Annotated in this window: 43 protein-coding genes and 1 tRNA gene (2 of these 44 cut by a window edge); 27 read left to right on the top strand and 17 right to left on the bottom strand. The window is 46.8% G+C overall.

What is annotated here, in order from left to right; translation table 11 throughout:
* Positions 1-341 carry the 3' portion of a low molecular weight protein tyrosine phosphatase family protein gene (locus tag ACSHX2_RS02890; RefSeq protein ID WP_435690389.1) on the top strand. The gene continues 4 nt to the left of window position 1, outside the view, so 341 of the gene's 345 nt are visible here — the last part of the coding sequence; the start codon falls outside the window, past its left edge; it ends in the stop codon at positions 339-341.
* Here the strand turns inward: ACSHX2_RS02890 and gdhA are convergent.
* The 4 genes from gdhA to ACSHX2_RS02870 all read right to left on the bottom strand — a co-directional run bounded on the left by gdhA (position 338) and on the right by ACSHX2_RS02870 (position 4,496).
* Positions 338-1,690 (bottom strand): NADP-specific glutamate dehydrogenase, encoded by a 1,353-nt coding sequence (gene gdhA / locus ACSHX2_RS02885; RefSeq protein WP_435690387.1) that lies wholly within the window; start codon positions 1,688-1,690, stop codon positions 338-340. The genes ACSHX2_RS02890 and gdhA overlap by 4 nt on opposite strands.
* Before the next feature lie 235 nt (positions 1,691-1,925).
* Complete coding sequence (locus ACSHX2_RS02880; RefSeq protein WP_435690385.1) at positions 1,926-2,933, bottom strand: polyprenyl synthetase family protein; 1,008 nt, start codon at positions 2,931-2,933, stop codon at positions 1,926-1,928.
* A 90-nt stretch (positions 2,934-3,023) separates the two neighbouring features.
* A complete protein-coding gene (locus ACSHX2_RS02875) occupies positions 3,024-3,575 on the bottom strand; it encodes a shikimate kinase (protein WP_435690383.1) in 552 nt (183 codons plus the stop codon).
* Positions 3,576-3,674: 99 nt separating this feature from the next.
* Positions 3,675-4,496, bottom strand: a complete 822-nt coding sequence (locus tag ACSHX2_RS02870) for a hypothetical protein (RefSeq protein ID WP_435690381.1) — start codon at positions 4,494-4,496, stop codon at positions 3,675-3,677.
* Positions 4,497-4,640: 144 nt separating this feature from the next.
* Between ACSHX2_RS02870 and ACSHX2_RS02865 the strand changes: the two genes are divergently transcribed.
* From ACSHX2_RS02865 to ACSHX2_RS02855, 3 genes are all read left to right on the top strand, one after another.
* Positions 4,641-5,150, top strand: coding sequence for a gamma carbonic anhydrase family protein (locus ACSHX2_RS02865; RefSeq protein ID WP_435690379.1), 510 nt, complete (start codon positions 4,641-4,643; stop codon positions 5,148-5,150).
* A gap of 22 nt (positions 5,151-5,172) precedes the next feature.
* Positions 5,173-5,616, top strand: a complete 444-nt coding sequence (locus ACSHX2_RS02860; RefSeq protein ID WP_435690377.1) for a bifunctional nuclease family protein — start codon at positions 5,173-5,175, stop codon at positions 5,614-5,616.
* 68 nt (positions 5,617-5,684) lie between these two features.
* The gene (locus ACSHX2_RS02855) at positions 5,685-6,521 is read left to right on the top strand and encodes a mechanosensitive ion channel family protein (protein WP_435690375.1); all 837 of its coding nucleotides are present in this window, start codon (positions 5,685-5,687) and stop codon (positions 6,519-6,521) included.
* 74 nt (positions 6,522-6,595) lie between these two features.
* Here ACSHX2_RS02855 and ACSHX2_RS02850 read toward each other — a convergent pair whose 3' ends face one another.
* The 3 genes from ACSHX2_RS02850 to trmB all read right to left on the bottom strand — a co-directional run bounded on the left by ACSHX2_RS02850 (position 6,596) and on the right by trmB (position 9,613).
* Complete coding sequence (locus ACSHX2_RS02850) at positions 6,596-7,231, bottom strand: metalloprotease (RefSeq protein WP_435690373.1); 636 nt, start codon at positions 7,229-7,231, stop codon at positions 6,596-6,598.
* A gap of 6 nt (positions 7,232-7,237) precedes the next feature.
* A complete protein-coding gene (gene leuA / locus ACSHX2_RS02845) occupies positions 7,238-8,920 on the bottom strand; it encodes a 2-isopropylmalate synthase (protein ID WP_435690372.1) in 1,683 nt (560 codons plus the stop codon).
* An 81-nt stretch (positions 8,921-9,001) separates the two neighbouring features.
* The gene (trmB, locus tag ACSHX2_RS02840) at positions 9,002-9,613 is read right to left on the bottom strand and encodes a tRNA (guanosine(46)-N7)-methyltransferase TrmB (protein ID WP_435690370.1); all 612 of its coding nucleotides are present in this window, start codon (positions 9,611-9,613) and stop codon (positions 9,002-9,004) included.
* A 492-nt stretch (positions 9,614-10,105) separates the two neighbouring features.
* Here trmB and ACSHX2_RS02835 point away from each other — a divergent pair, with 492 nt between their 5' ends.
* Genes ACSHX2_RS02835 through ACSHX2_RS02815 form a run of 5 tightly spaced genes read left to right on the top strand, consistent with a single transcriptional unit; the run spans position 10,106 to position 15,096 of the window.
* Positions 10,106-10,852, top strand: a complete 747-nt coding sequence (locus ACSHX2_RS02835; RefSeq protein ID WP_435690368.1) for a RimK/LysX family protein — start codon at positions 10,106-10,108, stop codon at positions 10,850-10,852.
* A gap of 50 nt (positions 10,853-10,902) precedes the next feature.
* Positions 10,903-12,456: an inactive transglutaminase family protein gene (locus tag ACSHX2_RS02830; protein ID WP_435690366.1), complete on the top strand. Its 1,554-nt coding sequence runs from the start codon at positions 10,903-10,905 to the stop codon at positions 12,454-12,456.
* The gene (locus tag ACSHX2_RS02825; protein ID WP_435690365.1) at positions 12,453-13,421 is read left to right on the top strand and encodes an alpha-L-glutamate ligase-like protein; all 969 of its coding nucleotides are present in this window, start codon (positions 12,453-12,455) and stop codon (positions 13,419-13,421) included. Before ACSHX2_RS02830 ends, ACSHX2_RS02825 begins: the two co-directional genes overlap by 4 nt.
* Before the next feature lie 52 nt (positions 13,422-13,473).
* Positions 13,474-13,938, top strand: a complete 465-nt coding sequence (locus ACSHX2_RS02820; protein WP_435690363.1) for a TPR end-of-group domain-containing protein — start codon at positions 13,474-13,476, stop codon at positions 13,936-13,938.
* A gap of 51 nt (positions 13,939-13,989) precedes the next feature.
* A complete protein-coding gene (locus ACSHX2_RS02815) occupies positions 13,990-15,096 on the top strand; it encodes a serine hydrolase domain-containing protein (RefSeq protein WP_435690361.1) in 1,107 nt (368 codons plus the stop codon).
* On the opposite strand, the gene ACSHX2_RS02810 is transcribed toward ACSHX2_RS02815, so the two are convergent.
* From ACSHX2_RS02810 to ACSHX2_RS02800, 3 genes are read right to left on the bottom strand one after another with little or no spacing between them, the layout of a single operon-like run.
* Positions 15,029-15,718, bottom strand: a complete 690-nt coding sequence (locus ACSHX2_RS02810) for a C40 family peptidase (RefSeq protein ID WP_435690359.1) — start codon at positions 15,716-15,718, stop codon at positions 15,029-15,031. The two genes, ACSHX2_RS02815 and ACSHX2_RS02810, sit on opposite strands and share 68 nt — an antisense overlap.
* Positions 15,719-15,721: 3 nt before the next feature.
* Positions 15,722-17,818 (bottom strand): phosphate acetyltransferase, encoded by a 2,097-nt coding sequence (gene pta, locus ACSHX2_RS02805; RefSeq protein WP_435690357.1) that lies wholly within the window; start codon positions 17,816-17,818, stop codon positions 15,722-15,724.
* Between the two features lie 20 nt (positions 17,819-17,838).
* Positions 17,839-19,023 (bottom strand): acetate/propionate family kinase, encoded by a 1,185-nt coding sequence (locus ACSHX2_RS02800; RefSeq protein WP_435690355.1) that lies wholly within the window; start codon positions 19,021-19,023, stop codon positions 17,839-17,841.
* 149 nt (positions 19,024-19,172) lie between these two features.
* Here ACSHX2_RS02800 and ACSHX2_RS02795 point away from each other — a divergent pair.
* The 3 genes from ACSHX2_RS02795 (at position 19,173) to ahr (ending at position 20,938) form a co-directional block, all read left to right on the top strand.
* Positions 19,173-19,248, top strand: a tRNA-Ala gene (locus ACSHX2_RS02795).
* Positions 19,249-19,373: 125 nt separating this feature from the next.
* On the top strand, positions 19,374-19,727 hold the full coding sequence (gene rsfS, locus ACSHX2_RS02790) for a ribosome silencing factor (protein WP_435690353.1): 354 nt from the start codon (positions 19,374-19,376) through the stop codon (positions 19,725-19,727).
* A gap of 212 nt (positions 19,728-19,939) precedes the next feature.
* Complete coding sequence (gene ahr, locus ACSHX2_RS02785) at positions 19,940-20,938, top strand: NADPH-dependent aldehyde reductase Ahr (protein WP_435690351.1); 999 nt, start codon at positions 19,940-19,942, stop codon at positions 20,936-20,938.
* A gap of 21 nt (positions 20,939-20,959) precedes the next feature.
* On the opposite strand, the gene ACSHX2_RS02780 is transcribed toward ahr, so the two are convergent.
* Both ACSHX2_RS02780 and ACSHX2_RS02775 read right to left on the bottom strand, forming a co-directional pair.
* Positions 20,960-21,352, bottom strand: a complete 393-nt coding sequence (locus ACSHX2_RS02780) for a hypothetical protein (protein ID WP_435690350.1) — start codon at positions 21,350-21,352, stop codon at positions 20,960-20,962.
* Between the two features lie 3 nt (positions 21,353-21,355).
* Positions 21,356-21,832 carry an ecotin gene (locus ACSHX2_RS02775; protein ID WP_435690348.1) on the bottom strand — a complete coding sequence of 159 codons (477 nt, stop codon included), beginning with the start codon at positions 21,830-21,832 and terminating at the stop codon, positions 21,356-21,358.
* Between the two features lie 187 nt (positions 21,833-22,019).
* On the opposite strand from ACSHX2_RS02775, the gene ACSHX2_RS02770 reads away from it, so the two are divergent.
* From ACSHX2_RS02770 to ACSHX2_RS02745, 6 genes are all read left to right on the top strand, one after another.
* Positions 22,020-25,463: a hypothetical protein gene (locus ACSHX2_RS02770; protein ID WP_435690346.1), complete on the top strand. Its 3,444-nt coding sequence runs from the start codon at positions 22,020-22,022 to the stop codon at positions 25,461-25,463.
* A gap of 21 nt (positions 25,464-25,484) precedes the next feature.
* On the top strand, positions 25,485-26,198 hold the full coding sequence (locus ACSHX2_RS02765) for a hypothetical protein (RefSeq protein WP_435690345.1): 714 nt from the start codon (positions 25,485-25,487) through the stop codon (positions 26,196-26,198).
* Positions 26,199-26,596: 398 nt separating this feature from the next.
* A complete protein-coding gene (locus ACSHX2_RS02760) occupies positions 26,597-29,887 on the top strand; it encodes a hypothetical protein (RefSeq protein WP_435690343.1) in 3,291 nt (1,096 codons plus the stop codon).
* A gap of 18 nt (positions 29,888-29,905) precedes the next feature.
* On the top strand, positions 29,906-30,610 hold the full coding sequence (locus tag ACSHX2_RS02755; RefSeq protein WP_435690341.1) for a hypothetical protein: 705 nt from the start codon (positions 29,906-29,908) through the stop codon (positions 30,608-30,610).
* Positions 30,611-31,095: 485 nt separating this feature from the next.
* On the top strand, positions 31,096-34,578 hold the full coding sequence (locus ACSHX2_RS02750; RefSeq protein WP_435690339.1) for a hypothetical protein: 3,483 nt from the start codon (positions 31,096-31,098) through the stop codon (positions 34,576-34,578).
* Between the two features lie 102 nt (positions 34,579-34,680).
* Positions 34,681-35,280 (top strand): hypothetical protein, encoded by a 600-nt coding sequence (locus tag ACSHX2_RS02745; protein WP_435690337.1) that lies wholly within the window; start codon positions 34,681-34,683, stop codon positions 35,278-35,280.
* On the opposite strand, the gene ACSHX2_RS02740 is transcribed toward ACSHX2_RS02745, so the two are convergent.
* Positions 35,275-35,499 (bottom strand): hypothetical protein, encoded by a 225-nt coding sequence (locus ACSHX2_RS02740; RefSeq protein ID WP_435690335.1) that lies wholly within the window; start codon positions 35,497-35,499, stop codon positions 35,275-35,277. The two genes, ACSHX2_RS02745 and ACSHX2_RS02740, sit on opposite strands and share 6 nt — an antisense overlap.
* A 478-nt stretch (positions 35,500-35,977) precedes the next feature.
* Here ACSHX2_RS02740 and ACSHX2_RS02735 point away from each other — a divergent pair, with 478 nt between their 5' ends.
* From ACSHX2_RS02735 to ACSHX2_RS02725, 3 genes are all read left to right on the top strand, one after another.
* Complete coding sequence (locus ACSHX2_RS02735; RefSeq protein WP_435690333.1) at positions 35,978-39,415, top strand: hypothetical protein; 3,438 nt, start codon at positions 35,978-35,980, stop codon at positions 39,413-39,415.
* Positions 39,416-39,426: 11 nt separating this feature from the next.
* Positions 39,427-40,110: a hypothetical protein gene (locus ACSHX2_RS02730; protein WP_435690331.1), complete on the top strand. Its 684-nt coding sequence runs from the start codon at positions 39,427-39,429 to the stop codon at positions 40,108-40,110.
* A gap of 615 nt (positions 40,111-40,725) precedes the next feature.
* Positions 40,726-41,562: a hypothetical protein gene (locus ACSHX2_RS02725; protein ID WP_435690329.1), complete on the top strand. Its 837-nt coding sequence runs from the start codon at positions 40,726-40,728 to the stop codon at positions 41,560-41,562.
* A gap of 96 nt (positions 41,563-41,658) precedes the next feature.
* Here ACSHX2_RS02725 and ACSHX2_RS02720 read toward each other — a convergent pair whose 3' ends face one another.
* Positions 41,659-42,855, bottom strand: a complete 1,197-nt coding sequence (locus ACSHX2_RS02720) for a putative glycoside hydrolase (protein WP_435690327.1) — start codon at positions 42,853-42,855, stop codon at positions 41,659-41,661.
* Positions 42,856-42,904: 49 nt separating this feature from the next.
* A complete protein-coding gene (locus ACSHX2_RS02715; RefSeq protein ID WP_435690325.1) occupies positions 42,905-44,260 on the bottom strand; it encodes a sulfatase family protein in 1,356 nt (451 codons plus the stop codon).
* Between the two features lie 352 nt (positions 44,261-44,612).
* Between ACSHX2_RS02715 and ACSHX2_RS02710 the strand changes: the two genes are divergently transcribed.
* From ACSHX2_RS02710 to ACSHX2_RS02685, 6 genes are all read left to right on the top strand, one after another.
* A complete protein-coding gene (locus ACSHX2_RS02710; protein ID WP_435690323.1) occupies positions 44,613-45,410 on the top strand; it encodes a c-type cytochrome in 798 nt (265 codons plus the stop codon).
* A 14-nt stretch (positions 45,411-45,424) separates the two neighbouring features.
* Positions 45,425-46,972: a DUF7133 domain-containing protein gene (locus tag ACSHX2_RS02705; RefSeq protein ID WP_435690321.1), complete on the top strand. Its 1,548-nt coding sequence runs from the start codon at positions 45,425-45,427 to the stop codon at positions 46,970-46,972.
* A gap of 208 nt (positions 46,973-47,180) precedes the next feature.
* On the top strand, positions 47,181-47,888 hold the full coding sequence (locus tag ACSHX2_RS02700) for a hypothetical protein (protein ID WP_435690319.1): 708 nt from the start codon (positions 47,181-47,183) through the stop codon (positions 47,886-47,888).
* A gap of 414 nt (positions 47,889-48,302) precedes the next feature.
* On the top strand, positions 48,303-52,775 hold the full coding sequence (locus ACSHX2_RS02695) for a PQQ-dependent sugar dehydrogenase (RefSeq protein WP_435690317.1): 4,473 nt from the start codon (positions 48,303-48,305) through the stop codon (positions 52,773-52,775).
* Positions 52,776-52,842: 67 nt separating this feature from the next.
* On the top strand, positions 52,843-53,940 hold the full coding sequence (locus tag ACSHX2_RS02690; RefSeq protein WP_435690315.1) for a lactonase family protein: 1,098 nt from the start codon (positions 52,843-52,845) through the stop codon (positions 53,938-53,940).
* Positions 53,941-53,969: 29 nt separating this feature from the next.
* Entirely contained in the window at positions 53,970-54,209 is a 240-nt protein-coding gene (locus ACSHX2_RS02685) for a hypothetical protein (protein WP_435690313.1), read from the top strand.
* 129 nt (positions 54,210-54,338) lie between these two features.
* On the opposite strand, the gene ACSHX2_RS02680 is transcribed toward ACSHX2_RS02685, so the two are convergent.
* Positions 54,339-55,214: a ThuA domain-containing protein gene (locus tag ACSHX2_RS02680; RefSeq protein WP_435690312.1), complete on the bottom strand. Its 876-nt coding sequence runs from the start codon at positions 55,212-55,214 to the stop codon at positions 54,339-54,341.
* Between the two features lie 37 nt (positions 55,215-55,251).
* Positions 55,252-57,671 carry the 3' portion of a DUF7133 domain-containing protein gene (locus ACSHX2_RS02675; protein ID WP_435690310.1) on the bottom strand. It continues 904 nt past the right edge of the window, so 2,420 of the gene's 3,324 nt are visible here — the last part of the coding sequence; the start codon falls outside the window, past its right edge; its stop codon occupies positions 55,252-55,254.

Below are 57,671 nucleotides of genomic sequence, written 5' to 3'. Positions count from 1 at the left end.
TAGAAACATTCAATATTCTCTTCATCTGTGGGAAGAATCAATGGCGCAGCCCTACCGCCGAAAAAATTTACCAAAATGACCAACGCTTTTCGGTGCGCAGCGCTGGCTTGAGTAAAGTTGCGAAGCGGCACCTTTCAGCCAAAGACTTAGAATGGGCTGATCTTGTTTTTGTGATGGAGCGGGAGCAAAAACGGAGAATCGCTCAGGAGTATACAGCAAAGGCTGAACTACCTGAGATCAGTTGTCTCGATATACCAGACATCTATCCGTATATGAATGAAGAGCTGATTGAGTTACTCCAACTCGGAGTCGAGTCAGAGCTCTCAACGTGGGACTATTAAACAGCGCCATAGGCGACCATAGCGTCTGCGACTTTAGTAAATCCTGCTATGTTTGCTCCTTTGATGTAATCGACAGTTCCATGCACTTCTTCGCTATGTCTGAGACATTTTTGGTGGATGCCGCGCATGATGCCTTGGAGGCGATTGTCTACTTCTTCATGAGTCCAGGCAATACGGAGCGCATTTTGACTTTGTTCTAGACCTGATACAGCCACTCCACCAGCGTTGGCCGCTTTTGCTGGGCCGAAGGTGATACCAGCTTGTTGGAGAATGAGCACAGCATCTGCGGTAGTGGGCATGTTTGCCCCCTCTATAACTGCATGAACATTGTTAGAAACGAGTTCTCTTGCATCCTCAGCATCGATCTCGTTCTGCGTAGCGCAGGGAAGAGCAAAGTCAGCTTTCACTGACCATGGTCGTTTTCCCGCGTGGAATTCACAGCCGAATTTATCCGCGTATTCATGGATACGGCCACGGCGAACTTCCTTGAGTTCTTTAAGAAACTCGAGCTTTTCATCTGTGATGCCATCTGGATCGAAGATGAAACCTGAGGAGTCGGAAGCTGTCAGAGTTTTACAGCCGAGCTCATTTAGTTTTTCGATCGCGTAGAGTGCGACATTTCCTGAACCTGAAACGATAGCAGTTTTCCCAGAGAGGCCTTCGCCTTGATGCTCAAGAATTTCTTTGAGAAAATAGACAGCACCATGGCCAGTGGCTTCTTTCCGGCCAGCGCTGCCGCCAAAGGAGAGCCCCTTGCCTGTGAGTACTCCAGCGAAACGGTTGTTGAGTCGTTTGTATTGGCCAAAGAGATAACCAAGTTCACGGCCGCCCACGCCAATGTCACCAGCGGGCACGTCTGTGTCCTCGCCGATATGGCGTTGGAGTTCGGTCATCATAGCGTGACAGAAGCGCATGACCTCGCCGTCGCTTTTACCCTTTGGGTTAAAATTTGATCCGCCTTTAGCTCCCCCCATAGGCAAACCGGTTAGAGAGTTTTTGAAGGTTTGTTCGAAACCAAGGAATTTGAGAGTGTCGAGATCGACATCTTTATGGAAACGTAGTCCGCCTTTATACGGTCCAATACTGTTATTGAATTGAACTCGCCATGCTCGATTTACACGGGTGTTACCAGCGTCGTCCATCCAGGTTACGCGAAAGGTGATGATGCGGTCTGGTTCGGTTAGCCGCTCAAGGATACTCGCATCTCGGTAAGCTTGAGTTTCGCGAATAAGGGGTATCACACTCTCTACTACTTCGTGAACAGCTTGGTGGAAGTTAGGTTCTGCAGGGTTACGTCGTTTGAGTCCGTGCATGAAGCAGTCGAGGTCGTAGAAGCTTTTACTAGTCATGTTAGGTAGGAGTGTTGATCTCTATATTTATTCTAGAAATAACTCTACAATATGACTGTTAGTGGACCAAGTAAGAATATCCAAAGGCTACTACCTAAGAAAAGAGTGGGCAAAAATCGCGGTGCCGAGGACCCAAAGGAAACTGGCAATGATTAGTCCTGCGATGCCGAAGTATGCCGCAATGAAGCCTCCTAGCAGGAGCGATAGGCCTATGACGCGTCTGATCGGAAGCATGCTATGCTCGGCATTTGTTAATCAAGCCTTCTAGATAACGTGTGATTTCTAACAAACCAGTAGTGTACTCATTCTCACCGAGACAAGTAAGGTTTTCACGCGCTTCGCTGAGCATGTCCACAGCTGTGTCCAGAGAGGAATCGACTGCGCTTTGGTAGGCGTCTTTCCCGACAAGGACTTCGAAGTCTAGCGGGATGTTTCTCTTGATGTCTTGCTGAAGTTGTTTTCGCGCTGCAGCAGGAGCAGTTTCTAACAATAGCAAGAGGGGTAGAGTGAGTTTACCTTTTTCAAGGTCAGTGCGGAGAGTCTTCCCTACAGTGTCTTCAGAGCCGACGAGATCTAGACAGTCATCATAGATCTGGAACGCGGTGCCGAGCTTAAGACCGTAGTCATAGATTTTTTGCTCAATCGTACTATCAGCCCCTGAAAGAGTAGCTGAGATGCTAGCAGAAGCAGCAAAGAGAGCCCCTGTTTTCATTGCAATGATACGAAAGTATTCTTCTTTGGATAGATTGAGGTCGAAACGGCGCTGGGTCTGAATGACCTCACCTTGACAAACTTCGCGTGAGGCTGTGCCGACTTTTCTACAAATGTCGATGTCGCCAAATTCAGTGGCAAGAAGTAGTGAGTGCGAGAACAGAGCGTCACCTAAGAGTACAGCCATTCCATTACCCCATTTTGCATTTGGGGTAGGTGTTTTTCGGCGTGTGTCAGCTTCATCTATGATGTCATCATGGACGAGCGTGGCCATATGAATGAGCTCGAAAATAACACCAATTTTGAGGTTGTCATTGGTAATCTTACCAAGCGCTCCACCGGCTAAGATTGCCAAAGCTGGACGGATGCGTTTGCCGCTCGTATTACAAATATAGTCGATGTAGGGTTCGATTTCCTTATCAAATGCGCGAACTTGTTCGCTTATTTGCTTTTCAACCTGCTTGATTTCCTTGCGGACGAGTTCGAAGGGGATACGTCCTTTGGAGTCAGTGAATGGTTTAAGGAGAGCCATGAAAAGTGGTGTGGTACGTGTGCTTCGGGGCTTAAAAGCGGGCTCGGAGATTCTTCACAGTCGGAAGCCAGATGCAACTGTAATCGTTAATTAGGAGTGCCCAAAAAAGTAACGTGCACTTTCGAGTATTCCGTGGGCTGTTTCGGCGATGCTGAGGCCACTTGTTTGTAGTCGCAGATGGGCGACATCTTGATAGATTGAGTTGCGTTTTTCAAGCATGCGTTCGATGGTTTCGCGTGGATTCTCGGTTTGCAGAAGCGGGCGCGTGTTCGTCCGTGATGTTCGTTCCAGAATGGTGTCACTATTGGCGTCGAGCCAGACAACATAACCGAGTTTTTGCAGTAGAGGTCGGTTCTCTTCTCGTACTGGTAACCCACCGCCAGTGGCAATGATGTGGTGGGTTAGGCCTTGCTCGATCAGGTTTTCAACCACCTGTGTTTCGCAACTTCGAAAGTGGGGTTCGCCTTTCAGCGAAAAAATGTCAGCGATACTGATTTTTTCTAACTCCTCAATCTGTGAGTCCGTGTCGATTAGTGGGTAGCTTAGTAAATTACCAAGTTCTCGACCGATGGTTGATTTTCCGGAACCCATAAATCCGACCAAGATGATATTCTTAGCTGGTTGAGGTTTTTCTTCATTCATGGCGTGAGTGTAGGCATCAATGTTGGCTTGACCAGAACGGAGATCAGAAGAGTGATGCGTTAGTTTGTTAGAGAGTGCTTATGAGGGAGGTGTGAGCTCCTAACTCAGTCTGATCATGTCTTTGATAAATTGTCGCCAAAGGTAGCAGAGCCCGCGAAATGAGTAGCGGAAATTATCGTTCTCGGTAGGGGTGATGATACCCGTTTTAAGATTGAAGCGAATCTGATCACGCATGTCAGACTCTACCTCTGAATCAAGAAGGTCTGGATCTGGCATCATAAGGGTATCAAGTGAGTCACCCTTTTTCTGGATGAACTTCTGGTGATAAGCGAGAATTGATGGAAGTGAGCAGTGGCGGCAGGCGATTTGATTCCAGGCTACATTGGGGGAGTTCTTGAGCGTTGGGGAGAACGGGAAATTACTCGTACGGTAGATTTTCCCATCACTATTACGGGAGGAAACGGTGACATATGAAAATGCAATATTCGACTGCTTGCAGAGGCTTACCGCGACGACCACTCGTTCTTCAGGGTGCCAGTAGAAGCTATAGTGTTGGGAAGTATTCGCCCAATCCCAGCCATAGTCAGAGCTGTGTTCGAATCCGATTTCTTCTAGTTCTGAAATGGTGTGGTAGGCTTCAGGGAAGTCACTAAGCTGTGGGCGACGCTGTTCATTGAGGCGATTATCAAGAGGGATGCGCATTTTTCGGACCCGTGAAATGAGCTCGAGCCATGGAAGGAAAAACCAAATGAAAATGGTGGCGATGGAGAGGGGGATGTTGCCGTCGGTGAGGAAATAGGTGACCAGGCCAGTGCTGAGAAGGTAAATAAGTGCTCCGAGTTTACGGAAAATTCTGCGACGGCATGAACGTAGGGCCATGCCAACGAGGATGATGCCGATGATTGTGAGAAACTGATGCATAATGGAGCTTTGCCGCCAAATCTGGTAGCGAAGAATGTCGTATAGAGTCGCTCAAGAATGCGTCAAGAGCAAGGGAAGTTCTTTATTTTAGTATTCTGCCCGAATTTGGTTTGAGGTTTTGAGTCGGCGCTCTAGTTTTTTCTTATGGCGATTGAGTGTTACGAAAATTTCGAGCCAGTGATTCACGAGAGTGCTTTTGTGGCAGCAAGTGCGGATATTATTGGTCGCGTCAAGCTCGAGGAAGAATCTAGCATTTGGTATAATGCGACGCTTCGCGGTGATATAAACGAGATTGTCATCGGTCCTCGCTCAAACGTCCAAGACAATGCGGTGATTCATTTATCAGATGACTATGGGACGTGTTTAGGTGAGTTGGTTACTGTGGGTCATGGTGCGATAGTGCATGCCGCGACGGTAAAAGATGAGGTGCTCGTAGGTATGGGGTCTTGTATTCTTGATGGGGCAGTGATCGGAGAGAGATCAATTATCGGGGCAAATGCGTTGGTCACTAGCGGGACCATCATACCTCCGGGATCATTAGTGGTAGGATCACCAGCAAAAGTTGTGAAAATGCTCGATCTGAAAGATCAGCAAAATGTGAAGCACTGGGCTGAAAAGTATGTGCTTCAGTCGCGCAAGTATATGGCCCGCTGAGGTATTTTAATTTTTTTAGATAATGGCTGCAAATGTTGTGAAAGTTGAGCCCATAGCTCTCATGCCTACCCAGGCGGGGTGTGCGGTGTTTTTGGGAGATGGGAAGAAGTCTATTCTGTTTTATGTTGATCCATCGATTGGTGCATCGATCAATGTGGTGCTGGCTAATGAGGTGCCGCCGCGACCTTTGACTCACGATCTCTTTTCCGAGTGCTTAAATGCACTTGGGGGGAGAGTAACTCGTGTCTTGATCGTGAAAGTCGAAGGAGAAGTTTTTTATGCGCGACTTTTTGTAGAAGCGCAAAATGAACTGATGGAGCGCAAGATTATTGAGCTCGATGCCAGACCGAGTGATAGCATCGCTATGGCTGTTCGCGCAGGGGCTCCGATCTATTTTCTTAGTGATATATGGGAAGGGCTTGAAGACATGAGCGCTGTGCTGCTAAAAATGCAGCAAGAACAGTGACTTTAAGCGGACGGTTGTTCAAAAAATTAGAGTGGAAATTTTTCCGCTAACAGTTAGTTTTATTGCCGATGAACACATTATTAGCTCAGATGGATATGGCATCGCTCATAGCACTAGGTGCTGACTGGGGCGTGAAAATTTTATTGGCACTTATCACTCTAGTTGTGGGGTGGAAAGTGGCTGGCTGGATAAGTATTTTAGTTGGCAAAAACCTCGATAAAAGAGGGGTCGATTCAACTGTTAAGCCCTTTATTTGCACTTTAGTTTCAACCTTGATTAAGGTTGGAGTTGTCGTGACAGCGATTGAGACTATTGGAATTCAAGCAACATCTTTCGCTGCGATTTTTGCAGCTATGGGTTTAGCTATTGGTATGGCTCTGAGCGGTACTCTGCAGAATTTTGCAGGTGGTGTGATGTTGCTAATTTTCCGTCCATTTAAGGTGGGTGATGTGATTGAAGCTCAGGGATTTATTGGTTCTGTGAAGGAGATTCAGATTTTTCAGACGATTCTTCTGACTCCAGACAATAAGATGATTCACATCCCTAATGGGAAGCTTTCTAACGACTCTATGGTTAATTACTCAACTATGTCTGATCGCCGTGTCGATTTCGTATTTGGTATTGGCTATGGTGATTCTATTGACAAAGCGCGCAGCGTGATCGAGTCCGTGTTGGCCGAGCAAGGTGCTATCTATAATGATCAAGAAGGGCGCGAGCCATTTATCAAGGTTGGTGCGCTTGCAGATAGCTCGGTGAACTTCACTGTACGTGTTTGGGCGAAGTCTGAAGATTACTGGGATGTGCACTTTACGACGATTGAGAATGTGAAAAAGGCTTTCGACGCAGCAGGTATTTCCATTCCATTCCCGCAGCAGGATGTCTACATGCATCAAGTTTCTGCATAATATTTTTCTAAACTTAACAAAAAATGCTCCATCGGCTTGCGCTGATGGAGCATTTTTATTTAGAGAGGATAAGCTTATTTGCCTTTTGATTGCTGCCACGCTTTGAAGTTTTGCCAAGCGAACATGCCCATGAAGAGTACGCCAAATATAGCGCCAATCTTTAGAGCGAGAGCTGCCATAACTCCAGCAATGATGACGCTGATGAGATATACCGCAGAGCTACGCTTTGGTCCCATAATTGCGGAAAGCATCTGACCACCGTCGAGAGGTAGAATGGGGAGGCAGTTGAGTATGGCCCATGCAAAACTCACCCAGAGGAAATCATCGAAGAAGATGAGAATCATTGAGTTTGGTAGTTCTACGAATTTAAGAGCAATGAGTACGACGAGGCCTCCTAGGATCTGTAATCCAGGACCTGCAGCTGTGACAAGAAATGACTGTAAGCGGTTAAGGACACCAGCTGGGTACATGGCGTAGCCACCGAATGACGCGAGTACAACCTGAGTGGGTAGTTTGTACTTTTTGATCATCAAGGCATGACCCATTTCATGTATCAAGATGGAGAAAAAACCTGCGAGCACGAAGAGCGCGATTTCTAGTAATCCATTGCCATCTTGGATGTCAGAGCCAATTAGCCCAATGAGACCTAGCGTGATCCAGAAGATCGGCATCACACGAACGGGGATGCCGAATAGTTTAAACTCAATCATATCGATCTAGGAGTGAAGAAGGTTAAACGCACTGACGAGAGCTCGGAGGCCCGCCATTTCGATGGATGGATCTACGCCGCAGCCCCAGAGTATGGTGTTGTCCTCATCTGAGCGAAGTTGGATGTAGGCTGCAGAGTCAGAGTCAGATCCCATACGGATGGCATGGGAGCGGTAATCAGTGAGAGTGGAGTTCTTAAGTCCTGCTACTTCAAGAGCATGGACGAAGGAGTTGATAGGTCCGTTGCCGGTTCCTTCGACTCGCATTTCTTTTCCTTGGTAAAGGATGGTGGCATGACATTTGACTACGCCTGCACTGAGGTGGTCGAGTTCGTATTCGATCAACTGAAGTGGGCTGCTGAGATTTACAAAATGCTGGAAGAAGGCTTCGCGTATTTCGTCCGAATCGAGTTCTTTGCTCTCTGAGTCGGCGAGTTCGTAGATGACTTTGCCTACCTGCGGGTGCATGGTTTTAGGTAAGTCAAACCCGTGCTCTCGATCGAGCACATAGGCGACGCCTCCTTTACCTGATTGTGAGTTGATTCGGATGATAGCTTCATAAGAACGCCCGATGTCTTGCGGGTCGATCGTAAGGTAGGGGACGCCCCATGCAATATCAGGGGTTTCAGCAGTCTCTTTTTGGCGGCGGTCTAAACCTTTTTTAATGGCATCTTGGTGGGAGCCAGAAAAGGCTGTGAATACGAGTTCACCAGCGTAGGGCGCACGCTCGGAGACGCTCATGCGGGTGACGCGCTCATAGACGGCCCTAATGTCAGCAAGATTGCTGAAATCTAGTCCTGTGGGTATGCCATGCGAGTTCATGTTGAGCGAAACGTTGACTATGTCGAGATTTCCAGTGCGCTCACCATTTCCGAAAAGTGTGCCTTCTACACGGTCAGCACCAGCCATGAGACCTAACTCGGTCGCTGCAGTACCTGTGCCGCGGTCGTTGTGCGTGTGTAATGAAACGTCGAGTGAGTCGCGGCGGTTCAAGTGACGGCACATCCATTCGATCTGGTCGGCATGGATGTTAGGTGTCGCCCACTGCACCGTGTCCGGCAAGTTGATAATCATCGTCTTCTCTGGTGTTGGTTCCCAGATGTCGATCACTGCGTTGCAGCATTCAACTGCGAAATCGAGTTCGGTGTCAGAGAATGACTCAGGGGAATACTGAAGAACGATTTCCGTTTCTGGGATGCTAGGGACAAGTTCTTTGACTAACTCAGCACCTGAGATGGCGATGTCGCGGATAGCTTCACGAGACGCATCGCTAAATGTGATGCGGCGTTGAAGCGGTGAAGTAGAGTTATAGATGTGAACAATCACTCGCTTCGCTCCCTTGATCGCTTCGAATGAACGACGGATAAGGTGTTCGCGAGTTTGCACAAGTATTTGGATAGTCACATCTTCAGGGATGCGATTTTCCTCGATCAAGCGACGGCAGAAATTGAATTCGGTGTCGGCTGCGGATGGGAAGCCGATTTCGATTTGTTTGAAACCAATGCGGCAGAGAAGGTCGAAGAACTCTAGCTTCTCTTCCACAGTCATCGGCTGGGGTAGCGCCTGATTACCATCGCGTAGATCGACCGAGCACCAGATAGGAGCAGAAGTGATCTGCTGATCTGGCCATGTGCGGTCGGTCAATTTTACGGGTGGAAACGGGCGATATTTACTGATGGTGTCTGGTTTCATGACGGTTGCTCGGCAATGCCGAGCTGGGTTACGTGTTATGCTTTACGTGTTACGTGAAATGGGGAGAAGTGCAAATAGAGTTTACTCTGGTTTACGGAAGCGAGCGCGCTCGATTACTTTTCCTTCAGCTTCCCATTGGAGTTGGAAGTCAGTCTTCGGGTAAAAAAATGCGTCTTCGGGCCATTCGAGTGGTTCTAGCTTCTTGAAGGTTTTCATTTCTTCTTCGACCCACTCGAAGTATTCTGGGTGGTCGGTCTTGAAACAAAACTCTCCACCAGGTTTGAGTGCTTTATAGAGTGCTTCTAAGAAGCCCTGCTGAACGAGGCGGTTTTTGTGATGACGGGCTTTGGGCCAAGGGTCAGGGCAGAGGAGGTGCAGGCGATCGATTGAGTTCTCAGGGAAGAGCCACTCAATGACGTATTTTGATTCGAGGCGCAGGACTTTGCAGTTATCGAGCTTCTGATTGGTTGCCTTGCGGCATACTTTTTTAGCACGGCCAAGGAGGCGCTCGACTCCGAGAAAGTTCCGTTCAGGGAATTGTTGAGCCATTGCAATAAGGAAGGAACCGTCGCCACAGCCAAGGTCGAGCTCTAGTGGTTGGTCTTTTTCGAAAATGCTACTTGGATCCACGCGGACGAAGTAATCGTCCGGCATGAATTCATTGGGAACTGGCGTACGGTGCTCAGATTTCATGGGGCGAAGTCTGCTAAGGGAATTTGGCATATGCAAGACTAGGAAAGGTAGATTGAGTGGTTTTTCATCTAGAGGCCTCCTGTTCTAGTACGTAGGTTATTTATTCTTATCATTTGTGAGCTTAGCTCATTTTAAAATGAGATGCACCCTTCGGGCTGAAATGCCTTTCTGCGCAATGCGTCGTTGCTCTTCACTCTTGGAACCAAAATTAAGTTATGTTAGGTAGTAAGGCTCATGAATAAAGACGTTCTCCCCTACATCTGTTTACTCGTATTGTTCGCCTGCTTCGGAATAGCCTACATTTGTGGCTAAAAGTAATACGAAGGTTTGTCTGGCAATGTTTGGTGTAGCTTCGGTGGCCTCTATGCCCTTATTACGGAGCTGTGTTAAGAGTGCAGTTAGAGGGGTGTTATTCGTCTTGGATTGATAGTAAGCGTGTGCTAGTAGTCGCTGGATATGAAAAGAGAGCTTCTCGCCTGTATAAGTGTAGCCATGTTGCCAATGTGTTCTGGGCCTAACTCAGTTCAGACAGAAAGCGCAGTTACCAAGAGTGCGGTTGTCAGTACCGATAAAAAGGTTTCAAAGGCATTAGCGAAGAGCAAATCTGCTCAAGTAGAAGCTGAAAAAAAGTTAGCTGAGATCGAAACTCAGATGACTTTAGATTTAGCTGAGGCTCAGACTAAGCTAGAGGTTACGGAGGCTCTTCGCGAGCAAGAGCTGGCTCAGAGTAAGCGAGAGATTGCTGAGATTGAGAGAAAGTACGAGTTAGAGGCAGCTCAGGCTCAAAGTAAGCCTAAAGCAGCGCCTGTAAACTATGATGAATTAGTGATGGGGGAGGTTGAATCGATGGGGATTCTTGAGGTGAAGTGGTATTATTCTGCTCGGATTGATACAGGTGCGACTACTTGTTCTATCCATGCTGAAAAGATAAAACCGTTCGAGAGGGATGGAGTGAAGTGGGTGCGATTTGAGCTAGTGAATGAGAAAGGTGGAGCAAGAGCCAAACTGGAACGTAAGTTAGAGCGCACAGTTCGGATTAAGGAGCATGATGATGACCTTAATAGGCGCTACGTGGTGAAATTACACATTGCTTATGGGGATGAAAGAGAGTTGCTCGAATTTAGTTTGGCTGACCGATCATCGTATAAATACCCTTTGTTAGTAGGGAGAAATTTATTGAGAGGAATCGCCGTTGTGGATGTGTCTAAGAAAAATTTGCTTAAAAAGCAAAAACTGTAGGTCTTGTAATAAGGCTTGATATGGTTCAATAACAACATACTTACTGCCTTATGAAGGCTCGATTACAGTTACGTGCAGTAATACTAATTTTGTTAGTATTAGGTGTGGGCATTGCTTCCTATAAACGTTTCAGTATTGGGTATCCGTTTTTTCCTAAGGAGAAAACGGACGTGTGGACGATTGAAGCAAAGTTAAGTTTCCAAGCGGATGCAGAGCCAGTAAAAGTGAAGTTTGCTGTTCCTGGAGAGTATGGCAACTTGAGGGTTTTAGAAGAGAGTGGCGCGTCTAGTGATTACGGGTTTATTCCTGCAGCGCTTCCATCCGAAAATACGGGTTTATACAGGACAGTAACTTGGGCCAAAGATTATGCGGATGGCCCTCAGGAGTTATACTATCGAGTCAGCGTCTTTCGTAGCACAGTGGATGCTGTAGACTCATTTGAGGTGGATCCAGTGTCATTGGATCCAGCTTACTTTGAAGGGCCGGTAGCGGTAGCAGCTGATGAAGTGATTGCAAAAGCTCGGAAGTACTCGGCTGATCTTGAAACCTTTACGTCTCAGCTGAATGATATTTTGAGCTCTTCGAGCAATCAGAATGTACAAACATTGCTTGCTGGGAATAGCACGGACTTATCGAAAAATAAAATACTGCTCAACCTCATGTTGAAGGCGGGTTATGACGCGCACTTGATTCGTTATTTAGAACTCGGTGAGATTACCAATCGTGTCCCATTAAATTCAGGTGTGCTTATTTTTGATAATGAAGAACGAGTGTTTACAGCTTTCGGAGAGTCCGAATTTTTGGATACTGAGAAGTTGTTAGCATGGCAATGTGGTGGTCCAGGCTTGCTTGAACTACAGGGCGGGAAGCATGCTAAAGTCGAGTTCTCAAGTATGGAGCAGCAGCTCCCTACAGAGTTTGTTCAGCAGCAGGCCGCTGCACGAAATGGCAATAGCTTAGTAGATTTCTCATTGCTCTCACTTTCTATAGAACAACAAAACGCGTACAGACTACTTTTAATGATTCCGTTTGGTGCATTGGTAGTCGTGATCATGCGAAACATCGTCGGGCTCTCGACTTCAGGAACCTTTATGCCGATTCTTTTGGCTATGTCTTTTCTGAAGACTGAGCTGTTCACAGGAATCGTACTCTTTGTTATTGTTGTGAGCGCCGGGCTGGTGGTTCGAAGTTATCTTTCTAAGCTAGACCTGTTGCTGGTGCCGCGGATATCGGCAGTGGTGGTAGTGGTGATTGGAATTATGGTGAGCTTTGGAATCTATGGATCTAGATTTGATATTGGCTTGATGCAGTCAGTGACCTTGTTCCCGACGATCATTCTAGCTTGGACTGTGGAACGCTTATCTATTCTGTGGGAAGAAGATGGCGCAAAAGAAGTTTCCAAGCAGACATGCGGTAGTTTGTTCGTGGCTATTTTAGCGTACTTTGTGATGGATAATGACATGTTACGCTACCAGGTGTTCATTTTCCCAGAGACTTTATTGATCGTGTTAGCGGTGATTTTGGCCTTGGGTCAGTATGCCGGATACCGAGTTTCTGAATTGTTCCGATTCGCCCCATTTTTTGAGAAAGGTGGCAAACTGTGAAGAGTTTATTCGGATTTCCGTTCTGTACTCCCTCTCAGTTACACAGTGCTGGGATAGTGGGGATGAATCAGCGAAATGGGCGTTACATAGCACGTTACAATCGCCGTGAACTCTACCCTCGTGTGGATGATAAATTAAAAACCAAGCTACTAGCTAAGGAGTTCGGTTTAAATGTCCCAGAGTTATATGGAGTGGTAGAGCACCAATCAGAAGTGAAAAAGCTTTATAAGGTGCTAGGCGATCACAAGCAGTTCGTCATTAAGCCAACTCAGGGTAGCGCAGGAAAAGGAATCATGGTGATAAACGACCGTGATGGAGACCTTTTTTATAAGGCTAGTGGAGATGTTCAGACGTATTCTGAACTACATAGGCATGTGAGTAATACGCTCAGTGGCTTGTATTCGTTGGGTGGGCGCAGAGATAAAACGATGATCGAATACGCGATCAAATTTAGCGAAGCTTTCGAAGGTTTCTCCTACCAAGGTGTTCCCGATATCAGAGTAGTCACATTTTTAGGTTATCCAGTCATGGCCATGATGCGTCTTTCTACGAAAGCTTCAGATGGGAAAGCAAACCTGCACCAAGGCGCTGTGGGTGTGGGGATTGATCTCATGACGGGGCGCGCGCGTTCAGCCGTTCAATATGGGCGGCCTGTGCTAGAGCACCCAGATACGGGCAGAAATCTTCACGAACTGGTTGTTCCTGAATGGGAGGAGCTGATGCAATTAGCCGCCCGAACTTATGAGATGACCGAGCTAGGTTATCTAGGGGCTGACATCGTGTTAGATAAAGAACTGGGACCATTGATTTTGGAGCTTAATGCGCGTCCTGGATTGGCGATTCAGGTGGCTAACAATGCAGGTTTATTGCCTAGGCTTAAGCGGGTTGAGGCGCTCAGCCGCCGAGATCGCGTGCTCTCTACTGTGGAAGCTCGTGTTGGTTTTTCACAGAAGCATTTCGCTTAGTGAGATCTCTGATTGCTCATAGCGTATAGTCGGTGTTAGACTCACGGTAGATATGGAAGCGGATAGAAGCCTAAGTGCTGCGGAAGGATACTTGCAGCTAGAAATGCCTAAGGAGGCGATGGATGAGCTCTCTAGTCTACCTCAAAAGGTCAGGCTGGGGCAACATGCAGCCGAGTTAGAATTAGCTGCGGAGATGATGCAGCAGCACTGGAATCGTGGCGTAGATATTGCGCAGGCGCTTTGCAGGCTTAAGCCGAATAAAAAATCATACTATCTTCATGCAGGGTACTGCTTACATGAGACTGGAGATACCTTGGCTGCGAAGAGTTTTCTAATGAGTGGCCCAAAATCTCTAATGAAAGACGCCCTTTTTCATTATAATATGGGGTGTTACTCCGCTGTATTAGGAGATCCTGAAGAAGCTCAAAGGCACCTGCGACAAGCATTCGGTTTAGATTCAAGTCTGCGTGAGACTGCAAAAAATGATAAGGACTTAGCTGGCTTGAAGCTGGAGTAATCTCCCGTTTTTCGAGTTGCTACTTAGTCAGACAATCGCTTGCTTGTGTCTATGCAGTTAGACGACCTAAAGCAGACTTTTTGGAAGAATTTTGAGGAACGTGGAGAGCTAGGTGCTTCCGTGTCGGTGTGGAAGGATGGCGAAGAGGTGCTTAATTTGGCAAGTGGCTGGTGCGAGCGCGAGCATGTGAAGCCGTGGACGGCTGAAACGATAGTGCCGTTTTACTCGGCTACAAAGGCGCTGGCGTCAGCGACTCTGTTAATGTTATTAGACGAGAATGGTCTGACACCTGAGGATCTTGTTTGCCGAGTATGGGCGAATTTTCCAGATAGTTCCGCTACTTTTGCTGAGCTCATGAGTCATCAATGTGGGCTGGCGGCGCTCGATCAAAAAGCGAGTGTGTTCGACTACGATGCTGTAATCGCTGCGATCGAGACGCAAGAGCCAAACTGGGATCTCGGAGACGGTCATGGCTATCACCCTAGGACATTTGGTTTTTTGCTAGAGGAACCAGTTAGGATGCTCACTGGGCAGCGGCTCGGTGAGGTGTTTCGTGAAAGGATAGCGGAGCCTTTAGATTTAGAACTGTGGATAGGCTTGCCTGAAAGCGAGTTTGATCGAGTCGCTACTCTGTACCCAGGGAAAATGGAGAAGAGTGATCTGGAGAGTGGTTTCTACAAAGAATTTAACCGACAAGGTACTCTGGTTCGGCAGGCATTTTCATCGCCAAGTGGGCTGCAGGGAGTGCAGGAAATGAATAAACCTGTGGCGTGGCAGTCTGGCTTGCCCTCGATGGGTGGAGTGGGCACGGCGCAGGGCTTAGCAAAATTTTACCAAGCCGCGATTGGTGCGATCCCGTTTTTCTCTGAGGATGTGTTAGGGTGGATGAGGACTCCAGTGGTGATGGGAGATGATCGTATCTTAATGACACCAACGCGATTTAGTTGTGGATTTCAGCTGGACCCGCTTGATGAGAACGGTGAGAAAATCCGCCAGAATTATGGGAAAGGGATGCATGCCTTTGGTCATCCAGGTGCTGGAGGGAGTCACGCTTTTGGCGATCCGGATACTGGTATTTCCTTTGCCTATATTATGAATCAGATGGATCTTTCTGTTCTTCCTGGGGCGAAGAGTTCGAGTCTGATTCAGGAGCTTTAATCAGGCCCGGAGGTGTGCCGAAACCAACAAAGGTGGAGGAGGAAGTCGCACTAGGAAGTCGGAATTCAAATACGCCGTATCCGGATTGCTTCTTTCGCAAGTAGCTTCTGCCATCGCTAGAGTTGAGCATGATGCGGGTGCCGTTGGCGTCCTTCCCTGCATAGATTGCAGCGTGAGTTACTTTGGTTTTTCTGTGGTCGGTTGGGGTGTAGGTGCCAGACCAAAACAATAAGTCGCCAGGTAGAAGGTTTTTAAAGATAGGGTCTTCGAAGCTAGTGATAGATTTTCCGGCTTCAGTGAATGTGCTGTTTTCTCGTACCCAGATGTATTGTTGGCTGGAACTTCTTGGTGGGTCGAGATCGCATTGGCGTAGGAGAAAATATAGCGCGCCGGAGCAGTCAAAACCACCTTGCTTCGGATCTGCTGAGCCGAAGATATAGCGGAGCCAGCCGTATTCTCTTGAAAGCTCGAGCCCTTTCTTAAGTAAGTTCTCCCGCTCGGGTGCTAGCTGCTCGGGAAGCTGGAGGGTGGCGTACTCGAGTGATGCAGGTTGGATACCCTCAGCTAGAATAGTCTGCAGACTGAGGAGCGGAAGTAGGGCTATTAGTAATAGGGACTTCATGATTTACTGAGTCGCTTGAATGGCTGTGAGAGCAATGGTGTAAATGATGTCTTCTACTGAGGTGCCACGACTGAGGTCGTTTACTGGTCTGTTTAAACCCTGAAGCATCGGGCCGATTGAATCGCATTTAGCGGAACGCTGGACAGCCTTATAGGTGGTGTTGCCGGTGTTGAGGTCAGGGAAAATGAAGACGTTGGCATTGCCGGCGACAGGGCTGTTAGGGGCTTTGGTTGCTGCTACTGAGGCATTAGTGGCGGCATCGTATTGGAGTGGCCCGTCAATGATGAGTTCGGGCATGCGCTCTTTAGCCAGGCGAGTGGCTTCCGTCACTTTTTCGACATCAGATCCTGATCCAGAGCCGAGAGTGGAATAGCTGATCATTGCGACTCTAGGTTCGATACCAAATGCGATGGCGGAGGCAGCGCTTTGTAGTGCGATGTCGGCGAGTTGCTCCGCATTTGGGTTCGGGTTTACTGCGCAGTCACCATAAATGAGGACCTGATCGGGCAGGCACATGAAGAAGATGGACGAGACGAGAGTTGTGCCGGGAGCTGTTTTGATGAGGCTGAGAGCAGGCCTAATGGTGTGGGCTGTACTGTGGGTCGCGCCTGAGACGAGTCCGTCTGCTTCTCCTAGGGTCACCATCATGGTTGCGAGGGTGATGTTATCTAGCAGGGCATCTTTAGCGGCCGATACGGTGACTCCTTTATGTTTTCTCAACTCAACGAGTGGCTCTATGTAATGGTCGCGGACTTGAGCTGGATCAATAATTTCAAGGTAATCCCCGACCGAACCGAGTAATGATTCGATTTTATTGCCGATGATCAATGGGTCGCCGATTAGCACGCAGCGTGCGATTTTGCGACGAGAGCATTCGATTGCCGCTTCGATAGTTCTCGGTTCTTCACCTTCTGGTAGAAGAATTCTCTGCTTGGCTTTAGCGGCAAGTCGTGAGAGGCGGTGCTTAAATGCAACTGGGGATAGACGTTTTTGGATCGATTCTGAGCAACGTTTACGGAGCCAGTCGGAATCCATTCCGCGCGCTACTGTATCCATTACGAGATTAATGCGCGCAGTGTCATTGATCGGGACTTCTGTGTTGAGAGCTAGGAATGCTGTAGTCGCTTCAAATGAGCTGGAGGGAATCCTTACTACTGGTAGTCCGCCATCGTTACTGAATGCGTGTTGGCAAAATTCATAGATGTCTGGATTTACTTCCGTGTTTCCAGTGAGAACCAGCCCGGCAAGCTGAATTCCTTTTGAGGCGGCAAGCGCCACTGCGGCAATGACGTCACTCCGATCCGCAGGGGTAACAATGAGAGAGCCGTGGCGGAAAGCTCCTAACAGGTTTTCAACTTGGCGTGCGCAGAGGCTAAAATTGACAATGCGCCGGTTCTCTAGGTCACCTGCATGAAGGACTGTGGCTTGCGTGGCGTGTAGGAAGTCTTTCATACGCATGGCTGCCATAGCCGGGGTGTCAGGGACTGCGCCAACCAAATCGTAGTTTGGTGAACTGAATGTCGACTTGAGCTTTTGAAATTCTTCTTTTTGTGTGAGCTTGCTGGTGTCCTCGGCTTGCTTGTACCTGTTTATGATCACTGCAGGTTTGGCATTTTTGTGAGGAAGGGAAAGCGAGTTGACTTCGCGGTCGAGTACTTCCTTGAGCTCGCTGTGTGTCTGGTCGCGCTGTTTGACTACAAGGATGGTTTCCGCATTAAGCGCGCGCGCTAATAAGGCATTTATTTCTAATACGCTGGAAAGTTCCGCCTGGGCAATGAGGCCTTCTATGATGAGTACATCATGGTCCTCCATCAGGGTGTTGACGTTTTCGATGATGTCTTGCAGTAGGCCTTCTATGTGTTGCTGTTCGATGGCTCGGCTCCATGTAGAGGCGGGGATGGGAGTCGGTGGGACGTGAGTCGTGACTTCCTGTATATAACGAGGAGCAGGGTCTTCCTGACGGGAGTCGTGTGACTGAGAGAAAGGCTTATAGTAGCTTACCTTCACACCGAGACGGTCAAAGGTGCGGACTAGGCCGATGCTGGCAGAGGTTAATCCTGGTTCGCTGCCGATTGGGATGGTGAGGAAAATGTGTTTCATGGGAATCTAGGTTGCTAAGTTTACTGGCAGAGGGCTTCAGTCTGGAGGGCGATTTCGAGTTCTTCTTGGGTTTCGATGACCGCTGCAAACGGGGCCATTGATTTGGTGATTATGCCCTTGTCGTCGCCACCTTTTTGATTGAGTTCATGATCTATCTCGAAACCTATCCAAGTGAGCGATTCTAGTAGACCTGCGCGGACACGTCTGTCGTTTTCTCCAATGCCGCCAGTAAAGAGGAGTGCGTCGACTTTGGATGGGAAGGCGGCGAGAAGTCCGAGGACTTCCTTGGCGAGTCGGTAACTGTAAACTTCCATGGCTATTTGCGCCTTAGTGTCTCCTTGGTCGTGCTTGGACCAGATGTCACGCATGTCTGAGCTGGCTTCAGAGAGTGCCAGCATTCCAGAGCGTTTTGTGAGCGTGTCGGTGACTTCTTCTACTGAGAGACCTGCTGCATTTTTAAGGTAGGAGTGGAGGCTGGGGTCTACTGTGCCGCTTCGGGTTCCCATGACTAGGCCGTCGAGCGGGCTGATTCCCATAGTCGTGTCGAGGCTGATACCTCCTCTGATAGCTGTTGCACTGGCTCCATTTCCAAGGTGTGCAACGATGATGTTAGAGGTTTCTGGGCAAAGCCCGAAGCGACGAATTGCTTCGCTAGATACATAGGAATGGCTGGTGCCATGGAAACCATACTTGCGTACTTTATAGTCATTGAACCAAGTGCTTGGGACGGCGTATCGATAGGCCTTTTCTGGCATGCTCTGGTGGAAGGCTGTGTCGAACACTGCTACTTGTGGGAGTGTGGGGTAGAGTGCGGTAGCAGCTTTAATGACCGCAAGGTTTGCCGGGTTATGCAATGGGGCAAGCGGTGAAAGCTGCTCTATGGACGCAATGACTGACGTGTCAATGAGGGTGGCGGAGTGAAAAATATCTGCACCATGGACGACGCGGTGACCAATGGCTTCGATGCTTTGCTCTGACTGTTTGAGCTCGTGCTCGAGGGTGCTGAGGACTACTTGAATGGCTGCTTGGTGATCTTCGCCCTGAATATCGAGTGGGAACTTCGAACCATTCATCTTAAGCTCGCCGAAGATGTCTGGAGTGCCTATTTTCTCGACGATTCCTTCCATTTTTAAGGTTTTAGAATCAGTGCAACACACTGCAAATTTCAAGGATGAGCTCCCGGCATTTAACGCTAAAATGATCATGACAAATCGAGTAGAAATGAAACGTGAAGAATTGCAACAGAATCTCGCTTACAGGTGTGTAAGCTTTCGAGCGAGAGTTTGGAGATAAAAAAAGAGCTTGCCAGCGCGAGCGGCTGAGGGTAAATCCCTGCCGCACTCGAAGGATTAACGGGGCATTAGCTCAATTGGTAGAGCGTCTGCATGGCATGCAGAAGGTCAACGGTTCGATTCCGTTATGCTCCACCATCCATCTTCTACGGAAGGGATGGTTTTTTCATTCTGGTAGAACATGCTACTGAATGATAAAGAATAGCCCACAAGGGGCTTTTTTTTTGCCCTAAGAAGTGACGAGAACGAGTAAACATAAATTGATGAAAATAGAAGGCAAGGAACTTGCAATTGCATGCGCACACGCAGCAGACGACAATAAAGCAGAAGACATTCGCGTCCTCGATGTGACGGGGCTTTCTTCGCTTTGTGATTTCATCGTGGTTTGCACCGGTAATTCGATGCCACATCTTAAGGCATTGATGCGTGATACTGAAGTAATCGTATTAGAAAAATACGGTGTTAAGCCCTACAGTGGTGAAGGTCGCGCAGAGACTAGCTGGGTAGTGCTCGATTACTTTGACGTGATGGTTCACGTGATGAGCGAAGAATCTCGCGCTAACTACGATCTTGAAAGTCTCTGGGGAGACGCCAAAGAGGTGGAGTGGTCTAAGTAGCGTTTTTTATAACTGAGCACACGCTTGGAAGAAGTGTGTGCTAGAGGTTTTTTTCGGCTCGCAAATTTTGCGAGCCTTTAGTCGTTTTCGGGTGTGAGCTTATTATACCTATGGAATCATAGGTGAATAAGGTTGGCTTGAGTAGGTCGTTTTTCTCGAGATGGTGGAGAGTTCTAGCAGAGTGGGCAGACTTGGTGTATGTGTATGACGTTATGATAAATACTTATGCTGCGAAAGAAGTTGGGGGTATGCTTGAGCCGTTTCAATACGATCCAGGGACTCTTGGTAAAGACGAAGTGGAGATTGATGTGCTGTATTGTGGAATTTGCCACAGTGATCTCAGTATGATTGATAATGAGTGGGGGATGTCATCCTATCCTCTAGTGCCAGGTCATGAGGTGGTAGGGAAGGTGGCGCAAGTCGGTGAAGATGTCGTAGGCCTCGCGGTGGGGGAAGCTGTTGGCTTAGGTTGGCATGCTGCTTATTGTGGGCACTGTGCATGTTGTCATTCTGGTGATGAAAACCTCTGTGCCGAGGGATTACCGACCATTGTGAACCGAGGAGGTTTCGCTGATAAAGTGCGAGCTTCTGCTACTGCGGTGGTTGCCATCCCTGAGGGGGTCGATCTTGCGAAAGCTGGGCCTCTGTTTTGCGGAGGAATCACGGTGTTTAATCCATTAGTTCAGTTTGATGTTAAACCGACTGCGAAGGTGGGAGTTGTGGGGATTGGTGGTTTAGGCCATATGGCAGTGCAGTTTCTGAATGCCTGGGGCTGCGAGGTTACCGCATTTACGACAAGTGAGAAAAAGCGTGATGAAGCATTTGAGCTTGGAGCCCATGCGACTCTTAACTCGCGTGACGAAGATGCTCTGAAAGCTGCAGCGGGGACATTCGATCTGATCCTGACTACTGTGAATGTGAAGCTCGACTGGAATCTTTATCTAAACAGCTTGGCTCCTAAAGGGCGCTTACACTTCGTCGGTGCGACGCTGGAGCCTCTGGATATAGGCGCGATGGGTTTGATCGGCCAGCAGCGCCAGATTTCTGGCTCACCAGTTGGGGCGCCACAGACCATTGCGGAGATGTTAGACTTTGCTAAATTGCATAAAATCGAACCAATCGTAGAGGAGTTTCCGATGGAGAACGTGAATGAGGCGATTCAGCATTTACGTGATGGTAAGGCGCATTACCGCATTGTGCTGAAGAAGTAACAAATCTCTCAAGTGGCCGCATCATTCGAAATGACACTCGATGATGCGTGCGACATACGGTAAAGCGCTGAGCTTCAGTAGAACTGCACGGTAGTTCTGCTGGTGGGTTGAGCCGATGCAAAGTGTCTCCCCGTCACCCGCCTGAATACGTCCCTTTGAGCCATCCATGAACTGGATCGTGGAGTCGATTTTCCTGACTTCTTTTCTGTTTTCAGGGGTGTTGGGAATTGCAAATTCATAGGAGACAGCCACTTTGCCGTTGGCTGGACCTCGCAAGCCGTTTTCGTCTAGCTGGGTGAGATCGAGCTCCACTTTGGTTGCTTTTGAGGTATCGGGATTTTCACTGGCCTCGTTATATCCACTAAATAGCAGCAAGGTGGCTAGAGCTGTGCTAGCGATGTATAGTCGACTCATGCTCTATTGCGTTGCTTGCATGGCTTTCTGTTCAGCCGCTTTCCAAATCCTGTAATGAACTTCCGCACCTTCTGGCACATAAACAACTACAGGCAAGCGGCTGTTATAATGGATGAGGTAGGGCTCACCTCCAAGACGAATGAAGCGCTCTACTTTTGGGGCGTTAGGATCCACAGCCATTAGAGTGCCAGCCATTGATCCGAGCTCAGTAACCATGTAACGTGGGAAGCCCCATCCTTGGATCGTTGCTTTTTTGATTTTTCCGCTGAAGAAGTAGGAGTTATTTTTATCGATGAGGACTTTCTTACCGACAATGAGTTCTAGTTTGAGTGCATTTTCATCTTCCTCTTTAGGTAGCTCTAGTACGTAGCGGAGCATGCCTTTTTCAGCGGGAGGAAATGCCTTCATGTTGTCCGCAGCTATAGTGAAAAATGTGCTTAATAGGAATAGGCTAAGTGTGAAAAAGTAATGGTTTTTCATGGGGTTAGTAGTAGTCAGGTCTGTATTTGTAGTGGTTACGTTAGATGTATCAAGTTCAATGGGTCGTGTTCTTAAATCAGGGGGGATGTGTATTTTGCATATTATTACGTGGGTGCGTTAGTCATTTCTATGATGACTAATTACCAGGTGAGTTTACAATGTAATGACATTCTATCTATGGGGCATTATGAAAGTTCACTCTAAAACAGTTTCTAAAGGATTCGCGCTGATTGCAACTATCTCAGTGCTTTCGCTGTTGGTGATGATCGCTATTGGGATGCTTTCGCTCTCCACTGTTACGAAACGCTCAGTCGACTACGAGATTCCGAGTGAGCAAGCTAAGGCGAATGCGCGCATGGCCTTGATGATGGCTCTGGGCGAGCTCCAAAAAACGACCGGGCCAGATACACGGATCACGGCGCCAGCAGATGTGGTCGAAGATAGTTTTCCAAGACAGCTCACAGGTGTGTGGCGTTCATGGGAGGGATTGGATCACGATAGTGATGGAGGATCCTCGACTGCAGGGCTTCCGACAGTTCCTGACTATACAATTAAAGAGAAAAATGAAGACGATGGTGGTCGTTTCCTAAAGTGGCTGATTTCTGATGAGAGCCAAGTTTTAACTGATCCAACTAGTTCGCCATCTCTAGAGAAGTCAAACTCCACAGTTGCCTTATTGTCTGAAGGGTCACTTCCCAGTGATAGTGATGAAGAGGTGCACATCGTTCCTACTGCAATTAGGAATGATGGTGGACAAGGAGCCTATGCTTGGTGGGTTCAGGGGGAGAATACGAAGGCTAGATTGAAACCATCAATATCTCCAAATGATGATCTCATGGCTGTTGCCGAGCAGGTGGCTGTTTCTCCCGGCCCTAGTGGAGATGCATTTAAAGTGGGAGAAGATGCGACGATCATCACAGCAAGCAACTCGCACGCTTTGATTGAGAAGGCGAGTACGCGGGCCACTCTAGACTTACTAGAAGACGCAGTAAATTCGTCTGGTGATCAATCATCAGAATTTTTCCATGACATAAGCGTCCATTCGAAGGGTTTATTAGTCAATGTTGCTAATGGTGGATGGAAGAGAGATTTGTCGATCTTTTCTGAGTTTTATGAAGGTGGCGGGTCTGGTGGTCTGCCACAAATTTCTTCAGTTTTTCCATCGTTCACGCTCAGCCCCGGAGAGGTTTTCCCTGCTGGGAATATCCTGTACCCGTGGTCTTTGAATTCACCTAATCTTTCGGAATTTCAAAACTCTGTGAGTTGGTCAGCTCTAGCTGATTTCGCGACACAATATAAAGATATTAAGAGCGCTGGGGCTCCATTAGTGGAAATGCTAGAGGTAACCAATCGAACGCATTCCAAGTGGAAAGATGAAGTACAGCGGATTCCTGTCATTTCACGGATTCATTATGTACTTTCATTGAGTGCTAGAGAGGAAACAACGGGCTCGGATATGTACCTACCCTGTATCGTTCTTAATCCTGTAGTGACTCTTTGGAATCCCTACAATGTGGCTTTAGATATGAGTTCTCATCAAAACATGACGTCTGAGTTCAGACAGGCTAATCCCTTTAATTTCACATTTGAGGCGGGGACAGCTGCTGCGACTCAGAGTCTTGGGTCCATTGTCGCGAGGAGTGGGGTTAGTTCTATAAAAGCTCAAATTCCATTAAATTCTCCACCTGTCTGGCTCCCTGGCGAGGTGAGGGTATTTACTCCACAGAACCCCAATGTCGTAGATCGAAGCCGTCAAAATAGAGGTTCTTCGACTGTCACCTTTGCTGCGGGTTATCGAAATAGTGCGGGACTTCGCTATCCAGTGTTCAGTCTTCCGGCAATGGATAAAGGAAATACATTTACGGTCACCGCGGCTAATGTGACTAAAAAATTCGACGGTCCTAATGTTAGTGTGATTGGCTGGGGATTGTATTTTACGAACCTTCGGGGGGATAAGGAGGCAGGTAATTCCACTAATAATATCCAGAATCTCATACCCACACTTGCAGAAGCTAAGAAGTTCATAGGAGAGTCTTTGACTCTTACTATTTCTGAAGAGGGAGTAGCATTGCCATCACTTGATAGTTTATCGACGACGTCCAAACCCTTTGTTTGTGTGCTGACAGGCTTACGTTTTTCTCGTGATCTCAATGATCTGGATGATGTTGTGGTGAATGGTGTCCATAATATGAATCCTGCAATAGGCTATATGACAGATCATGATGGGGCACTCACTGGACAACGGATGGATCCATTTCCGTATGATATCCAGTATTTTGCTGTAAACTCAGCGGGTGATCCAGGTATGCCTGGCGGGTTAGATGATGAATTTGAAGGTTATATGGGAACTGGCTATGGCTCATCTGATGGTCTATCAAATTTAGTTCTTCTTGAGATACCCACAAAGCCATTACGAAGCATAGGAGATCTGCAGCATTTTAATGTGAATGCTTGTAATTCTAATGCTCCATTTACCCTTAATGCTCTCGGGAATAGCAGAGCCAGCCCATTTATTCAGAGTGATCAAGTCATGGTGCCGTCACCAACGGATAAAACGGGCTTCGATCACAGCTATGTATTTAACCATATTATGCTAGATGACTGGTTTGTCTCTACTGTGGCTCCGGATCTATCTGATTGGACTTCCACAGAATCTAGGGGGATAGAGCAGGTTTATGCGGATCATCTTAATGGAGATGAAGATCTGCCTAATGATTATTATAAAGCAATCGACGGTGCTGAAAATACTGGAGATTTCATAGCGAGGGATGATGCGTGGGAGAGGATTGCTGCCGAGTTAGAAGTGGAAGGGATGTTTAATATCAATTCGACTTCAGAGAAAGCATGGGCAATGCTTTTAAAGAGGAATTTTGCTTCAGGTAAGGCAACTACTCTATCTTTACAGGGGTCTCTACGTGAGCCTTTAACTGGTAATGTTGAGGCTGAAATCACCCTTGATTCTAATGATGGTAGTGCTTTTCCACGTACTCTTCCTGAGTCAGATGAAGAAGGTGCAGGTTTAAACCGCGAAGAAGTACTGACCAAGGCAGCTCGTTTTTCTGATGTGCAGATCGAAGCACTCGCAAGAGAGGTCGTGACAGAGATCAAAAAGCGTGGGCCATTTTTGTCATTATCTGAATTTTTTAATCGGAGGCTTACGACGAATGATGATGAGCTCGCAAATGCGGGAGCTGTGGAGTCAGCTCTGAATACATTATCATTGTTGAATGATTCCGAAGAGAATCCTTACCAGTCAATCCAAGAAGTTTTTCAAACGAATGCCTCTTTGAGTGATATGCTGGGTGATCCTCTGACTTACCCTTTCGCTAAAGCTGCGGAAGGTAATGCCGCATATGGTTATCCAGGTTGGACACGACAGGCTGATGTGTTGAGGCCAATTAGTGGTATCCTCTCAGCCCGAGATGATACTTTTACTATTCGGGCATATGGTTCAGCAAAGGATGCTTCGGGTAAGGTTCTTGCTGAGGCCTGGTGCGAGGCTGTTGTTCAGCGTACTGGCGAATTTGTTGAGGACGATGATAAATTTACACTTCCCACCGACGCGACCCACCCATTGGGAAGGTGTTACGAAATAATTCAGTTTCGCTGGCTAAACCAAAATGAAGTGTAGTCGAACTCCTTATAAAAATCCATGAACTTGCAAGTTACAGATAAAAAACACTATTGTCTCTTTTTAGTGCTAAGCAGCTTATTATGTGCTGTTTGTCTAGGCCAGCTGAATGACGCAAGCGGTCGTTCAGCGAGTATTATGTACTTCAAGGCGTTAGCAGGATCTCCGTCAGAAGCATTCATTTATTCTGGAGATAAAGAGGTTGCCAAGACTCCGCTGCCTCGCAGTAATTTCTCAAAGTTTTTTAAGATTCCTAAAGGTGATCAACTGCTATCTTTTTTGCCGAAACCTATGGATAGAGATCGGTCCTTCTCCCAAGCACCACCCTCGGTGAAAGTTCCTGAGTCGTGGGGAAAAGTGCTCTTTTTAGTTTTTGAGGATAAGAGTAATGCCGTGATGCCAATCCGGGTTGTGCCCATCAATGCTAGTGATAATCAGTTCGGGCCAGGCTGTCTCTATGTGATTAATTTTTCAGAGCTTCGAGTATTTGGAACGATTGGTGAGAAAGAACTCAAAATCAGGCCAATGGAAAAGCGGGTTATTAAGCAGCCAATCGATGAGAATGGTGATTATGCTGTGAGGCTCCAAGCTCTTGTGCAGGGAGACGATAAACCCCGAAGGTTTATTAAGCAAATGTGGTCGTATAATGATAAGATGAGGACTCTCTTCTTGATCTTGCCCAAGCCTGCTCCTTACCACGCGACTTATTACAGTGCGCCTATTCGGGATTTTTGAGTGCATGTGTCCATCTGTCTGGTGGATGGTAGAGCCACACTTGTTGTCTTTTCATCCATTAATGGTGTAGGACGAGCTCGGAATGACGATTTGAGTACTCTAGTGAAGTGAAGCTATATAGCTGGCCGGTTGATGAGCTAACTTGTAATAGGAAGGTTTCTATAATACAGGATTGATCTCTGAATGGAAATGTGTGTTTTTCTTCTAGATAGTGATGGTTGTTTTGGTGGGTGTACAAGAATATGATTTACATTGTATATACACGGGTTTAGAAGTGTTTACTGCACTTGGTCACTGGAGTGTTCGGCGTAATTGATTAGAAATGATACTTTTACGCTATGCATGTCCATTGTGATGTATTACAGGTTCAGCGTCTTAACTTCCAACCACTCACCCAAATGAAAATCTATCAGAAGCGCCTTTCAAAAGGTTTTGCGCTCATAGCTACGATCTCTGTACTCTCATTGCTCGTTATGATCGCTATAGGTATGCTGAGTTTGTCTTCAGTGACAACTCGTGCTGCAGACCATGAGATCCCTCAAGCTCAAGCCAAAGCAAATGCCCGAATGGCCTTGATGTTGGCACTAGGTGATTTGCAGAAAATGGCTGGCCCAGATACGCGGGTCACAGCATCTGCTGAGGCTGTGGCAGGGGTGAACGGCTCTCCCTATGTGACTGGTGTGTGGCGCTCTTGGGAAGGGAATGACCATGATAGCTCTGGTTTACCGACTGCTCCAGATTACGATAGTAAGTTACAAAAAGGGGATCTCGATATTGATGCTACTAACGGTGGGCGTTTTCTTGGGTGGTTAGTTTCTACTCCAGAAAAAGACAATGATGCCGATAGTCCACCATCGATAGATTCCTCAAGTAGTACAGTACCCCTCTTGGCTGAAGGAACGCTCGGGGATAACAGTGATGGCAAGGTGTATCTTGAGCCCACAGAAATTGGGGACACAGGTTCCTATGCTTGGTGGATTCAGGGGGAGAATCAGAAGGCTCTGATGAAAAAGAAACCAGAGGATCCTGATGCTGACGATACTACCGGGTGGAGTCAAAGACTGGCCTCGAATGGGCGACCAAATACTGAGGAGCTAGGTTTTAGTGATGATGAAGAATTAAGTAAGGTATCTTCACGTCAATCCATGGACCTTGTTACCAATTCCGATTATCCAGAATCTGCAGATGTAAAGGTTTCCGGAGCACATTTCCATGATATCACGGCGTATTCTAGAGGGCTATTGACGAACACCGCAAACGGTGGATGGAAACGGGATCTGTCGCTGATGACTGAGAAATGGGATGATTTAGCTGCTTCCAATTTACGCTTTTTCACTCTTGAACCAGGAGTCGAAACAACTGCGCAAAAAAATGCAGGGACAGCTGGTGGGCTTATTTACCCATGGGCAGTAGAATCAGATCATGGTGTCATGGGTGGGGCTGCTAATGGCTGGGGGGCATTAGTTGACTATGCTACTATGTACCAAAACATATCTGCTGGTGATTCTTCAGGTGTAGCTACCTTCGCGCAAAGCGAAGGTGATCGTGATAATGTCAATCTGACACCTGTTTTAGCAAGAATACATTGGGTTCTTTCTCTTGAATCACAGCCAGAGGGGGAATTATATAGAGCATATGTAAATGTGAATCCAGTCGTCACATATTGGAATCCTTACAATGTGGCCTTGTCAGGGGCTACAAGTAGTTTTTGGCTAATGACTAAAACCGCGATACCATATAATATGACATTTTCTGTAGGAGATAATTCAATTGGTCCCAAATTGCTTAAGGAATTAACCGGTACTAAAAACTTTACACTTAGCTTCCCTGCTGATTCAGAAGTTTGGGAGCCTGGTGAGGCTAGAGTGTACAGTATGAATATTAAGGAGGGTACGAACAGATACTCGATGCAGAGAGGTTACGAAGGTGCAGCGGATAATTCTTCTAGAAAACTCAATCTGACTGGAAGTGCTACGGACTCGTTCACGGTCGAGCTTTCGAGTATTAATGGTGCTTCGACATACAAATTTGAAACTTATGAGTGGACAGGGAAAGACGTTATGAAAGCTGCATACGATATCGATTACGAAGGAGCAGAGGAATATTGGGGGGAGCCAACGATTGCGAATACTACACAAAAAATGGGTGCTTTAGCGCTATCTGGACCTTCACCCTTCTTGATTCAAATGTTTCAGCTGCATAATACGAATCAACACTTAATCAATGCTAAAGGTTATTTAAACAGAAAACCAATATTGAAGGGTGTTTATAATGGGTCTTCAGGACTTACGACTGTTGATTCTTTTCCCTATGATTTTGTCATTAAATATCCTAATGGAAGCTCGGGTGTGTCCTCTGGCGAAGGTATTCCTGTGGCTGGGATACCTGAAAGTGATCCATATGGTTTTATTGGGAATAGTTATGATATTTCGGATGGTTTGAAGAGTATTGTCGCTGCCGAAATACCGACTAAACCTCTCAGCTCAATGGGAGAACTTCAAAGCTTCGATATTAATGCTTATAATCCAGTCCCACCTTATACTGCAAATCCGATAGGTAATAGCCATGCCTGTTATTTGATTGCACCTAATCAAGTAGTTATGTCGAATGACTATGACTCATCAGAACAAGTTTCATACGACCATAGTTATGTTTCTAATCACTTACTTTTTGATGACTGGTTTGTTTCCTCTATTGCGCCAGAAACAGACGGTTATTCAGCCTATCCTGCTAGCGTAGAACGGAATCTCGAAAATGTGTTAGAATCGTTCCTCTCTGATGAAATATCCTTGGCTAATAAAGCTTACAAAGCTGCGCCAGGACTGACTGCATCAGATGCTGATGATCTCTTAGCAGATCCTGAAATCTGGCATTACATAGCTTCTAAAATCGAAGTGGAAGGAATGTTCAATGTGAATTCAACTTCATTAAAGGCATGGACATCACTGCTTAAGCACCAAGGGGACAGTTCAGTTCCATACGTGTCAGGATCTGCAGTGAGCATAGAAGGCGGGGGGGATTACCCTGTAAGTCGAACAACTATCGCAGGCGACCCAAACGCAGGCACCTCTGAATACAGTGTGGTCGGAACGCACAAGCGTCTCACTGATAGTCAAATAGAAGCACTAGCGACTCAAATAGTTGATCAAGTTAAGAAACGAGGCCCATTCTTGTCATTTTCTGAATTTATGAACCGCCAGTTGATTAATGATAGTGGTAGCGAGAGTCTCGCCATGTCAGGAGCTGTAGAGTCAGCTTTAACCGTCTTATCAACTAGTGCTGAGTCTGAAAATCCGTTCAAAGTAATAACGGATGTTATCACTGAATCAAAGGGACTAGAAGGTGATGATAGCCATTTGTTTCCTCTAGCCGCGGTTGGCAATTCTGCTTATGGTTTCCCTGGCTGGATACGTCAGGCTGATGTATTGAGGCCTCTGTTGCCGGTCCTCAGTGTTAGGGATGATACTTTCACCATACGAGCTTATGGAGATAGTAAAGATGCTAGCGGGAAAATTTTAGCAAAAGCGTGGTGTGAGGCAGTTGTTCAACGCCAAGCTGATTATGTTGATATAGCTGACGAATCTAAAGTACTACCAAGTGATGCGACTCTAACATCTGAAGCCAATAAATTTTTTGGGCGTAAGTTTGCTATCATTTCTTTCCGTTGGTTGTCACCGGATGAAGTATAATCTCAACCATTATTAAGTATGCATATTTTAAAGTATCCACTATTATTAGTTGTTAGTGTGTTTTCTTTGCTTTCTCTGCAAAGTCATGCACAGACGAGTGAAAAGACTAAGCGACTAGCGAAAGTCATGTACTATGGCGCAACGTCAGACGCTCCTGATAAAGCTTTCGTTTATGAACCAGGGGGGGAGCCGCAGGAGGTTGAATTACCTAGGTATAATTTCACAGAGTCTTTCGAGTTAAAGAAAGATACTGTCCAACTGGCCTTTCTGCCGAGGGTTATAAATGAAGATGAGCAGGTGCCATTAAGTTCGCCAATAGTGAAAATACCAGCAAGCTGGGATAGGGTTTTATTATTAATTTTAGAGGATAAGAAAAATAAGATTATGCCTATCCGCATACTGCCAATCAATGCAAGTGAGGGGGAATTTGGAAAAGGGGAGATATGCTTTATGAATTTCTCAGCTGTGACGGTTTTCGGGAAGGTTGGGGACAAGAAGTTGCTCTCAAAGCCGAAGTCGAAAGTGACCATCAAAGATCCACTTCAAAATCGTGGTGGCTACATGGTTAAGTTAGACTTTTCTGAAGGTAGTATTGCGAATCGAAGAAGTCTCGTGCAGCAAAGATGCCTATTTGATCCAGATGCTAGGGTTCTCACTTTAGTACTGCCTTTAGCTCCACCACGTTTGGTGAGGCTATACTCTGCTCCGATTAATGATTTCTAAAAGGCTGGTTTCAGTTGCCCTTGTCGTGGTTGAAATGATGAGGGACGGTAGTGCTCGTCTTCACGAGTAGCTAATAGAGTCTCCTCTAAAAACTCATAAACCAAAGCGCGCTGTTAATCAGGGCGCTTTTTTATTTGAAATGACCTACACATGGGAGGATGAGGAATATATGAACTTGGCAGTTTTTGTCTCTGCGGTCAGTAGCTAGTTGTGAGCTTTTAGGGGCGAGGGCAGGCTGTGCACATAGGGTATTGTAAGTCCTTCCCCGCCTTTCTATTAAAGTGTGATCCATTGCGTTTAGTGAGTGATCTATTGCGTTTAAGGGGCGGAATATGATTTACATAGTAGATACCAGAGGGGAGTTTGTATGGTATATATCTCTGATGGGGGTGTGTTGAGCCGTCGCGCTAAAATGTTGTGTTTTAGTATTCGGCGCAAACATCCTGTATTACAGATAGAACTTTTAAGCTCACTTAATTTCTCAAATGAAGATCTATCAAAAATCCCTTTCGAAAGGTTTTGCACTTATTGCAACGATCTCTGTGCTTTCGTTACTCGTGATGATTGCTATCGGTATGCTGAGTCTTTCTTCGGTCACGACGCGTGCTGCAGACCATGAAATCCCACAAGCACAAGCGATGGCAAATGCTCGGATGGCACTGATGTTAGCGCTGGGTGAACTTCAAAAGATGGCAGGTCCAGATACACGTGTGACTGCTCCGGCAGACGCTGTGGTTGGGAACACTGGAGCTCCAAGGCAGGTGACTGGTGTTTGGCGTTCATGGGAGGGGAATGATCATGATAAGTCTACGGGGGAACCTGAGGCGCCAGATTACAGTAGCAAGCTTACTGATGGAGACTTGGATGTTGGTTCTGCTAATACTGGACGCTTTTTAGGCTGGCTAGTTTCAGGACCAGAAAGTGAGAATGATGCGAACACCCCGCCTGATGTGAACCTAGCCTCGAACGACAAGGTGGCACTCCTTAGCGAAGGGACGTTGGGAGATGCGAGTGGACTCGAAGTACATCTTGAACCAATCGGAATTGGCGAAGTTGGAGCATATGCTTGGTGGATTCAAGGGGAGAATCAGAAAGCTCTGATCCAAGAAAAATCAGATGATCTAGAAGAGGACGATACAGAGGGGTGGAGTGAGCGTCTGGCATCTAGCGGAAGGGCTGACACTGAACTGATGGGCTTTGATGAGGAATTAGTAGGGAAAGCGGTTTCTCGGCAATCGATGAATCTGGCTATGAACGGGGCTGCAAACTCAAATATAGCAGGTGAGAACTTTCATGATATCACTTCCTACTCACGTGGCTTGCTCACCAATACCGCTACTGGGGGCTGGAAACGGGATCTATCCTTGATGGCTGAGAAATGGGATCGAGACTCAGGGGATTTACCTTCGTCTGGTCTGCCCGTTTTCACCGCAGAGCCCTATGCTGAGAGCTTAACGGCTTCATTGAAAATGGCAGATAATCTTGAAGATGCATCTATCTATCCTTGGGTAGAAGAAACAGTTCAAACTATTCCTAGTAACGCTGGTGAAGGAGGAGGTAATTATCATACGCACCATAAGACTGCGATGAGTTGGAATGCGCTTCTTGACTTTGTGTCACTCTATAAAGAGGTACAAACAAAGGCTTCAGGCGAACCCTATTTTAATACAGTGGTAGCCAATAGTGCTGATAGGGTCGGTATCCAGATTGTTCCTGCTCGAGTGCAGGTAGCAATGGGGTTTGACGCGAGTGTTGATGACGAGGATCCAACTATATATCATCCAAGGTTTGTTTTCAAACCGTCTTCAACCATGTGGAATCCTTATAATGTAGCAATCGAACAAGATGTTGATACACGTTTTCATTTTAACTCATTGTTCAATTCTCTCAAAATATATGCTAGTGTGGGCAGCCAGGCTGAAGCTCTAATAAATCCGAAGCAAATCATGACTAATGGCAATGGCAGTGCAGCATTTGCGATTAGACCAAGTGCTATTACCGGTGTTACTGATCATACTTTTAAACCTGGAGAGTCACGCATCTACGGAAAAGGGGGCACAGAGGGTAACTCTAATATTACTATGGACGATACATGGGCTGCAGAAGTCCTCCAGCAGCCCGGATATAGTACTTTTGGTGGACTGTCGAAAAGATTATCTGCTGCTGGTGGAGCTGCTGGTGGGGGGGGAGCTGGGGACACATTTACCGTTCGTATTGAGCACAATGTAAGATCAGATACCAACGATGTTGCTGGAGACTTATATTATTATTGGGCACATAATTCTGATAAATTGTCGGTTGAAGGGGACGCAGTATTCAGGCATTTTAGAGGTCATTATGTCAGAACATCGACAGATACAGCAGAAGAGATGCTGCCATTTCCAGCCATTGTAAACACCGGCCAAACTCTTAGTAGAGTTGAGATAGACGATAGTCCTTTTCTTATGGTCTCGTTCGGATTACGGACAATAGCGAATGAGGGGGCAGATGGTGGTACTACAAAAGTACATACAAAAGGATACATCAATACGAAACCGATCTTTGTCGGTGCTCAGCCTAATAAAGAAGCGGGGGAGTCTTGGCAACTTACCGAAGACAGTGCGTATAACATAGAGATGTTTGCGCTCAATGACTGGAACGATCCCATAATCACTCAAGCTAATGGTGCTCTAAATTATGGCGATGATGCGAGTAGCTATTTCGGTACATCTATACAATTGGAAAAGGGGCTGAATCGTTGGGTAATAGCTGAGTTACCTACCAGGCCCTTGCTTTCGCTCGGAGAATTACAGCATTTCGATGTGTCTTTTCGGAATCAATTTCCACCTAGAGTGTTTAATGCGATAGGGAATAGTCATGCGACACCTCACGTGGGACCTGATCAAATTCTCTACGACGCCATAAGTGATGGTAGCTATGATCACAGTTATGTGAGTAATCATGTATTTTTTGATGATTGGTTCATTTCATCTATTGCTCCGGATGTAGACGAGAATCGTACATTAGAGCAGGTGTATGCTGAGCACCTTTCGACGACGACACCCTTACCGAATAGTCCATACATTCCAGCATCACCAGTTAGCGCTAGTGATGCGCAGGATGTAGCTAACGATACTCTAGCTGATACGGATGTCTGGCAAGATATCGCTTCTAAGCTCGAGGTGCGAGGGATGTTCAATGTCAACTCGACTTCTGTGGAAGCTTGGAAAGCTCTTTTAAGTAGTTTGAGGGCCAGTAAGGTGCCTTATGCCTCTGTAGGAGCTTCAAATCCGGATGACTGGGAAACAGTCTTGGACTCGACTTCAGATACTCCTGTTTCAAGAACAACAGTAGGGGGGGAGCCAGCCTCTGGTGGGGATAAATATGCGAGTGTGGCGACTTACACAGAGTTTACTGATGATCAAATTGCAGCACTTGCAGAAGAGATTGTGGAGCAAGTGAAAAAGCGTGGGCCTTTTCTCTCTCTCTCTGAGTTCGTTAATAGGCAGCTAGTTACGGATGAAGAGCTGGCTATGGCGGGGACTATTGAAGCGGCTCTCATCGAATTATCCGAGTTGGGTGATAGTCCTAAAAACCCCTATAGCGTTATTCAAGATGCGTATCCAGAACAGGCGACTTTATCATCTAAGGCTGCTCTAGTGTATCAATTCCCAAATGCGGCAGTCGGTGACGCGGCTTATGGTACGCCAGGCTGGGTGAGGCAGGCAGATGTTCTGAGGCCGTTAGCACCTATTCTCTCCGTTCGCGACGATAGCTTTGTTATTCGAGCCTATGGAGAGAGTCGAGATAATGCTGGAAAGATGCAGGCTAAAGCTTGGTGTGAAGCAGTGGTTCAGAGAACAGCTGACTATGTAGATTCTGTTGATGACTCAACTGAGTATGCTGCGCTTCAGTCCGAAATGAATAAGGAATTTGGGCGTAAGTTTAAGATAGTATCATTCCGCTGGCTTTCCCCAGATGAAGTTTAACCTTTGTTAATAATATTTATGAAACTGTATAGAATAAAGACATTAGTGACGTTGATAACTGCTATTTTGATCTCCAATGTCTTCTCGGAAAGAACTGCACAGATGTTATTTTTTAAGGCGCCAAAGGGAGCTCCTGAAACGGCTTTTATTTACCAAACAGGTAAGGCCCCAGAGGAAATTGAGCTTAACAGAAATAATTTTTCTGAGAGCTTTAAATTGGAGTCTGGTGACTTAGTTTTGAGGTTCTTACCTAATGAATTGGTCGGGGATGTGGAATTTCCCAAAGGAGCTCCGTCTGTAACCATACCCGCCGCTTGGGATAAAGTTCTTCTTTTGGCATTCCCAGATCCTAAGAACACGATTTTCCCTGTTCGCTTTAAGGTGATCAATGCCGCGGCAGGGAATTTTGGGGTAGGTGATATCATGTTTTGTAATTTCACTGACAACAAAATCTTCGGCTATGTGGGTAAGAAAAAATTAACTTTGAAGGCTGGCTCAACTGAGGTTGTAAAGAACGCTGGTGTTTCCGGTGGAGAATTTAAGACGCAATTAGATAGAATCGACCCAGCTACTCAAAAGCGGAGTGCTTTTGTTCGCCAAGCATGGCGCTATTATGCCACACGGCGTTCAGTGATGTTTGTTTATTCACCCCCAGGATCTAGCTCTGTGACTTATTACTGTGCTCCAGTGTGGGACTTATAAATAAGTGGGGGCCTCATTTTTCAGCCGAAATTTCAGAGCTAGGTGATCTTCTCTTGTCTCGGTGTTTACCCAGACGCTGGCATGTTCTAACTCGCTGGTGAAGTCACAGCCGTCTGGGGTGGTGCGAGTGTAGGCTCCCATAGGTGGGCCGATGGGTCTTCTTAGCTCTGGGTAGTCGACGAGTGGCCCGGTGGCGACTTTCCAGCCCCAGCTGTACATTGGAGTAGAAGTAGGGTTGGGCGCCGATGAGGTAGCATACGTGGGCGAACTCTAGTTTCTCTTTTGAGAGCTTCTGCATGTTTGGTTGCATGTGGCCGCGCCAGGTGCCTTCTAGGCCTAAGCGCAAGACGGAGATTTTTTTTGGAGTATTGGCAATTCTCAGTATGTCTTTCCATTGGGAGAGTAGTTTTTTTGTTTGGTTTTTTGGTGGGTGTAGTTGGCACCCCCCATTTTATAGGGGGTAGACGTGTAGACCTGAATTGGGTCATTTTAGGCTACTATATTTTATGGGATGGTCTTTCTAGTCTATAGCGCACAATATTTTGTATATTATATGTATATACATTTTTGGTGTGATGGCGATGAAATCCTGAGCTAAGCTATTTTTTGGAGTAAAATCTAGAATAGGAGCACGTGCGGCATGTCTTCCCGTTGAGATATATCCCCAAAATTATTTTATCTTTAATCACGCACCTAAATGAGAATCCAACAAAAGCGCCTTTCTAAAGGCTTTGCGCTCATCGCAACTATCTCTGTGCTTTCGCTGCTCGTTATGATCGCCATCGGTATGCTGAGTTTAGCTTCGGTGACAACAAGAACAAGTGAGCGGGAGATTCCAATGCACCAGGCGAAGGCTAATGCTAGAATGGCGCTCATGATAGCCTTAGGTGAGCTGCAGAAAATGGCAGGCCCGGACACACGGGTAACAGCTCCTGCTGATGCTGTAGCCGGAAATACAGGAGCCCCTAGGCAGGTTACTGGAGTTTGGCGCTCTTGGGAGGGTAATGACCATGATAAGGCTACAGGATTGCCTAGTGTTCCTGATTATGGCAGTAAGTTAGCGGATGGTGATCTGGATAGCCAATCTAGCAATACTGGGCGCTTTTTGGGGTGGTTAGTTTCAGGGGAGGACAGTGATAATAAAGCGAATAACCCTCCTTCCGTAGGTACTGCTACGAGTGATACTGTTCCGCTCCTTAGTGAAGGGACGCTGGGTGATACGAATGCTGATGAGGTGCACCTTCAACCAACTCAATTAGGTTCTGGTGGCGCTTATGCATGGTGGATTCAAGGCGGGAATCAAAAGGCGCTGGTTCAAGAAAAACCTGAAGAGCCGGAGGAGAATGATTCGGAAGCTTGGGCAGATCGTCTAGCCTCTAGTGGCTGGGCTGATGCGGAGTCTCTGGGATTTGAAGAGGAACTGGTAAATAAAGCGATCTCATGGCAATCGATGAATCTCGCGGCCATTGATGGAAGTTCCTCCAATATCGCCGGTGAAAATTTTCATGATATTACAGCCTATGCTCATGGACTATTAACTAACACAGCAAATGGTGGTTGGCGTAAAGATCTCTCACTGATGGCTGAGAAATGGGACCAAGATGCAGGGCCTCTAGCTAATGCGGGGCTACCTATTTTTTCTGCAGAGCCTCATGCCGAGAGCTTGACTGCATCACTAAAGATGGCTGCGAGCCCCACAGATGCATCTATTTATCCGTGGGTTGAGGAGGTTGCTGATAACTACAACAGGAATCAGCATGCTAGCTTGCATAAAACTGCCATGAGTTGGAATGCTCTACTGGACTTTGTCTCACTTTATAAAAAGGTGCAAAAAAATGGGAGCTCAGGTGAACCGTATTTTAATACTGTTCCTACAAATAGCAGTGATTGGGTTAGTATTCAGCCTATACCTGTGCGGGTCCATATGGCACTCGGGTTCGATGCCAGCATTAATAGTAGTAATGGGAAATATGTTCCTAGGCTTTTATTTAAGCCCGCCACTACCATGTGGAATCCTTATAACGTTGCGATAGAGCAAGATATCACCACGCTTTTTCATTTTGATAATATGTTTCCAATCAACTTGTATGCCAAGGTGGGCAATCAGCCAGAATCTTTAGTGAATCTTCAGCTTATGTTGCAAACCAGTGGCACAAGTCAGAGTGCGCGATTCATCATTGGAGGGGGGACCGGAGATGATGCTACTTGGAAGCCTGGAGAATCACGGATTTATGGTAAAGACGCTGGGATTAGCAACGAACAGACCAACTGGGGAGTGGTATACCAAGATCCAGGCTTTAGTCTGTCTGGAAGTATGACCAGAGAATTATCCTATCAAGGGCGGCGGGGGGCTAAAGCATCAACAATCACTGAAGGGGATGCAGGGGACTCGTTTTCTTTTCGTATAGATCATAAAAACAATAACCTGAATAAAGTCAGTGGGTCTTTAAGCCACTTTTGGTCACGGAATAAACAGACTCCTGAGGGGCAATCCCTCTTCCTGGAATCTAGCGGTATTTCTGTCACGACTCCATTTGACACCGCTAGAGAAAAGATGCCATTACCTGATTTAGTAAATGACAGCCAGACTCTTCAGAGTGCTTATGACGAGGATAGCCCTTTTCTTGTTATATCCTTAGGGTTGAGAACATTAAAAAATGAAGACATCTTAGAGGATCTGACAAAGATACATACTAAGGGGTACATAAACACGAAGCCGATTTCACCAGGGGTTGAAATGTTTGGGGGGGTGTCGGCGGAAGATAGTGCATACACTTTCGAGGTGTTTGCTCCTAATTCATGGGCGGATCCCTTTATGCCGCAGTCTGATGACTTGGAGTGCTACGGTGTAGACCACAGTAGCTATGTAGGCTCATCTTTCCAATCAGGCTTAGGGCTTAACCGCTGGGTGATCGCCGAGTTGCCAACACGGCCATTACTATCTCTTGGTGAGTTACAACATTTTGATATTTCGTTTCGCAATCAATTCCCCCCTCGAGTTTTTAATGCGATAGGGAATAGTCATGCTACACCTCACGTTGCATCCGACCAAGTAAGAGGAGCTTTGAGCGCTGGTAGTTATGATCACAGCTATGTGAGTAATCACGTATTTTTCGATGATTGGTTCTTTTCATCCATTACCCCAGATGTCGATGAAAACAGAACCATTGAGCAAGTGTATGCGGATCACCTTTCGTTCACCTCCGAATTACCAAATAGGCAATACCTTCCAGCAAGTAGAGAGGCTTCCACAACTGCATTACAGCAGGCAGAGGATACTCTAGCGGATACCAACGTCTGGCAAGATATAGCTTCTAAATTAGAGGTGCGGGGGATGTTCAATATCAATTCAACCTCCAAAGAGGCGTGGAAGGCAGTTTTGAGTGGCTTGAGGGAAACGCAGGTTCCTTATGCCGCTGTTGGAGCCAGCTCTCCTGATGATTGGGAAGTTAATTTGACTGCTGCGGAAGGGACTCCTTCGCCCAGAACGACTGTGGCGGGCGACCCAGCCTCAGCCACCGATACCAGCGTTGCAAGTATTGCGAGATATAACGAATTGACGAATGAGCAAATCGAGGCGCTAGCAGAAGGGATTGTTGAGCAAGTGAAAAAGCGTGGACCTTTCCTCTCTCTCTCCGAGTTTGTCAATAGGAGGCTAGGTGCAGATGAAGATCTAGCTATGGCTGGAGCGATCGAATCAGCTCTCATTGAATTATCAAAGTTAGGCGATAGTAGCAACAACCCCTATAAAGAGATCCAAAATGCTTATCCAGAGCAGGCCGTTTTACCATCAGACGCAGCCACTATCTATGAATTCCCGAATGCTGCGGTGGGGGATGCTGCCTATGGTACACCTGGATGGATCAGGCAGGCAGATATACTGCGCCCATTAGCTCCAATTATTTCTGCACGCGATGATAGTTTCGTCATCCGAGCCTATGGTGAGAGTCAAGATGCAGATGGAAATGTCCTAGCCAAGGCATGGTGTGAAGCTGTAGTGCAAAGAAAGGCTGATTATGTAGATCAGGTTGATAGCCCAAGCACCTATTTTAATTTCAAGTCAGATAGAAATAAAGAGTTCGGAAGGGGATTTAAGCTTATCGCATTTCGTTGGTTATCCCCTGATGAAGTTTAATTAGTAATAATATGAAATTATACCGAATGAAGAGTCTACTTGTTGTCGTGACCATAGTTTTGATTTCCAATGCTTTTGCCGCAAGAACAGCTCAAATGTTGTATTTTAGAGCTCCGAAGGGCGCCCCTGAAACCGCTTTTGTTTATCAAAAGGGTAAGGCTGCCGAGAAAATTGAACTGAAAAGAAATAATTTTTCTTCTAGTTTCAAATTAGCTTCGGGGGACTTGGTGTTGAGGTTTCTACCCAGGGAAGTGGCGGCTGACGAAGAGTTTCCCAAAAATGCACCTTCTGTACGGATCCCCAGGGGCTGGGGAAAAGTGCTTTTATTAGCCTTTCCAGATCCCGAGAATACCGTGTTTCCAATTCGCTTTAAGGTGATTAATGCAGATGCGGGAACTTTTGGTGAAGGTGATCAAATGTTTATTAATTTTACCGATAGTGATGTCCTTGGTTATGTGGGAAAAATCAAGCTGACATTGAGGGCGCGCTCAACTGAGATTGTGAAAAATGCGGCAGCTCCGGGCGAAGAGTTTCAGGCTCGATTAGATAGAATCGACCTAAATACTAAAAAACGTATTACTTTCATCCGCCAAGTATGGCGGCAGAGCGCTAAACGCCGCTCTTTGATGTTTATCTACTCACCACCGGGTTCAAGCGCAATTACCTATTATAATGCTCCAGTGAGGGACTTATAAGCAGTGCTGGATTTAAGCTGATTCAAGACCTAGTGATTATTGCCTCGCGGGTCTCGGTGTATGGTCAGGTGTTGGTATGTTCGAACTCGCGGGTGAAGTCCCAGCCATCTGGGGTGGTGTATTTTTAGGCGCCTTTCGGTGGGCCGATGGGTTTTCTTAGCTCAGGGTAGTCGACGAGTGGTCCGGTGGCGACTTTCCAGCCTCAGCTACACATGAAGTAGGAAATCCCTCCTATAGGGTTGCTTGATATCTTAGTCGCTCCTCTAACAAGGATCCGTTGTTAAACGTAATTGCCACATTGGCTGGAACGCGACTGAGCCAGAATACAGACATTTCACATGATTTTAGCAGTAAGGTCATAGTTCATAAAGACTGTTTCTAACAAAAAGGGGTGTTCATGGAGCGTTTGATTCTGTTGTGTATGTGACATAATTATAGTGGGTTGAGTCGATTTTTATAGATGGGTAAATTGGGGGTGTATGGATGTTTCTTCTTGTGCGCTACTCTATCAGTAGTGTATATGTTCGTTTAGTCGTTGATTCATTTTTTGCTTAAATTTCATTCATATTAACATTTCAAAAACCTTTTTCATTTCCCTGAAAAATGAAAACCCCAATGAAAACCCAAAAACTCGTTTTCCGAGCTTTATATTGTGTGCCGCTACTTATGTTTTCTCAAGCTGAAGCTGCAATTCTCGCTGGAACATCGTCAGGCCTAGGAATAGATATTGATCTCGGAGTGACGCTTGTTGGTGTTACTACGGATGTCGGCGTAGGACCTTTTGCTACAGCAAATGTTTCAGCACCCACTCCAAATACACAGAATGCTGAAGTACTAAACTTAGATGCTGATATTGGAGCATTAGGGGCTGTAGGTAACGTTAGCGCCAGTGAGGTAAGCGCAAGTGCATCTTCTGATGTAGATGGTACGTCTAACTCTGGTTCAGCATCAGGGTTGTCGAGCATCACTGATTTTGAGTTAGTGATAGTAGAAGGAGTTCTTGGAGCAGATGACTTGTTTAGTATTAGTACAGGTGCTGGAACAGTGATCACTTCAACATCAAGTTCTACAGGATCTTATGGAGCGCTCTCTTCTACGGGGTCAATAGAACTAGCTGACGTGACGATTTCAGTGGCAGGAGTAAATTTTAATTTAGATTCAAGCTATGCTGCTAACACGACGCTTGATATTAGCGCGGCAGGTGTCACGGGTATTACTATTTTATTAAATGAGCAAACTCAAGAAGGGGATGGAGTCGAGTATACTTGGCTTACAACAAATGCAATTCGTGTGGTGTTTGATGCCCTCGATTTAGAGAGTGGACTAGGTGTCGCCAATGGTGAGTTTATTATTGGTCAATCTTTTTCAAGCATTACAGCGGTACCAGAACCGGTAACTACTGGCTATACGGCCTTTGGTGCACTACTTTTTCTAGTGCGCCGCAGAAGATGAAAACAGTAATCCTGTTTAAATCCGAAAACTATTTATTAGGGTTATCAGCTAATTAATTGTTAGCTAGTAGCCCTTATTTTATGTAGCGAAATGATGCTAGTGCCAGGTGATCTTGGCTTCTCTGGTCTCGGTGTTTACCCAGACGCTGGCGTGTTCGAATTCGCGGGTGAAGTCCCAGCCATCTGGGGTGGTGCGAGTGTAGGCTCCCTTAGGTGGGCCGATTGGTCTTCTTAGCTCTGGGTAGTCGACGAGCGGGCCGGTAGCGACTTTCCAGCCCCAGCTGTACATGAAGTAGGAGTAGGGCTGGGCGCCGATGAGATAGCAGGCGTGGGCGAACTCTAATTTTTCTTTGGAGAGCTTCGGCATGTTGGGTTGCATATGGCCGCGCCAGGTGCCTTCAACACCGAGGCGAAAGACTGAGATTTTCCCCGCTTTGGCAATTCTGAGCATGTCTTCCCATTCGGAGAGGAGGCTTTCTTTGTTTGATTTTTGGCGCGCGTAGTTCTCGAACATGATCGCGTCACTGACTGAGAGAATGTTTTGGGTGCCAGAGGTATAGGCATTGTTGGCGAGTAGAATCTTCTCAGGTCCTAAGCTCTGTTTGAGTTCAGCCATCATCAGGTCCATGGCTTTTCCTACTTCTTCTCGTTGGTCTTTGCGGAAATCCACATTGCCGTGCATTTGGTCAATGAAAGCGCCGTCACAGCCAGTTTCTTGCACTGCTTTAGCTACCGTTTCTACCCACCACTTCCGGAAGTATGGGTTCAGCACATCGTAACACAGGGCGCCATAGCGATCGACGAGCTTGCCGGTTTTAGGGTGAGTGACAAGAGTGCCTTTTAGCTTAGGGTTCAGCTCGATTCCTTTTCTAGTGAAGATCTGGTTATACGAGGTGTAGGGCCAAGCGTAAGCCGCATTGAAGTAGAAGAGGATCTTGGCTTTTGGGTTAATCTTCTTGAAGGCTGCAGCTTCATGTTTGGCTCCTAGCTCGGCTTGGCCTAGTGGGCCTTTGCCATGTGATTTTTCAATACATAGGAAACTCGTTTGCTCGGATATGAACTGTACTTGCTGGGGTGTGAGGAGTTTATTTTTGTCTCCGAACATGAAGTAGCGCGGTGTGACGTCCCAGCTGAACTCAGGGTAAAAGTCTTTTGGCTGGAAGCGGCTGCCATCGCTATTAATGAGTGTGCGGTCTTCTACTTTGATTTCAGGAGCTGGCTCTTGAGCGCAGAGAGTAGAAGACTGGGCCGCAATAGCACAGGCAAGCGACAGGGCATGAAGGAGGCTTTTCATAGGAAGTTGATTTGTTGGCAAATGGGAGAGTAGCTTATGCCTGTTGGTTTTATTTTCTGTGCTTAGAAATACAGTTAGCCGGAGGGGCTTTAGGCAGTGTCTTTTGCCACGCTTTGACTTTAGCGAGGAGTTTTTCAACAAGCTCAGGATTTTGCTTCGAGAGGTCTTCGCGTTCTTTGAAGTCGACGGTCATGTCGTAGAGTTCAGTGCGCTTGCGCTTAGGATTGTGAAGGAGCTTCCATTTGCCTTCTGCTATGCCGGAGCTAGCCCAGAAGTCTGGCTTACCACTAGCTGCACGCCAGTCCCAGTAGATTGGCTGGGAGCGTTCGAAGCTATCGCCTTTGAGTGCGGCGGTGATATCCACGCCGTCTGCTTGATAGTCGTCAGGGAGAGCTACAGAGGCTAGGCTACAGAATGTCGGGAGGATGTCGGTACCAGCAAAAGTGGTGGTTTTGTCGATTTTTCCAGCAGGTACAGTACCAGGCCACCAAGCGATGAATGGAACTCGGACGCCGCCTGCATTGAGCGAGCGTTTTTTACCGCGAAGACCAGCAGTTTCTCCAACACTGTAAAAGGAGCCTTTACCTGGGCCCGTGGAAGCATCTGGAGTTTCCTTTTTAGAGCTCGTGCCTTCAGGTCCATTATCAGAGGAGAAGATGACGAGGGTGTTTCTGTCGAGCTTAAGCTCTTGAAGCTTTTTGAGGATTTTTCCAACACCTGCGTCACCTTCGGAAACGACTGCCGCGTAGACTTTTTGTTGCTGGCTGAGGTCGGGGTAAAGTGCTTCGAATTCAGGTTTCGGATAGTGTGGGGTGTGGGTCTCGTGGATCCAGAGGTTGATGAAGAATGGACGATCCTTGTTCTCTTCGATGAACTTCAAGGCGTTAGGAATAGGCGAGTCAGCAGGAGCATTTGGTCCAGGGAGGTTGAATGCCTTATAGTCGTCGTATCCGTATTGATCTGGGAGTGGGGCGTCAGTGATGTCGTGATTGGTAAGATGCCACTTGCCGTAGTGGGCTGTTTTATAGCCACCTTTTTGGAGTAGACGTGGGAGCATGACCGCGTTTGGGTCAAGCCAATCAGGCATTTTAGTCTTCTTATGGTGTTCGAGGGTGGCGAAGTGGCGGTGGACAGAATGGCGAGCTGGGTAGTGGCCTGTCATGATGGCAACGCGGCTCGGGGAGCAAACTGGGTTGACTACAGAAAAGTTTTGGAAGTCAGTGCCTTCCTTGATCATTTGGTCAAGGTTGGGGGTTTTACAAAAGGTACTGCCGTGAGCGCCTATGTCACCGTAGCCCCAGTCATCTGCGAAGATGAAGATTAGGTTTGGTTTGTCTGCCGTGGCAGCTTTTACCGAGCATAGAGAAAATAGCGCCCATGCGCAGGAGAGGATGATGTTTTTCATATGAAACAGTGTGTTTTTCTTGTGCGTTGTGTTTAGGCTAAGAGTAAAGATTAGGAAATAAAAAAGGGCTAGAACTGGAGGGGCCTAGAGTCTTATGGAAGTTTATGGGCTGTCGTGAATTGTAAATAATGTGTACGCAGCGTTTCGGCCTTATAAGTTGACGTATGGTGTGATGGCGTCCAATGATTTTAGATAGATAGTTTTAGACCTGTGCCAGCGTACTGTTGATCAGGATACAAGGACCTGATGATTCACTAAGAATTGCACGGGACAAAAGCTGCTAGAAAAATTTATTATGATAAATGGACGCATAACATTTGGTTTATTGGGGGCTCTACTTGTGGGAGGAAGCATGGTGGATCAATCATCTGCGGCGGAGGCTCCTCAAGCATTTAAAACGAACTGCCTAGCTTGCCATGATATGAATAAGGATCTGGTGGGTCCAGCGTTAGTCGATGTCGCGAGGTGGTACCCGAAAGAAAAGCGAAAGGAATTTATCAAATGGTGCTACGACCCAGGCAAAAGGAATCCTGACATGGCGCAGATGCCAGCAATGGTGCACATCCCTGAGAAGGAGTTAGAGGAAGTCCATAAGTACATACTCGAAGCTGCGAAAGGTCAGCAAAAAATCAAGATGCCGCGCACGGACCCTTATATTGATACAGAAGTGTATAGGCAGCGTCCACGCATCGAGAGAACATTCATCTCTGATACTGGTCCAGCGTCGATGGTGATCGCTCTGCCGACTTCAGAGGAACACAATGTGATCTGGGATACGGATACTTGTGAGGTGTCGTATATTGCAAAAGGCAAGATTGATAATTACAAATACTGGAAGAGCAATGGGAACACTGAAGCGGGTGTCGGCAAACGTATACTTGAGGTGGAAGAGCAGCTGATTGAAGCGGACAAAGACTATGTCGGTTATCGCTTAGATGAGCAGGGTTTCCCTACTTTGGAATACATGGTGGGTGCCGTAAAAGTGAAAGAAAGCTTCACGGTAGAGGGCAATATCATCGTACGGACAATTACAGCAGATCGCGCTTTTACTAAGTTTAATAAGCCAGAGGCTGCGAAGAATGCTCAAATGGATGTTTCAGTTGAGGCGAAAGGTTCAACGATCGTCATTAAGTATGGAGAGAACGCATAAATTTTAATGAGACAATGACTATACAAAAAACATTACTGTTGGGTCTTTCTGGGCTGCTCTTATTGAGCTCAAGCGCATTTGCACAATTTAATTGGTCACGCCATTATGAAGTGACACAGATTGATCCTCCCGAGGGGGCTGACTACCAGATCGGCGGTTTGGATTATGCGAAGAATGGGGATTTGATTGCCTGTTTCCATAGGGGTGAGGTGAGGACTTATAATGAAGGTTCGAAGAAGTGGAAATTATTCGCCACAGGTTTACATGAGCCACTCGGTATTTATGTGGAAGAAAATGGGGATGTCCTCGTGATCCAGCGTGGCGAGTTGACACGTTTGCATGATGAAGACGGTGACGGAGTTGCTGATTTTTATGAGAATGTGTGCAACGACTGGGGGCTTTCAGGCAATTACCACGAGTTCACTTTCGGCTTAGTCAAAGACTCTAAGAAGAATATCTACATTAGCTTGGGCACGGCTTCGAATATGGCTGGAGTGCGCGAGAATGTCCGTGGAGAGTGGAATAATACAGACGGATTAAGCCATGATAAGTTTCTGCCTAAAGATGGAAGTGAATGGAAAGTGATGCGGGAAGAAATTCCAAGAATGTACGCACGTGTTCCGTACCGTGGCTGCGTCCTTAAAATTGCACCCGATAGTAAAAAAGCAGAAGTGTATGCGACTGGAGTGAGAACTCCGAATGGTCTCTATGTGGATGAGAATGATCAGCTATGGGTGAGCGATAACCAGGGGGACTGGGTCGGCGCATCAAAGGTGCATAAGATCAAAGAAGGTGGCTTCCACGGTCATGCGGCTTCCTTGTTATGGGATGAAAATCCACCGAGTGTGACGCCTGCCAAGTTACCTATTGAGGAGCTTGAGGCTCGCAGAATCAAGGCTCCAATTCTCTTGCCGCAAGGTGATTGTGGAAACTCGATTACTCAGATGCTTGGAGTCAAAAACTCATTCATTCCCCATGCGAAAGAAGGAAATGCGAAGGGGCATTTGTTAGTGGGAGAGATGAATCATCCAAGATTGATTCGTTATATGCCCGATACGGTGAATGGATTCCAGCAAGGCACAGCCACACATCTGCTCGATACGAACAAAATAGAGAGCGGCAATAACCGTCTATTGTATTCTAAAGATGGTAAGTCACTCTATGTTGGGAAAACCCACTTGAGCTGGCCTGGCCGTGAGGGAATTCGTAAAATCACCTACACTGGGAAGCCATTTCTTTTCGTAGAGAATGTGAAACTCACGAAAAAGGGGTTCGAATTGACGTTTAATGCCGATATAACGACTGAGAAATCAGCTGAAGACGTGTTTGTCGATAGTTACCGGATCGCTTATCACTCTCACTATGGTTCTGGGAAAAATGATCAAAAAGAGATGCCTTGTTCCGTATTTAAGGTGGATGGGAATACTCTTACTATAGAGTTTTCTGAGCCGCTGGTTAAAGACCGAGTGTATGACATCACTATCCCAAAAAAGATAAAATCTAAGTTGGGCAATTTATCCTACAATCGCTTTTGGTACACGGCGCATGAGGTAGTGGAATAGCGGCCTTTTGTGGGTTGAATTCAATATTCTTTATGAGAAGCGCACCGTGATTGGTGCGCTTTTTTTCGGAGCTAAGTCATACAAACGGATGTTCTTATGTATGAAGTGAAGTGATTTCGGCTTGTTATAAATCAGGTGTGCATTTACGGGCTTCGGCATGAAAGCAGCACTGTTTCTATTTTCAGTCTTTATTGGGCACGCTGGCATTATGAATGCAGCAGTTAGCCAGATCTTTGAGGTCTCTGACGGCGGAGTCGATGGTGGGATAGGCTGGGATGCGGCGTGGAATTCCTCTCTTACATGGGAAGATACGCCATCCAGCTTTTTAGATGCCTCGCTAGGTGGGGCTAAGGTTGGATCGGGGAATAGTGGCTCTCAAAACTATTCTCGATCGTTTAAGAACAGTGGCTTAGTCTCGGATTTTAAGACGGATGCTTACCAGATGAGTATGCACCTCTTTTTTGCGACCAATGGGATTCAAGCTGGTAATTTTGAGGTGTTTGACGGAACTTATGGTGATTCGACTGCCAAACTGAAGCTAGATACCGCTACGAGTAAGTGGCAGGCATCTAATGGGAATAGCTGGGAAGATATCGGTATTGCAGGGACTTTTGACACTTCGTACTATGTGACTTTCGTTGTCGATCCTTCAGCCGGGACTTATTCTACGACTGTTTCGAGCATTCAAACTGACGGGACAGTGATTCAATCAGCAAGTAAATCAGGGTTGAATTTCGCAAGTTCGAATGCCGTGAATAATAGTGCGAATGGCGTGCTAGGGTTTTATGCTCAAAGCTCTTCAGGTGGTTCAGCATTCTTGGTCGATAACATTAACATCGATGCCGTTCCTGAGCCGAGCACAGTGGCCTTCGGCATGAGTGCTTTACTTTTTGGTTTGTTGCGCCGGAGAAGGTAGAACCTCTTTTCATCGGCGGTCGTTCATGAGCGTCGATAATGGTGAGTTGGGTTATATGCGTAATCCATTTTAGATCATGGCGTTGTCTTCCTTATTTTTTGGAGGCAGCTCCTAAATTGAGTTTGATCTAGTGTTTGATGGTTGTGTCACAACTCTGTGGAGTGGAGCTGTTTTCGAATGTTAGGTGATGGTCGGTACTTCAATTGGGACGATTTGTGGATATAGCATATCCTGTTGTGTTTCAGTGGGGAGGTTTCTCCTTGTTTAGGAGAGGGGCTAGAATATGAGTAATAGCCAAAGTTGGCTAAAGTCTATTAGCCATTTTGATTGGCTAGGCCACATCCTGTCCCCCTGTGTGATCTCCATCAGGCAATATGCTTAGCCATAACCCCATTGTTTAAAGACCCTACACATATGACAGCACCACTCTCCGCTAGGCTTTCTTTCCTAAGTTACGCTTTGTTACTCGGCTCGATGGAAGCCGGGATTAGTATTCATGGCAGTTCAGATTCTTACACCGAAACGGGAGGGGACTGGATGTCGATGGGGACCAATGATATTGGGATCGATGGCAGGCTGGGGAGTGATGGGTCTATTTTCTTTGGGGATTTTGATGGGGCTAGTGAATCAGATCAGAGCTACAGTCACCATATTTCTAGTCTGCCTACTTATGTGAGTAGTCATCAAAGCGGTGCTGACTTTTCTAATGTTTACGATGAAATAGCGGGCTATGGTTCTATAGATAGCCCTTTAGATGGGACTGATGCTTTTGCTGGGATAGCCGCTGCTAATGGTGGGGCTGATTTTGCAGGAACTTCGCATGAGGTTTTGACCTTCACGATCGACTCCGTAGCAGAAGGGGAAGAGGTGCGTATTGGAGTTCTTTCTGGGATTGAATCAAATGCAGACGGACGCTGGGATCCGACATCGATCACACTTTCTGATGGGGCGAATAGCGCGACTGTGGGTGACCACGGTTCATCGCCTTTGGCTATCAACCCTGGCGGAGTGAATGCTGGGTGGGTCTTCTTTGATGTGGATACAGCGGGAACTTATACTATCTCAGGCACACAGCGTATCGATGGCGATCAAGGGCCTAGTATTGGTGGTGTGACTTTTGATTCAGTGAGTGGTGGAAGGCTGCTTTCCGGGAGGAGTTTAGCTGTCGACTTTGGTGCTACAGCTCCAATCGAAGGTTCAAATTTTAATTATTATTCGGATACAGCTATTAATGATGGAGCCACCGAGTATTTTGCCGACTTAGGCATAGGAGCCCTGATAGATACGCAAGGTAGCCCTCTTAGTGGAGTTGGTTTCAGTGTTACAAATATGACGGGTAAAACCTCTTATTCACTTGCGGGTGGAGTCAGTGGCTACGGGGAAATGAGTGACTCTAGTATTTATAGCGACGCACTTATTTCCAATGATAACTCAGATGTTCGGCTTCTCGATGGAGATGCTCAAATAGATGGTTCTGATGACCGTGCGCATTTTGTGCTCACTTTTACAGGATTAGACGATGAGCTCACCTATAACCTGACTGGTGGCTATGATAGTGATATCGCGAATTTCAATGCAATCTGGCAGGCTGATGGTGAAAATGCGGTGACGGATTCCACTGGCGACGGCTATGTGACACTTACTGATCTCTCTACGGATGGTAGTGGGAATTTAGTGATTAACGTGATCAGAGCTGGGGAAGTAAATGGTCAACACGTTACGCTCGCTGGCTTTGTGCTGGAGGCTGTGGATTATACCAATCCGGATGGGAGTCTGAATTTCCCTCTAGTCACTCCGGAAAGTGCCTATAGTTTTCCCAATGCTTTTCCTGACTTAACGTTCACGGAGATTGCTTCTTTAGAGTCACTTCCTGGACATCCTGAGAAACTCTTTGTCGTCGAGACTCGAGGCATTATTTGGATGATCCCCAATGTGACAGCAGAGACACCGACTAAAGTACTAGTTTTAGATAGGGAATCAGTGAATACGGATCAGTATTTCAACGGTATGGGGGGCGTGGCCTTTCACCCTGAATTTGATACGAACGGCTATATCTACGTCACGTATCCAAGCCAGAATAATTGGACTAGGCTCTCACGGTTTACGGTACCTGACCCATCTGATATTGGTTCGATCGATATTACTACTGAGCAAGTTCTCATCGAGGAAACTTTCCATCGTTCTCACGGCTGGAACCGCTTGATGTTTGGTCCAGACGGTTATCTCTATGTGCCGATTGGTGACGGCAAGCAGGTGAGCCATCAGAGCCGTCCAGCAGATCGGCTTACGCAGACGATTGATGAAGGGTTCTGGTCGTCGATTCTGCGCATTGATGTGGATAAAAAAGCTGGGAACTACGAACCACAAAACCTTGCAAGCGACGACGCCAACGGCAAGTGGACCGTGCCAACGGATGGCGAGGGCTTAGCGTATTACTCGATCCCAGCAGACAATCCATTTTTAGATACAGTAGCAGCTGACGGCACAGGAGTGAGTTCTGCTTTTAACAAGGTTACTGAGCCAAGTAAGGTCCGGACAGAAATGTACGCGATTGGTTTCCGTAACCCCTGGAAGATTGGTTTCGTGCCGGGGACATCTGACCTTTGGGTAGCAGACGTGATGGCTTCGCTCAAAGAGCGCTACATGATCATGCCGAAAGGTGGCAATGCGGGCTGGGCATTTTACTCTGGGACTGGCGATGTAGAGTGGTTGCAAACTACCTATGCTATCGATGCGCCTACAGGTGTGCAGTACGTACAACCTGTGGTGGAATACTACGTGACCGATAGTAGTAGTGGTTCTCAAAATAAATCGATCATCGGTGGCGAGTTTTACCTATCGACCGACATCCCCACTCTCACTGGCGCATATATCATGTGTGACTACAACCGTGGAGACATATGGGCGGTGCATAGAGATGACCATAGTGCTTTCCAAATGGTGGATCCTGTACTTCAGGGAGACGGCAATTATGCGCTCGATGACGTGAACATTTCAGAGACCACGCTTGGCGGAGTTTTTGCTTTTGGTGCTTATAATGCCACGGTAGAGAAAATTGGAGACCAAACAGGTATCACAGCGATGCTACCTAATCCAACTACTGGAGAAATGCTCTTGGCAGATAGTGATAATAGTACGAACGGAAATATTATTAGAAAGCTGGTCTTCAGTGACGGGGACTTCGATAGCCATTTACCTCAAACGCTGACAGAAACTGGAGCTTTCGATGATGTGGCATCGTTTGATGTGACCGAAAAAATGCTTCCTTATGAGGTGAATCTAACCTTCTGGTCTGATGGTGCGCTGAAGAGTCGCTATTTTAACATGGTGGACGCTACAGGAACTATGACCTACGCTGCTAATGATTTCTGGGAGTTTCCTACTGGTATGGTGACCATGAAGCACTTTGATATGGATCTTGATCTCGATAATCCGGGAACCAATGTGAAGCGCATAGAGACCCGTTTTCTAGTGAAGTCTGAGCAAGGGTTTTATGGGATGACTTACCAGTGGAATGATGAGGGGACTGAGGCTTCATTAGTGGGAGAAAATGGAGCAGCTGTGGCACTACAGATCATAGAAGGAGGAGTCACTCGTAGTCAAACTTGGCGGATACCATCAAGAGGGCAGTGCTACCAATGTCACCACGATGGAAACAATGTGATGCTCGGGTTCGACTCTCGGCAATTAAACTACGTTGGCACGTTAGAGGGAGAAGCTGGGAACTTCCTGACCTTACTCGAAGGGGCTGGTTATCTCAGTGCTGTAGGTGCTGATCCCGTGAATCTCCCCGTTCATCACCAACCTACTGATAATAATATAAATATTCAGGAGCGGGTGAAATCCTATCTGGCTGTAAATTGCGCTTATTGTCATTATGACGGCAATGGGGCGGTGCCTGATTCCTGGAGTGGTCAGGCTGATTTTGACCTCGACGAAATGAATTTATTGCATGCTGAGGCGGTCGGCGCCCAAGTCGTGGACCCTACTGACCGACTCATTATTCCAGGTGATACAGAGAATTCTATTATTTTAAGTAGAGCCTCGGCTACCAACGGCTATGGGCGTATGCCGCCAGTTGGCTCAAGAGTTGTAGACCCTGAAGGCATAGCTCTAATCACAGAATGGGTACTTAATTACGCAAATACGACGCCTTCAATTACAGCGCCTGAGACACCACTTTCCGTGATAGAAAATTCATCTGCAGCAACTTTCGTCGGGAGTCCGGACGCAAGTGATCCAGATGCTGCACAAGTAGACCGAGGCACACTCACGTATTCAATTATAGCTGGCAACGATGCGGGTATTTTCACGATTGATGAAGACAGTGGTGAAATTAGTCTTGCCCTAGCCGGTCCAGATTATGAGGAAAGCACTGTACATAACCTTACGATTCAAGTGACAGATGGTTTCAGGGCGAACCCTGGTACTGCCTCGTCGGTGATTGCTGTAGCTGTGAGCGATATACCAAATGACGATAGTCAAGGTGACGGTATTGCCGATGAATGGGCTGTGGCGCATTTCGGTTCCTCAGTGATCAATCCTCTGGCTGATAGCGACCAAGACGGTTTCGCTGAAATTCTTGAATATTGGGGTGACTCTGATCCTCTGGATGGGAGTGACGGGTTCGTGTTTGAAGGTGACGATACAAAGCCAAATGATGGCTATTATTTTGAATGGGTGATCCGGGATTCACTTGTGCCAGATGTGGATTACCTTGTGAAAGGGAACACCACGCTGGGAACAAACTTCACAACACTCACTTTAGATGAAGATTACACGGTCGAATCTACTACTCCTGTAGTGGGTAACCCCGGTTTGAGCCGTGTTCGTATCAAGGTGACTTCTGAGAGTTCTAAGTACTTCCTCCAGCTGAGTTCTCAGTAGGGGGATGTTCACACTATATTGGATGAAGAGCTAGACACAGCTAGACTACTAAGGATAAGAGTTAGGGATGAAAAACTTCCTACTTCTCATTCTATCAGTTTCTTCACTCCATGCTGACTCATTGAGAGTGTATTTTGGAACTGGGAGCGATGGGATCTACAGTTCATTGTTAGATACTGATTCAGGTCAGCTGACTGAGCCTGAGAAATTGGCTGAAGTTGGTAGGCCGTCATTTATCACGATGGGTGACGGGGTTCTTTACGCTACTTCTAATAAGTTTGGCAAGCAAGGCGGCTTGGCCGCATTGAAGGTAGGTGCTGATGGAGGATTAAGCTTACTCAATGAGAAACCGTCGAACGGAGCTGGCTGCAGTCATGTCAGTCTTGATTCGACGGGTAATGTGTTATTTTTTGCAAATTACTCAGGAGGGAATATCGGAGCGGTGAAGATCAATGCTGATGGCTCACTGAGTGACTCTGTGAGTATGACTGAGCATGTGGGGGCGAGTGTGAATGAAAAACGGCAGCTGAAGCCTCATCCGCATTCTGTGTATTCTGGACCTGAGAATAAGTATGCCTATGCCCCAGATTTGGGAACGGATGAGATTTGGACCTATCGTTTTGATCTAAGCACAGGGAAGCTTAGCTTATACGACAAAGCGAAGCACCCAGCGGGTGGCGGACCTCGGCATATGAAGTTCAGTGAAAATGGGCAACAGGCTTATGTGCTGAGTGAGCTAACGCTAGAGACAGTGGTTTATGATCGCGATGCGAAAACTGGTAAGCTGATAGCGCGTGGCGCGGTGAGTAATCTCGAGGAAGGAAAAGATAGGTCTGAAATGACGTGTTCAGAGATTCGCGTCTCTGAGGATGGGAGATTTGTCTATGTAGCCAACCGTGATTTAACCAATAAACAAAGAGATAGTATTAGCGTGTTTGCAGTGCAAGAGGATGGCGGGCTTGAGCTTATCCAAGTAGTGGGCGCGGAAGTCTGGATACCAAGAAATATTAATCTGAGCCCTGACGGCAAGTGGCTGTTAGTAGCTGGGCAAAAATCTGATTTTGTGACTGTGTTTTCGGTCGATTCAGCAACTGGAAAGTTGGAGTTCACTGGGCATAAGGTCGAGATGCCTTCTCCGATGTGCGTTGAGTTTCTGGCGCAATAGAGAGAGTAGAACAGATAGCAGAGTTTCTCATGACGGAAGTCTTACAGACTTCGCAGAGGTTGCTGACTACGAACTCAGAGCGTGCGTTAGTCGCTCTGGGCTTGGAGAGCCTAAACCTTTTCAAGGTGGCTGCTTTCGGCGTGGTTGGGGGGATTTTGAAATATGAGAGAAGTCTGGAGGATTTCCAGCTTGGAGGCGTAGTGGTGGCGATGGCTGAGGCCTTCAGCCTCTGTGTAATGGAAGCTGATGTTCATTTGGCGAAAATATAGTTGCTGTGATAGGTGAGAGCTTTGGCCTCTTGTTAGTCGCTGAACTCACCTGACACGAATATAGTTGCTGGGAGAGGAAACCTCGTTGAGGTTTTAGATCACACTGTTAGAAGGCTTACACTAGTGTCATTATTTCCTAGCTTTCTTCGGAGAGGAAATAGTGAAGGTTTTGATTTCAGTGTCAGCTGATGGGACGGGGACTCCGGCTGCCCAGTAGATGCCATTGACGATGAGACGCATGGAGTTGGGTTCAGAAAAGTCACCTGCATGGCCGAGTGAGGTGTAGAAGGTTTTTCCACCGTACTTGTTCGTCCATGTCCAGGCGACGTTGTCGGTCATTTCAGCTTTGAGCTCGTGGGTGCCGAATTGGTTCGTGCGGGTGTACGCTTTTCCACCTTTTGGGCTGCCAGTTCCGAGAACGAGTGGTTTGACTCCTTCTTCAGTTTTGCTGAGATAAAGGGTTCCTGGTGAGTTCCAAGTGCCTGAGATTCCCGTAAGGATTGGATGTTTTTTTTCATCTTCAATAATCTCGAGCTGCGTTTTTCCAGCTAAGTGAATGAGGTAGGGAGAACCGAGTACATCTCTACCGAAGCCAAGATTCAGCGCTGACTTTGGATTGTCTTTTGAGTAGTTGAAGCCATGGCCGCTGGTGCGAAGCCCTACGACTGGTTTACCGGCTTCGACATAGTCCATGAACTGATCGTATTGCTCGCCTTCGAGTGTGAGGAATCTGGTGAAAAAGATAGCGAGATCAGTCTCTTTTAATACCTCGAGCCCCGGGAGTCCGCGCTTGTCTTTTTCAGGATCCCAATCCGGGTTGACGATGGAGACTTCAAAGCCTAGGCGCTCGAGCTCCTTCTTCATCTCAGGCATGGTGCGCTGAGGTGTATAGTGGTGAGTTCCTACAACGATGGTTAGGTGCTTTTTGTCGCTAGCTTCTGCCTGCAGGGACGATGTGAACGTACCTGCGGTAAGCGCGGCGAATATGATCGTTCTGAATTTCATCTTCTGGGAATTTTTTGAGTTATTTGAGTTATTTGAGTTATTTGAGTGACTTGAGCCATTTAACGAGCATCTCGACTTCCTTATCCGAGAGTTGCATTGGAGGCATTGCAGGAACAAAGCCTTCAGGGTACATCGACATTGGTTTCTTGATCGCAGTGATGAGGTAGTCATGATCAATAGTGACATCCTTCTTTGAGCCGTCTGCTAGAATCACTGTTTGCTTCTTTCCTAAGAGGCCTCGGAGTGCTGGACCTACAGCTTTGGAGTCGAGGGCATGACAGTTGGCGCAGTTTGCTTGGAAGGTGGTGGTAGCGAACTCTTCCCAGTTGGCACTTTGTTGCTTATCAAATTCCTTCGCCCACTTTTGTTGCTCCGCTGCATTACTTGGGTAAGTGACAGTAGCTGGTTTGTTGCCGGATTTATCACAAAGGTAGGCGGTGACATCTGTGCTAGATCTAGCACCCTTAGAGATGCTGTACTCGACCTTGTTGAAGCCTTTTTTGACAGCAAAGGAGTTTTGCGAGGACGTGGTGTGTGGGCTGCCAGAGGCTATGACTAATGGCGTATCATTTGCTGTTAGGTTTAGGCCTGGGTTGTTGCTGTGACCGAGTATCATTTCTCCATCGACATTACTCATAAAGTAGAGTGTGCCAGATTGGTTCAATTGGTCGCCCATCCATTGATCCTTTGAAATGTAGGACTCATTGGAAATATCGAGCAAGGGAAACTCAGGCGCTAAGCCTGGACGGTCTTTCCAGCCAGCCATTGTTTTTACAATGCCGAGTGGCTTTTTAGAATCAGCTTGAATGGAGTTAATGAGAGTAGTCCATTGGTCATCGGAACCTTGTAAGTGAGAGCCGACACTCACTAGGGCTATTTTGATACGGTCATCATCAGAAGCTGCTAGTTTGTTTGCAATCGTGATCGCCTCTTCTCCTAGAGCATCATTCCACCAGCGCAGAGAGCGCGTGGCTGCGCGAGCAATGTTGAGATCTTTGCTGGCAGTAAGGCGTGTGATGAGTGAGGTGTCTTCGAAATACTTCATGCGCTCGTAAGTCCAGAGTACCTCGAGGGCGAGATCTTCATTACTATCGATTGCAGCCTGGTTCTCAGCAATGGCTTGGAGAACTACAGTGTCAGAATGATTTTCTAGCTCCACGCGTGCAGATTGTCTTACCTTAAGTAGAGGGTGAGCAAGTAAGCTAATGAGTGTCTTAGGTGATTCACCGTGAATCTTCACCAGCTTTACGAGTGGCGATGTTTTGTGGGTGACTCTCCAGATGCGGCCATTGGCGAAATCGCGGTTTTTGTCGCGAATAGAGTGTTGTGCGTGACCAATGATAGGGTAGTAAAAGTCAGAGATATAAAGCGCTCCATCGAGACCGAAAGTGAGATCAGTCGGGCGGAATACTTTGTTATTGGACTTGATCAGAGTCGTCTTTTTATCGGCAGCTTTATAAGTGCCATTCTCCAGTTTTACAGGTGTGAAATTCACTTCATTGGTGTTCAATAGGTGGGTGGTAAGTATTCCGTTTTGCCAATCTTTTGGGAAGTTCGGGCTTTCAACGAACTGAGCTCCACAGCCTTTGTCGTAACGGAAAGGCATACCAAGTTTAGTTGGAGCAGTGCTGCCCATCGGAACCCAGATGTTATAAATATCGGCATCTTGGAGCTGGCCGCCACCGAAGTAGTGCATGGATTCGCCCCATTTATTGAAAGTGATTTTCCATGGGTTCGGATCGGCGCTGAGTCGCTCAGTGGTCATCTGGCGAGTGTCTAGATCATAGGAAACGACAGCTGTGTCGATGGTGTGGAAGACTCCGCGAGGTGTCTCAAACTGACCACGGTGGAACAGAGCTTCTGAAATGAGAAGGTCACCTTGTGGAGTTCTGGTAAGGTATCCACCGTGGTGGGTATCTGTGTTATCTAGACCACGGACGATTTCTTCCATGTAGTCAGCTTTATTGTCACCAGAGGTGTCTTCAAGGTAGATGAGTTTACGTGATACAGACGCGATGATGCCTTTTTTATAGAAAGTGAATCCGTCTGGAAGGTCTAGTCCGTCGGCAAAGACGGTTTTCTTATCGGCTTTTCCGTCAGAGTCGGTGTCTTCAAAGATGAGAATTTTCCCTTTTGGAAGTTCACCTGGAAGTGGGTGTGGGTAGGATGCGAAGCAGGTGACCCAGAGTCTCCCTTGTGCATCGAAATTGATTTGGAGTGGGTTGATAAGTTCTGGGTGGTCTTCGCTGGAAGCGTAGCAATTTACTTCAAAGCCATTGGCAAGAGTGAAGTCTTTCAAGTCTTCTTCTGATGGTTTGATCGTACCCAAACCTCTTTTAGGTTTCTTGCTGGGCACATCAATATGCAAGACTTCGAGTTCAGGGATCGGCTGAGCTTGAGTGAGGTCGGCAGCTTGCTGCCAGATGGATTGGTCGAGAGTATTCGCAAGCTTCAGGT

It is taken from the genome of Rubritalea sp., assembly GCF_051252225.1.
Classification (GTDB): Bacteria; Verrucomicrobiota; Verrucomicrobiia; order Verrucomicrobiales; family Akkermansiaceae; genus Rubritalea.
Note: the sequence above shows the minus strand (reverse complement) of the source record. Positions and strands in the feature narration are given on the sequence as shown.

Bases quoted from the DNA above. Each gene is read 5' to 3' on its own strand.
- gdhA (WP_435690387.1), bottom strand. From the start codon at position 1,690: ATGACTAGTAAAAGCTTCTACGACCTCGACTGCTTCATGCACGGACTC.
- ACSHX2_RS02880 (WP_435690385.1), bottom strand. From the start codon at position 2,933: ATGGCTCTCCTTAAACCATTCACTGACTCCAAAGGACGTATCCCCTTC.
- ACSHX2_RS02875 (WP_435690383.1), bottom strand. From the start codon at position 3,575: ATGAATGAAGAAAAACCTCAACCAGCTAAGAATATCATCTTGGTCGGA.
- ACSHX2_RS02870 (WP_435690381.1), bottom strand. From the start codon at position 4,496: ATGCATCAGTTTCTCACAATCATCGGCATCATCCTCGTTGGCATGGCC.
- ACSHX2_RS02865 (WP_435690379.1), top strand. From the start codon at position 4,641: ATGGCGATTGAGTGTTACGAAAATTTCGAGCCAGTGATTCACGAGAGT.
- ACSHX2_RS02860 (WP_435690377.1), top strand. From the start codon at position 5,173: ATGGCTGCAAATGTTGTGAAAGTTGAGCCCATAGCTCTCATGCCTACC.
- ACSHX2_RS02855 (WP_435690375.1), top strand. From the start codon at position 5,685: ATGAACACATTATTAGCTCAGATGGATATGGCATCGCTCATAGCACTA.
- ACSHX2_RS02850 (WP_435690373.1), bottom strand. From the start codon at position 7,231: ATGATTGAGTTTAAACTATTCGGCATCCCCGTTCGTGTGATGCCGATC.
- leuA (WP_435690372.1), bottom strand. From the start codon at position 8,920: ATGAAACCAGACACCATCAGTAAATATCGCCCGTTTCCACCCGTAAAA.
- trmB (WP_435690370.1), bottom strand. From the start codon at position 9,613: ATGAAATCTGAGCACCGTACGCCAGTTCCCAATGAATTCATGCCGGAC.
- ACSHX2_RS02835 (WP_435690368.1), top strand. From the start codon at position 10,106: ATGTTGCCAATGTGTTCTGGGCCTAACTCAGTTCAGACAGAAAGCGCA.
- ACSHX2_RS02830 (WP_435690366.1), top strand. From the start codon at position 10,903: ATGAAGGCTCGATTACAGTTACGTGCAGTAATACTAATTTTGTTAGTA.
- ACSHX2_RS02820 (WP_435690363.1), top strand. From the start codon at position 13,474: ATGGAAGCGGATAGAAGCCTAAGTGCTGCGGAAGGATACTTGCAGCTA.
- ACSHX2_RS02815 (WP_435690361.1), top strand. From the start codon at position 13,990: ATGCAGTTAGACGACCTAAAGCAGACTTTTTGGAAGAATTTTGAGGAA.
- ACSHX2_RS02810 (WP_435690359.1), bottom strand. From the start codon at position 15,718: ATGAAGTCCCTATTACTAATAGCCCTACTTCCGCTCCTCAGTCTGCAG.
- pta (WP_435690357.1), bottom strand. From the start codon at position 17,818: ATGAAACACATTTTCCTCACCATCCCAATCGGCAGCGAACCAGGATTA.
- ACSHX2_RS02800 (WP_435690355.1), bottom strand. From the start codon at position 19,023: ATGATCATTTTAGCGTTAAATGCCGGGAGCTCATCCTTGAAATTTGCA.
- rsfS (WP_435690353.1), top strand. From the start codon at position 19,374: ATGAAAATAGAAGGCAAGGAACTTGCAATTGCATGCGCACACGCAGCA.
- ahr (WP_435690351.1), top strand. From the start codon at position 19,940: ATGATAAATACTTATGCTGCGAAAGAAGTTGGGGGTATGCTTGAGCCG.
- ACSHX2_RS02780 (WP_435690350.1), bottom strand. From the start codon at position 21,352: ATGAGTCGACTATACATCGCTAGCACAGCTCTAGCCACCTTGCTGCTA.
- ACSHX2_RS02775 (WP_435690348.1), bottom strand. From the start codon at position 21,832: ATGAAAAACCATTACTTTTTCACACTTAGCCTATTCCTATTAAGCACA.
- ACSHX2_RS02770 (WP_435690346.1), top strand. From the start codon at position 22,020: ATGAAAGTTCACTCTAAAACAGTTTCTAAAGGATTCGCGCTGATTGCA.
- ACSHX2_RS02765 (WP_435690345.1), top strand. From the start codon at position 25,485: ATGAACTTGCAAGTTACAGATAAAAAACACTATTGTCTCTTTTTAGTG.
- ACSHX2_RS02760 (WP_435690343.1), top strand. From the start codon at position 26,597: ATGAAAATCTATCAGAAGCGCCTTTCAAAAGGTTTTGCGCTCATAGCT.
- ACSHX2_RS02755 (WP_435690341.1), top strand. From the start codon at position 29,906: ATGCATATTTTAAAGTATCCACTATTATTAGTTGTTAGTGTGTTTTCT.
- ACSHX2_RS02750 (WP_435690339.1), top strand. From the start codon at position 31,096: ATGAAGATCTATCAAAAATCCCTTTCGAAAGGTTTTGCACTTATTGCA.
- ACSHX2_RS02745 (WP_435690337.1), top strand. From the start codon at position 34,681: ATGTTATTTTTTAAGGCGCCAAAGGGAGCTCCTGAAACGGCTTTTATT.
- ACSHX2_RS02740 (WP_435690335.1), bottom strand. From the start codon at position 35,499: ATGTACAGCTGGGGCTGGAAAGTCGCCACCGGGCCACTCGTCGACTAC.
- ACSHX2_RS02735 (WP_435690333.1), top strand. From the start codon at position 35,978: ATGAGAATCCAACAAAAGCGCCTTTCTAAAGGCTTTGCGCTCATCGCA.
- ACSHX2_RS02730 (WP_435690331.1), top strand. From the start codon at position 39,427: ATGAAATTATACCGAATGAAGAGTCTACTTGTTGTCGTGACCATAGTT.
- ACSHX2_RS02725 (WP_435690329.1), top strand. From the start codon at position 40,726: ATGAAAACCCAAAAACTCGTTTTCCGAGCTTTATATTGTGTGCCGCTA.
- ACSHX2_RS02720 (WP_435690327.1), bottom strand. From the start codon at position 42,855: ATGAAAAGCCTCCTTCATGCCCTGTCGCTTGCCTGTGCTATTGCGGCC.
- ACSHX2_RS02715 (WP_435690325.1), bottom strand. From the start codon at position 44,260: ATGAAAAACATCATCCTCTCCTGCGCATGGGCGCTATTTTCTCTATGC.
- ACSHX2_RS02710 (WP_435690323.1), top strand. From the start codon at position 44,613: ATGGTGGATCAATCATCTGCGGCGGAGGCTCCTCAAGCATTTAAAACG.
- ACSHX2_RS02705 (WP_435690321.1), top strand. From the start codon at position 45,425: ATGACTATACAAAAAACATTACTGTTGGGTCTTTCTGGGCTGCTCTTA.
- ACSHX2_RS02700 (WP_435690319.1), top strand. From the start codon at position 47,181: ATGAATGCAGCAGTTAGCCAGATCTTTGAGGTCTCTGACGGCGGAGTC.
- ACSHX2_RS02695 (WP_435690317.1), top strand. From the start codon at position 48,303: ATGACAGCACCACTCTCCGCTAGGCTTTCTTTCCTAAGTTACGCTTTG.
- ACSHX2_RS02690 (WP_435690315.1), top strand. From the start codon at position 52,843: ATGAAAAACTTCCTACTTCTCATTCTATCAGTTTCTTCACTCCATGCT.
- ACSHX2_RS02685 (WP_435690313.1), top strand. From the start codon at position 53,970: ATGACGGAAGTCTTACAGACTTCGCAGAGGTTGCTGACTACGAACTCA.
- ACSHX2_RS02680 (WP_435690312.1), bottom strand. From the start codon at position 55,214: ATGAAATTCAGAACGATCATATTCGCCGCGCTTACCGCAGGTACGTTC.